Origin of the sequence: Thiocapsa sp., assembly GCF_022340925.1 — a bacterium.
Taxonomy (GTDB): domain Bacteria; phylum Pseudomonadota; class Gammaproteobacteria; order Chromatiales; family Chromatiaceae; genus Thiocapsa.
This window is the reverse complement of record NZ_JAJDNA010000042.1, coordinates 1-57,671: the sequence shown is the minus strand read 5'-3', so window position 1 is coordinate 57,671 and position 57,671 is coordinate 1. Positions and strand designations below refer to the sequence as shown.

Sequence of the window (57,671 nt, the reverse complement as noted above, 5' to 3'; positions counted from 1 at the left end):
AGCAGGATGTGCTCAGCCACCGGAGGCTCCCCTGGTCGCGGTGGTCTGGGGAAGGGAGACGAGGACGACGGCCCGCAGCCTGACGCGTCCGTAGCGGGCCATGCGGCTGAAGTCGTCCCGTCGAATGGGCATATCGATTGAATCCAGCGTGGTCTCTCCGTTGGCGTAGTCGACATATGGGTCGTGGACATAGACGAAGTGCTCGTCGAACCCCGTGATGACGACCCAATGGGGAAATCGCTCGCGATAGATGCGGTAGGAGCTGATCATCACCAGGGGCACGGCGCCGGCATCCCAGTGCTGTTGCAGATCCTCCACGCTGAGGGTTCCGTGGTTGACCGGGATACCCAGGCGCTGCGCCTCGGCAAGCATGTCTTCGTGGACCAGGCGCATCACCTCCTTCTTCTCGGGGCTGCGCACCGAGTCGACGAGCGGGACGCCGGGGTCGTTGACGTAGATCTGTACGGCGAACCCTCTCGCATGGGCCGACAGGGCCAGCCCCAAGGGACCGCAGCCCCCATGACCCGAGGTCATGAAGATCGTCGTGGACTCCCGCCAGATCCGCAGCTCCAAGGTGCGGTTCAGATCGAGGCTCGGGCGCAGCGCCTGCATCGCCATCATCAGGGAAGAGGAGCCGCAGGTGAAATCCAGTGTCTGCTCGTAGAAGGGCACCCGCTTCAACTCCGGCTTCCGCTCCGGGGAGAGCGTCTTCTCGTAACGCAGCGCCTCCATGTGGTCGGCATAGTAATTCGACAGGACCCCGAAGCGCCGGTAACCCGCATGCTCGAAGAGTGCCTGGGAGGTGACATTGTCGCGGCGAATCTCTAGACGCATGTAGGCGCGCTCCTGCTCCCAGGCAGAGGCTTCGGCGGCCGCAACCAGCGCGTGTCCGACACCCCGCCCACGCGCCTGTGCCGCCACCGCGATGGAGTAGAGCCGCGCCACCGAGGTGGCGCGGCTGAAGAGAACCATCACATACCCCAGCAGGACGCCCTCGGCTTCCGCGACCAGCGTGCGGGCGCGCGCACGGGTCAGCATGTAGCGGAACTGTCGACGGGTTAGGCGGTCGCTGTCGAAGCTTGCGATCTCCAAACGGGTCAAGGCGCTCACGTCCGCGAGCACTGCGGGGCGGATGCGCATGGGCGCTTGCGGGACAGTCTCGCTGGTCGGATCGGTCGGCACTGGCAGGCGACGCGGCGGCGGGATAAGCTCGGGTCAATCTATCCGCCGTGTCGAAAAATGCAAGCCAATGGTGGGGCCCGAGCTGCGAACACTCGAACGACGACGCACACCACGACCGGGGTATCAGCGCCCGGCGGGAGTTTTCATGTCCAACCAGGCACCATCCCTCACCAGCATGCTCGAGGGCTTGATCCGGACCTTATCGGTCAGCAGCGTCACGCCTGCTTTCGACCACAGCAACCGCCCCCTGATCGACCTGCTCGCCTCCTGGCTGGAATCGGCCGGATTCCGGGTGGAGATCCTTTCGATCCCCGGCCGGCCCGACAAGGCCAATCTCCTCGCGACCCTGGGTCGCGGCCCGGGCGGTCTGGTCCTGTCCGGACACACCGACACGGTCCCGTTCGACGCGCATCTCTGGAAACATGATCCGCTGCGGCTGACGGAGTCGGACGGGCGCTACTATGGGCTCGGCACCTCCGACATGAAGTCATTCCTCGGACTCGCCATCGAGGCGGCGCGGGGGTTGGCGGCAGCGGACCTCACCCGGCCCCTGATGATCCTCGCCACGGCCGACGAAGAGTCCGCCATGCACGGCGCACGCGCCCTGGTCGCGGCCGGGCGGCCGCTCGGGCGTTATGCGGTCATCGGTGAGCCGACGGGTCTGCGGCCGGTGCGTCTGCACAAGGGGGTGATGGGGGAGTCCATCCGGTTGGTTGGACGCAGCGGCCACGCGAGCGACCCGACCCTGGGCAACAACGCCATGGAGGGCATGTATGATGTCATCGGCGCCCTCATGGCCTGGCGCGCCGAGCTCCAGCAGGCCCATCGTCACCCCGCCTTCAAGATCCCGCACCCGACCCTCAACCTCGGCCATATCCATGGCGGGGACAATCCGAACCGCATCTGCGGGGAATGCGAGCTGCACCTGGACCTGCGCATCCTGCCGGCTCTGAGTCCGGCGGATGTGCGCGCAGAGCTGAGCCGCCGAGTCGCGACGGTTGCCGAGCGACGCGGACTCATCTGGCAGGTCGAGCCCCTGTTCGAGTCCGTCCCGGCTGCCGAGACGCCCGCCGGCTCGGCCCTCGTGCGCGCGGCCGAGGCCCTGACCGGTCATGTTGCCGAGGCGGTCAGCTTCGGTACCGAGGCGCCTTTTCTGAATCAGCTCGGGATGGAGACCATCGTGCTCGGCCCCGGAGACATCGCCCAGGCCCACCAACCCGACGAATACCTGGCGCTGGATCGGATCACCCCGACGCTCGAGCTGCTGCGTGCCCTGATCCGGCGGTTCTGTTTGGCGCCGGGGAAATCCTGAATGGTCAGATTCAGGCGTAGCTCCGACCGACCGGACCGCATGCACGCGCGGAAACCGGGCTGATCGCCGACAGCCAACCGCCCTTTCCAGGCCGAACGCGGTCTCAGCCCTCCCCGGACTCATCCGCGCGCCGGGCGTCCCCGCGTACCTGCGCGGGAGGATAGCGGGCCTCGTTGATGGCGATCTTCTCATAAGCGGCCGCCACCAGATCGATCTCCAGGCGTTCCGACAGGCGAATGAGATAGATGAGGATGTCGGCCATCTCGTGAGCCACGTGGCGCGTCTTCTCTGCATCCAGGGCGGCGCTCTGACGCTCGGTCAACCATTGGAAATGCTCGAGCAGCTCGCCGGCCTCGCCGGCGAGGGCCATGGCGAGGTTTTTCGGAGAGTGAAACTGCTCCCAGTCGCGCGCACGGGCAAATTCCAGCAGGAGGTTGTTGAGCTGATCCAGACTATCCGCCATCCGCCCCCCCCAGCCCAGTCAGACGCTGGCGCGCCCGCGCAACAGCGGCCCGCACCTGGGCGGGGGCGGTCCCGCCGAGATGATCTCGCGCGGCAACGGATCCCTCCAAGGTCAGGACGGAATAGACGTCGGCCTCGATCGCGTCCGAGAACTGGCGCAGCTCGGTGAGGCTCAACTCTCCCAGGTCGCGGCCCTCTCCCACGCCGAGCGCAACCGCCTTGCCGACGATCTCATGGGCGTCGCGGAAGGGGATGCCCTTGCGCACCAGATAGTCGGCGAGATCGGTCGCCGTGCTGAACCCCCGGGCGGCGGCGTCGCGCATGCGGGCGTGGTTGCAGGTGATCCCCTGCATCATGCCGGTGTAGGCCTTGAGCGAGCCCTTGAGATTGTCGACCGTGTCGAACAGGGGCTCCTTGTCCTCTTGGTTGTCTTTGTTGTAGGCGAGAGGTTGGCCCTTCATGAGCGTGAGGAGGCCCATCAGATGTCCGAAGATCCGCCCGCTTTTCCCGCGCACCAGCTCGGGCACGTCGGGGTTCTTCTTCTGCGGCATGATCGAGGAGCCGGTGCAGAAGCTATCCGACATCTCTACGAACGCAAACTGGGCGGAGGACCAGAGAATGAGCTCTTCGGAGAACCGCGACAGATGCATCATGAGGATGGCCGCATCCGCCGTGAACTCGATTGCGAAATCCCGATCGGAGACGGCGTCCAGCGAGTTCTCGGAGGGCCGATCGAAACCGAGCAGCTCGGCGGTGTACTGACGGTCGATCGGGTAGGTGGTGCCGGCGAGGGCCGCGGCCCCGAGCGGCATGACATTGAGACGCCGACGACAGTCGGCAAGTCGATCGCGATCTCGATCCAGCATCTCGAACCAGGCCAGCATGTGGTGGCCGAAGGTCACGGGCTGAGCGACCTGAAGATGGGTGAACCCCGGCATCAGGGCGTCGGCCTCGCGCTCGGCCAGACGCAACAGCACCCGCTGCAGATCCGCGATCGCATGGCCGATGAGGTCAATCTCCTCGCGCAGCCAGAGTCGCACGTCGGTCGCCACCTGGTCGTTGCGCGACCGCCCCGTGTGGAGCTTCTTGCCGGCATCGCCGATCGAATCCGTCAACGCCGATTCCACGTTCATGTGGACGTCCTCGAGCGGGATCGACCACTGAAACTCGCCGGCCTCGATGCGCGCCCGCACCGCCTCGAGGCCGGAGACAATGGCGTCGCGCTCGGCGCTGCTTAAGATCCCCTGGCGCGCAAGCATGGTGGCATGGGCGATCGAGCCCTGAATATCGTAGCGGTAGAGCCGCCGGTCGAAGTCGACCGACGCGGTGAAGGCCTCGACGAAGGCGTCCGTAGGGGCATTGAATCGCCCTGCCCAGGGCTTGGCGGGAGGGGTTGACTGGGGCATCAGCGGATCCGGCAATGATTCGATCCGCCGATTCTATACCCGTCGGATCAGGGGTGCGGCGCCCGCGACTGACGTGACCAGATCCAGAAGACCAGCGCCAGAGATCCGATCCAGGCCGCAGCGAGCAACCCGATCGTGCCGTCGTACTCTCCGACCAGAAAGGCCAGGGGGGCACTTGGGTTCCCATCGGTCAAGCGGCGTGAGACCTGAATCACAAAGACCCAACCGGCATGCAGTCCGATGCACCAGCCGATATGCCCCGTGCGCTCGCGGACAAGCGCCAAGAACACCCCGACCGCGAAGAGCGCGAGCATCGAGTCGAGATGGGCCCACTGAAAGAGATCGACGAAGACGCCGACGAGCATCCGCCCGGAGCCCGCAAAGTCGAAGGGCACACCCGCGGGCAACGCCCCGGGCTTCATGAAGTGCACGAGCGCGTAGAGGAACGCGCTCCAGACCACGGCCGCGACGAACCCGTCTCGACGGCGGATCGCCGTATAGAGCGCCCCCCGAAAGAACATCTCCTCCAGCACGCCGATGACGAGTCCACCGATCAAGGCCTGGACGGCTTTGCTCGCCAGGACCGGCCAACGCTCGAGATCCGCATCCGGAATGCGGATTTGCAGCGCGACGAGCGCAAGCGCCAAGACCACGAGGATAAGCGTCCCCTGGATCCAGCCCAAGCCCACCGACCTCCGCAGCACGCGACCCGCAGCACCGAAACCCACCGACGTCCGATCCGCAAGTCGCAGTTGTTTGAGAAACGTCCAGAATCCGAGCAGCATGAAGACCTGTGCCAAACGGCCCATGACCCGTTGGGGCTCAACGGCGACCCAGCCAGTCTCCACGAGGGGATACGCCAACAGCGCCGCCAGGACGAGACAGGCAAGCAGATAAGAAAAAAAGACCCCGGTGATGCGCATCGAACCGAGTCCGAGAGCTCAAGGCTTGGCGGCTGTCCGGACAGGGTCGTCCTTGCGGGCGACCACCACTGGCCTGGCGTAGCCCCAGGGCACCGCTTGAGCAGGCGTGAGGAATTCGGCCGATGTGAAGCCGACCTCGAGCAAACGCTGCAGCAGATCCTCGCCATAGTTCCGAAATGCGAGCACGGCAGAGCCCTCCTTGGCGGGATCCAGATGATACTCGGCGGGAAGCAGATGCGTGATCCGGCCGGCCGGATCCAGACGCGCGCGTTCGACAGTTTCCGGTTCCCCGCTCACGGGTACGGTGAACACCAGCATGCCGCCAGGCTTCAAGACCCGATTCATCTCAGCGAATCCGCGGCGATCGTCCGGCACATGCTCGAACACCTCGGTCGAGGTGCAGAGATCAAAGACGGCGTCTGGAAAGGTCAGGCGCTGCACGTCCTGGCAGAGAATGCCGCCTCTGACCTCGCCCGGCTCCGCGTCGGCATGGTACTGCGAGCAGGTCAGGCGGGCCGCCCGCCGCATGAGAAAGCCGTGGAACGGACCGCGGCAGGAGAGCTCCAGAACATGGGCCGAGGAGAGCGCCACCTCCAGCTGCCTCAGGGCAGCGGCCATGGACATGGAAATCGCGCTGGCGCGACACACGAGACAGCGTACGAGTATCTCATCCTCGCCGAGCCGGACGAGCAGCCGATGGCCCTCGCAGACAGGACAGACCGCCCATTTGGCCCCCAAGCCCAGGCCTTGGCCCGCCACGAATCGGCTTCTCATCAAACGAAGTAACCGCAAGCGCAAATCTCCAATCACCTGCCGGGGACGACGCTGAAACTGGCGGCGCCTCCCCGGGGCGGCGGAGCCTGATGGATGTCCGGCCGGCATCGCCGGTCGATCGGCCCATGGACGCTTGCCCTCCGCCCTTGGCGACGAACGACCGGCCAGGCCGCGCTCCGGGCACCATTGTGCCCCAACCGGCGGCGATTGACATGAAGGACCGCGGGTCCAGCGCGCCGCCGAAGCGGATCGGTCTGCCCCCATGATACGGCGCTGGCCGCTGTAGGACTCACCCAGTAGGGCTTTGCCGATGCAGCCCTGAGGCTGATCGAGGGGCTGTTCGACGCCTCTGTCCACTTCGACCTCCGTCGTGTGCCCGACCTCTACTGCGGCTTCGACCGCCAGGCCGCCCAGGACCTGTTGCGCACGCAGATGACAGCGATCCTGCGGCTCGCGCTGGAATGCGACATCCGGGGGCTGCTGCCCATGATCCTCGGCGGTTCGGACCTGCACGAGGCGGTCACCCTGATCCGCCAGTTCGCCGGCGGGGAGGGTATTGCCGAGCTGCCACCCATCGGGGCCCTGTTTGAGACCCCTTCGGCCGTGTTCTCGATCGGCGATGTGCTGCGGTACGCCGACTTCCTGAGCATCGGCACCAACGACCTCTCGCAGTGCATCCGCGCCGGTCAGGCCCACACCATCGAGGCGGCCTGGTGCGGCTGGCCGAGGTCCATACCACTGGGCAGAACCGGAAGGTTGGTACAACGTGCGAGCATCAGACAGGGAGCGCAGGGGACCCAAACCCTGCGTTTGGAATCCGCACGACTGGTAACGCCAAGCGGTGCTCGAAACACACCGGAGGCAGACCTGTCCACACTTCATCAGATTCGCCAAGGCGTAACACAGGCGTGGGACCGGGTGGTCGATGGCTGGGGGCAGCTGTTCCGCCGCGCAGCAGAGGCGCTGGCACGATTCACCCCCGGCGCGCGCATCAGGGAGATGTGGCCGAAGGCTCACGCAGGGACATGGCTGCCCGCAGCAGTGACGGGGACCTGCTCACTGCGGAAGTCTTCGACCGACAAGTCGGCTAAGCGGGTTTTGCGTACTTCCCGAACCCCGTCACATCGATGAGCACGCAGCGCTCATCACCGACAATCCAGGCATCGTGTCCGGGCGGCATATAGAAGGCATCGCCCGGACCGAACTCCACTTCCGAGCCGTCGTCCATCTTGACGACCATACGCCCTTCCAGGACGTAACCGGTGTGCCCTGACTGGCAGGACGCGGTCCCGGCGATGGGCTTGACATGCTCGCTCCAAACCCAACCGGGTTCGAAGATACCTCGTCCCAGAACGGTTTCGCCCACGGTTACAATCTCCGCCCGACCCTTCCCGTCCTTAAACGGACGAACCTCGTCGGGATTGTCCAGGGATTTTCGTTCGAGTTGTTGAGTCATGATGCTGTCCTCCTGGTCGGTGGCAGATGTGCTGATAGGATTCTTCGTGCCTGCCAGGCAACTGACGAACCACGGGAAAAAGGCGACATCGGCAAGGCGGATATGAATCTGCCCTTGTAGCACGTCGCCCTTCCTGTCTTTCCAAACACGCCGAAGGTCGCGCCCTGCTGCACGCCAGCCCTCCGAACTCACTATAGGTGAGTCAGCCGAACATATCCGATTATTTTCGTCCACTATGTGTCTTGTTAAGCTGAGCTGCGAGATTCATCTGGCACTGATATGGATCGTCGGTTGCGCACGGTCTCCAGATCCTCTCCCGGGCCCAGGGGATTCAGCAGAAGACCGGCAGGACATTCTTCGGTCGGGAAGAGACATTGCAGAGGCGGCTCACCAAGCGTGATGGTTCAGGACGCCTTGTCAGCTTCAACCCCGCGGGTCGACAATGCAACGACAACGCGGGGACCCGCCCCGCTCCTTTCGGGCAGGCCTTGAACCAAGCCCATCGAGCCATCTGATGCCCCAAACCCCGATCAGACGCACGCGCCACCGTTCGAGCCGCTGATGTGCGGCATCGCGGGTCTCATGCTGCGCGAGGGGCGTCGTCCGGAGCCGGACGCGTTGGCCCGCATGGCGGCTGCGCTGGCCCATCGGGGTCCGGACGATCGGGGCATTCATTGCAGCGGTCCGGTCGGGCTGGCGCAGACCCGGCTCTCGATCATCGGGCTTGCCACGGGGCATCAGCCGATGGTGTCGGGGGACGGCCGGCTCGCGCTGGCGGCCAACGGCGAGGTCTACAATTACGTCGAGCTCAATGCCGCGCTGCGCGAGCATGGCCGCCGGCTGCTGACCGACTCGGACTCCGAGACCATCCTGCATGCCTACGCGGTGCATGGTCTGGACTTCCTGACGGAGCTGCGCGGGATGTACGCGTTTGCGCTCCACGACGCGCGGACCGGCCGGCTGATCCTGGCGCGCGACCGGCTCGGCATCAAGCCGCTGTTCTATGCGCGTCTGCCCGATCGCATCGCCTTCGCGTCCGAGATCAAGGCACTCCTGCCAATCCTGCCCGGGCAGCCCCGCGTGAATCCGGCCGCACTGCGACAGTTCCTGCAGAACCAGTTTGCGAGCGGGGAAGAGACGATTTTCGAGGGCATCCGGAGGGTCCCGCCCGGCGAGGCGCTGATCATCGATCGGGGATTGCGGATCGGGCACAGACGCTACTGGTCGGCGCTCGACGTCCAGCCTCGCACCCTCAGCCCGGAGGCCGCGCTCGCCGAGCTCGACGGTCTACTCGACGCCGTGATGCGTGAGCACATGCGCTCGGACGTGCCCTTCGGCCTCTTCCTCTCCGGCGGGGTGGACTCGGCCGTGCTGGCCGCGCTGCTTCACGCCCATGGTGCCGGTCGCATCAAAAGCTTCTCGGTCGGCTATCGGGGCACCGCCATGGCCCACGAGCTGGACGAGGCGGCGCGGGTCGCGGCGCACTTCGGGCTGGAGCATCGCCCGCTCGAGCTGGAGCTCGGGGAGATCTTCGCGCGCATCCCGCATACGGTCTGGGCGGCCGACGAGCTGATGCGCGACTATGCGAACCTGCCGACGTCGATCCTCGCCCAGACCGCGGCTCACGACCTCAAGGTGGTCTTCTCCGGTGAGGGCGGGGACGAGGTCTTGGCAGGCTATCGGCGCTATCGCCCCTCGCCCCCCGAGCGGTGGCTCAAGGGCCGGCTCCACCCCGGAAGCGGCGCCTTCCGCACGCGCGGTCACTGGTCGGGGTACTGGACGCGCCGGCTGCTCGGACCCGCCCTCAGAGCGGTCAAGGAGGCGGATCGCGCGCCCTTTGTCAGAGCCTGGCAGGCGACGCCGAAACACTGGTCCGACCTGCAGCGGCGTCAGTACACCGATCTGGTCACCGCCCTTCCGGACAACCTGCTGGTCAAGACCGACCGGATGCTCATGGGTTTCGGGCTGGAGGGACGGGTCCCGTTTCTCGACCATCGGATCGTCGAGCTCGGACTTGCACTCCCGGACCGCCTCAAGATCAGGGGCCATCAGGGCAAGTGGCTGCTGCAGCGCTGGGCCGAGCCGAAGCTGCCGCCGGGACACCTGCAACGCCCCAAGCGGGGCTTCCACGTGCCGGTCGGGGACTGGCTCACGGGGGAAGTGGCGGCGCGGGCCGGGGAGAGACTGCGCCTGAGCCGCGGTGTGCGGGAGTGGTTCCGCGTGGAGGCGATCCCAGGCCTCGTCGCGGCTCGCCGGGCCGGCCGTGGTGGCAGCCGCGAGCTGTTCGGGATGATGCAATTCGCCATCTGGCACCGCCTCTTCATCGAGCGGCCCGGGCTCAAGCCCTCGCCCGACGAGGACCCGCTCGAGTGGATCGCGAGCGGCTCCTAGTACCTCGCTTAACATGCCTCAACGCATCGCCTGTTTCTTCTCCACCTCGGGCCATAGCGGGGTCGATCGCTTCGCGCGACATCTGATCCCGGCGCTGGCGCGGCGCGGCTACCGAGTGGATCTGCTCAAGGTCAGGCAGCACGGACCGGACCTCGAAGGGCTTCCGCATGGGGTGCAGATCATCGATCTGGGCACACGCCATACCTATGCCTGCCTGCCCGAGGTGCTGCGGTATCTGCGCCGATCGCGACCCGCCGTCATGCTCTCCGACAAGGATCGGGTCAACCGGCTGGCTCTGCTCGCCCGATGGCTCTCGCGGACGGGGACACGACTGGTCCTCCGCACCGGCACAACGGTTTCAGCGGATCTGGCCTCACGCGGACCGCTGGACCGGTGGGCGCAGCGCCGCTCGATCGGCTGGCTCTATCGGTTCGCCGATCAGGTGATCGTGCCGAGCCGGGGAGCGGCCGACGATATGGCGGCCTATACGGGTCTCGATCGCGAGCGGATCCGGGCCGTTCCCTCGCCGATCGTCCCCGCCTCGCTCCTGACGGCATCGCTCGCGCGACCAGAGCACCCCTGGCTGGGAGACCCGGACCATCCCCTCATCCTCAGTGTCGGGGAGCTATGCAGCCGCAAGGACTTTCCCACCCTGATCCGGGCCTTCGCACGGGTGCGTGCCCGGCGTGCGTCCCGCCTCATGATCCTTGGACGCGGCAATGCCCGCGAGCGTCTCCTGGCACTCGCGGAGACCCTCGGTGTGGCGCAGGACGTCGACCTGCCGGGCTTCGTGGCGCAGCCCTATGCCTACATGGCCCATGCGAGCCTCCTGGCCTTCTCCTCGCGGTGGGAGGGATTGCCCTTCGTGCCCGTCGAGGCGTTGGCGGTCGGGACCCCCGTCGTGTCCACGGACTGCCCGAGCGGGCCGCGCGAGATCCTTCAAGACGGGCGCATCGGGCGGCTGGTGCCCGTCGGCGACGATGCGGCACTCGCGGATGCGATCCTGGCAACCCTAGAGGATCCGCCAGCGAAGGCCACCTTGCAGGATGCCGCCCGCGTCTTTGAGATCGAGGCCAGCACGAACGCCTATCTGGATGCCATGGGCCTGCCTCATCGGGCCTCGGCGCCCGACGGTCGCCGTGTGGCGCACGCCTGGCCGCCACGCGTGCGATGAGGACAGCCTGGGCACTGGGCGGCCGCTCGACGCCCGACTCCCGGGCGCGGCCCCGACCTGCGGCTTCATGACGCCGACGTGGCGGCCGGCTCCTCGATCAGCCCGAATGCCGCAAGATAACGTCTCGCGCTGACGTCCATGCGATACTCCAGCACCGCCTCCTTCAGGACATGGGGCGGCAGCGGATTGCGCAGGGTCGCTTCCATGGCCGCGGCCAATGCGTCGACATCGCCGACGGGTACCAGGGCGCCGAAGACACCGCCCCGGGTGATCTCCCTCGGTCCGCTGCGGCAGTCGGTGGCGACCACCGGCGTGCCGAGCGCGAGTGCCTCGGTCAACACATTCGGCGAGCCCTCCCAAAGAGATGAAAGTACGAACAGGCTGGCCCGCGCCAGATAGCGGTAGGGGTTCGGGTCGAACCCTGGCAAGGCGACCGCGTCTGTCAGTCCCAAGTCGTCGGCGAGACGCCGCAGCCGATCCCTCTGGCGACCCTGGCCCAGGATCATCAGCCGGCACGGCAATCGCTCGCGAACCCGGGCGAAGGCGCGGATCAGGGTCGGAAAGTCCTTCTGGGTCCGCAACCCGCCGATGCCCATGATCACCGGCGGCTGGCCCACCGCGAACCAGCGGTGATCGAGTGGCTCTTGGGCCAGGTTCTCAAGCTCAGGGGTCAGATTGGGATTCCGGATGACCCGAATCCGCGCTTCGGGAAGCCCAGTGATTGCGGCGATGTCCTCGGCAACGCCCTCCGACACGGCGACGACGCCATCGGCTTGGCGATAGAGTGCCCGCAAACGCCGCCGTTCCCACCAGCGCCTCAGGCGGTTCTTGCCTCGTGCCCGCCAGCGTTCAGACATGACGGTGCCGGGGCGCAGAAAATATCGGGTGTCGCCGTGACTGCGACGTTTGGCAGAGAGTGCGGCCCGGTCGTCCCGGGTCTTGGCGGAGAGGACGATGGTCGGGCGCCGGCGAGGCAGGTAGTCAAGCAGAAACCGCACGCGTTGGCGCTGGCTGGTCGGACCGAGCACCTGGATGGACACGCCGGGCGGGAATCGGTCGAGAAAGGGCTGCTCGCGGGACCCGACAACGAAGTCGACCGGAAACCCCTCCCCGGCGATCCCGCGGGCGATGTTGACCATCATGCGTTCCACCCCTCCGTCTCCGAAGCTCGGAATGAAGAGACACACCGGGCGCGGTAAGCGTCGGTCCGGGGCGACCATGCCTGGATCCGATGGTGACATGGCAGATATCCATTGGCTTAAGAACTGAGGCAAATCGTGCAGCGACTCGCCGTCTTCGCGACCCCGCCGAGTTGCCCCGGGCCTGAGAGGCCCAACCTCCAGCGGTTGGCCGCTGCGTTGGGGAAGCGCTGAAGTCTTCGGCGCTTCCCGTCCGGGGCAGGAGGCACCCGCATGTTCGGGCACCTCGGTGTCTGAACATGGAGCCTTCCGAGCGTCGCGCCCCGCGGAAGGCGAGCTGGTGATGGCCAGGAGGGCCATTGATCAGCATCTGCTTAGGCGGCGTTCCGCGGCCCGACCCGGACCTGGCAGCAATCCTTTGCCTGCTTGGCCTGATCGCGGCTCGAGTGAGCCGGCGCCTCAGCTGCAGCCGGTCGGGCGTGCCGGGTACGACCAGGACGCCCATCCCGCGTATCATACGCGTCGCGAGTCAACCCCGAACGCCCGATTCCGCATGAGATAACAGCCTTGCCCGACCTGCCCGCCCCGCCGCTGAGCGAGGGGATCACCGACTGGTGGTCCCGCGCCGGACTCTTCGGCGTCTATGTCTTCGCCTCATTCGCGTTGCTCGGAATCACCCCGGCGACCCTCGGTCTGGTTCTTTCGGTCCTGGCCTTCCTGCTGCGCTTCAACGCCTGGGGCCGTCTCATCCGAGACCCCGTCGCCATGCTGGCGTGCGCCTTCGGGGTCTACGTCACCCTGCACAGCCTCGCCTTCTATCTCCTGGCCGCGACCCCCGACGAGGCCGCGACCGTCCTCGACCACGGGAGCGACTGGCTCAAGCTGCTGCTCTTCGTCCCGCTCGCCTACTGGATTGGGGGCCGTCACGAGCGGCTCCGCCGCGTCCTGCTGCTCGCGCTCCTGGGCTTCACGCTCGGCACCTTTCGCAAGATCGACTGGGCGACCTTCGGAGCGGACTTCTTCACGACCCGATTCGATGCGTATCTCCCTTCGATCGCCTTCGGGATGTTCGCTGGGCTGGGTGCCCTCGGCCTGCTCGCAACCCGGCGGGCATTCTGGGGCGCGGCGGAGCGCGGGCCCTGGTTCGGAGCACGGGTTGCCCTGTGGGCGGTCTGGCTGCTGATCATGCTGGAGGGGCTGCTGCTGTCGCAATCGCGCGGCTCCTGGCTCGGGTTCGTCGCGGGCACGGGGATCCTGCTGCTACTCGAATGGCGCACGCAGCCGGGGTCGGCGGCATCGGGGGATCACCCCCGGCGCCGGCTTGCGCTCCTGCTTGTCGCAGGCACGCTCGCCGGTGTCCTGATGAGCCAGTGGGAGACCATCGGGGTGCGTCTGAGCGACCAGACGGAGACGCTCCGGCAGGTGATACAGGGTGATGTCTCAGAGGTCGCCGCCGACCCGGTCGGTTTGCGTGTCAATGCGCTCCAGTTCGCCTACGAGAAATGGCTCGAACGCCCCTGGCTCGGGTGGGGCGCGGGCTCGAGCCGCGAGCTGATCGCGACGAGCGGACGGCCCGAAGCACTGTTGGACAACGTCAATTGGCTCCCGCATCTGCACAACAGCTATGCGGAGACGGCGGTGCAGCTGGGGGCCGTCGGGCTCGCCCTGGCCTTCGCGCTCCTCTGGGCCCTGGTCCGCTCGAGCCGCCGCGAATGCCGGACGGGGCGACTCCCCGCCGACATGTGCGCACTCTTCGCGGTCAGTCTGGGCTGCGTCCTCGTCTGGAACCTGTTCAACTACCGGGTGGTGCGCAGCGACTGGATGTTCTTCTGGATCCTCTTCGCCGGTGGCGCCTACAGCTTCCGTCTCGCATGGCTGATTGCGCCGCCCGGACGGGGCGACGCGTGAACATCCTTCTGGTTCGGCTCTCGGCCATCGGGGACATCGTGTTCGCCTCGCCGCTGATCGCGACCCTGCGGCGAGCCTACCCGCAGGCCCGCATCACCTGGCTGGTGCAGCCGGAGTACCGGGGCCTGCTCGACCAGCACCCGGACCTGGACGAGATCATCGTCTGCCCACTCGGCCACTGGCGCCGGCTCTGGCATACGGGCCGACTGCGCGCGCTCTGGGCTGGCATCCGCGCGCTTCAAGCCAACCTCAAGGCGCGGCGCTTCGACCTCGCGATCGACCTGCAGGGACTGCTCAAGAGCGGCGTCCTGACCTGGATTTCGGGCGCTCGCGAGCGGATCGGTCTCGGCTCTCGCGAGGGCAGCCGCTGGCTGATGACCCGCACCATCCCGCGGGGGGGCGATCCCGGGCGCATCGGCTCCGAGTATCTCTATCTGGCGCAGACCCTTGGACTTCCGGCCGGCGACTTCAGGATGGGGATTCATTTCGGCGAGGCCGAGGCGAGCTTCGCGGCTGGGGTCATCGCGGACCGGGATCTGGTCGAAGGCTACGCGGTGCTCTGCCCCTTCACCACACGTCCCCAGAAACACTGGGTCGAGGAGCGCTGGGCCGAGCTCGCGGTGCGCCTGGATCGCGAGCTCGGCCTGACGCCCGTGCTGCTCGGCGGCCCGGCAGAGCGCGATTCGGCCGCACGGATTCGCGACGCGGCCGATGGCCCGCTGGTCGACCTCACGGGCGAAACGGGCCTTGCCGAGGCCGCGGCGCTGATCGCACGCGCCGCCCTGCTGGTCGGTGTCGACACCGGCCTGGGGCATATGGGCATCGCATTCGGCACCCCGAGCCTGCTGCTGTTCGGCTCCACCCGCCCCTATCTGGACACCGACCGGGCAAACGCACGCGTGCTCTATCACCCGCTCGACTGCTCGCCCTGTAAACGTCGCCCCACCTGCGAAGGCGCCTTCACCTGTATGCACCTCGTCACGGTCGATGAGGTGCTGAACGCGGCGCGCCTGGTGATTGGGTGCACTCCTTGAAGATCCTCCATGTCGAGGGTGGTCGTCACCTGTACGGCGGCGCCTACCAGGTGCTGCATCTGCTGCGCGGACTCGCGGCGCGAGGCCATGACAACCTGCTCGCCTGCCCGGAAGGCTGCGCCCTGAGCGCGGCGGCGACGCCTTTCTCGGCCGTCCATAGCCTCCCGATGGGCGGTGACCTGGACCTGCCGATGATTATTCGCCTCAGGCGCCTTATCCAGGCGGGCCACCCCGACCTGGTCCATCTGCACAGTCGCATCGGCGCCGACGTCATGGGTGGCATCGCGGCACGTCTGAGTGGCGTACCCGTCATCCATACACGCCGGGTCGATAACCCCGAGCCACGGCCCTGGGTGGCGGTCAAGTATCGTCTCTACGATCGGGTGGTGGTCATCTCGGAGGGGATCCGCAAGGTGTTGCTCGCCGAGGGGTTGCCCGAGGCGAAGCTGAGGCTCGTGCGCAGCGCGGTCGACTGGGCCGCGTATGCGCGGCCCTGCGCGCGCCGGATGTTCTCCAACCGGCTGCGGCTGCCGGAGGAGGCGCTCGTGATCGGCGTCATCGCCCAGCTGATCCCGCGGAAGGGACACGGGGACCTGCTCGAGGCGCTCCCCCCCTTGATGCAGCGCCACCCGCGCCTGCATGCCCTGTTTTTCGGACAGGGGCCGCTTGCCGAGCCACTGCGCGAGCAGATCGCGCGGGCCGGCCTGGAGCAACGGGTTCGGCTGGTCGGTTTCCGCGACGACCTGACCGATCTGCTGGCCTGCCTGGACCTGGTGGTCCACCCGGCACGGATGGAGGGGCTCGGGGTCTCGCTGCTCCAGGCTGCGAGCGCCGGTGTACCGATCGTCGCGAGCCGCGTCGGCGGGATCCCGGAGGCGGTGCGTGACGGGGAGAACGGGTTGCTGGTGTCACCGGGCGACACGCTGGCGCTGCGCGAGGCCATCGACAGGCTGATCACCGACCCGGAGCTCCGGCACACACTGGGAGCCGGCGGACAGGCCCTGATGGCGCGCGAGTTCTCGGTCGATACAATGGTCGAGGGCAACCTCGCCGTCTATCATGAGCTGCAGGGATGACCCGCCGCCACCCCGCCGGTCAACCGTGACAGCCCGTCCGGAAAGCGGTAGGGTGAAGCAGACCCGGGTGCGGGCGCCGCGTGGCCGGAGCGATCGCTCACCCGGGTGTCCGCATGTCTCGCCGGCGAATGCGCGCGGCTGACCCCCGCCTGCTCGCGACCGCGACGCACCGATCATAGTCATCCATGTCCCAACCATCCAGCCTGCAAATGGTCGCCAGCAAGGCGCTCGGCGGCGCCGAGCGATGGGCCATCCGCTTCAGCCTCGCGCTCGCCGAGCGCCGGGTCCCCATCGAGTTGGCGATTCGCCTCGGCAGCGGTCTAGACGGTCTCGAGTACGGATCCCTCAAGGTCCATCGGCTTCCCTATCGCACGACCTGGGACCCCTTCTCCCGGGACGCCGTCGCACGCACGATCCACCGCGTCCGACCGCAGATCGTCCAGACCTACATGGGGCGCGCGACGCGGTTGACGCGCCTGGGTCGATCGAGCGGACCGGTCCATCTCGCGCGGCTCGGCGGCTACTATGCACTCGGCCCCTTTCGACACGCCCACGGCTGGATCGGCAATACCAAAGGGCTCTGCGACTGGATGATCCGCAACGGTCTTCCGGCGGAGCGGGTCTACCACATCTACAACTTCGCCGACCCGATGCGCACGGTTGCGGGGGACCGCGTGCGCGAGCTCCGCGCCGCGCATGCGATCCCGGAGGATGCCTGGGTCCTGGTCGCACTGGGCCGTCTCGTGGGGTTCAAGGGACACACCCACCTGATCGAGGCCATGGCGCGCCTGCCGGAGCGCATCGGCGGCAGGTCGCTGCGCCTGCTGATCGTCGGCGACGGCCCCTTGGGTCCGAGCCTCCAGAGGCAGGCGATCCAGGTCGGTCAGGATCGGCGCATTCTCTGGAGCGGATGGCAGAAGGACCCCGCACCCTATCTTCAGATGGCGGACCTGGTGGTCTTCCCGTCGCTGGACGAGGAGCCGTTGGGCAATGTCATCCTCGAGGCCTGGGCCTGGCAGAAGCCCCTGGTGACGGCGCAGTTCCGCGGGGCCCGCGAGATCGTGCGCCACGCCGAGGACGCCTGGACAGTCCCCTGCGCGGATGCGCCCGGGCTTGCCTTCGGGATCCGCACGGTGCTGGAAGATCCCGCGCTGGCGCAGAGCCTGGCGGCCCACGGGCAGACTCGGGTCGAGCGAGAGTTCAGCCCGGATGTGATCCTCGGCCAATACCTCGAGCTTTACCGCAGGCTCAGCGGAGGATAGGGGTCGAGTCGGGGCTCAGAAGCCGCCCCCGGTGCGAAAACCGCCGCCGCTGCTGCCCCGGCCTCCGCCTAAGCGCCCGCCCCCGATACCGCCTCGGGCGCCGCCGCGACCGAAGCCGCCGACGATGTCGCCCAGGTCCCGGAGGTCGCCGATCCCACCGCCCCAAACCGTTCCGCGGCCGAATCCGCCGGAGCCGAAACGCGGGTCGGATCGCTCCGGCCGGTAGCGTTGCTGCTCTTGCAGGATGCGCCAGAGGTTCTGGCGGTCCAGGACACCGTTCAAGAACTGCCCCAGCATCATGGCGATCATCGCGTCGTCCCCAAAGGTGGAGCCGGCACGATCGTAACGGTTGCGTTTGAAGTCGATCCGCAGGGCCTCGAGCTCATTGAGACGACGGTGGTGCTGGGCGAGCGACTCCCTCAAACCTTGCAGAGCGGAATCGAATCGGCGGCGCTCGTCCTCGCGCTGCAAGAGGCGTGCGACGACCAGGTCGTCTTCAGGGAAGGGGGTCACCAGCGCCTCCCGGCGCAGCTCCATCAGGTCGTCGCGTTGGAATTCAGCGGCCAGGAACTCCAGGGCGTTCTTGGTGTGCTTATCCTCACCCCTCGCAAACAACGCCTTGCGCGCCTGCAACTCTTGGTGGTCCGCCTCGGCTTGGGCGATGCGCTGATCGACGGCATCGAGCTTGGCCTGCTGATCGGCGAGCCGTGCATCGAGGGCCGGGATACCATCCTCGATCCGGGCGGTCTCGTCCAACGATTTCAGCGCCCCAAACTCGGATTCGGCCGCCGCCTTGAGCCCGGCGGCGTGCTCGCGCAGGCGCTCAGGAATCTCGTTGAGACGCGCGTAGTTGGCGCGGGCGTCGGTGAAGCCGATCAGACGGGCGACCTTCGCGTCCAGCCATCGGGTCAGAAACCAGCCCTTGTAATCGGGTTGACCGAATCGGCGATTCCACAGATACATGAAGAGCGGATCGGCCCGGTAGGAGGCACCCTTTTCCTCGCGCTCTGCCTCACTGCGCGTGGCCTTTTCGTCCGCGTGCGCCGCCTTGCGCTCGGCCGCCCGGGCACGCTCGCGCTGAGCCTGATAGGCCGGCTCGGCGTCCAGACGGGCCTGGGTCCGGGCCTCGGCGGAGTCCACCGCCTGGGCCGCGCCGTCAACCAGGGCGGCCTGGGCGGCGCGCTCGGACTCGAGGGTCTGAAGCCCGGCTTCCGCACGCTGGATCTGCTCTTGGAGATCGGTCAGCGCCGCCTGGCGTTGCGCGAGAAGCGCCAACACCTGTCGCTCCGACTGGTCCAGGTGCTCGACAAGGTTCGTGTCGACGAGTTGGCCCAATCGCAGCCGCGCAAGCTCCTTATAGTCTTCGGCCTGCGCCTGGCGCTGCTGCGCCAGTTTTTGGTTGACCGCCTCGATCTGTGACTCGACTGCAGCAGCGGTGTCGCGGGCGCGGGTCACTGCCTGATCGATGCTGGCCAGGGTCTGTCTGCCGGAAATCATTCGCTATCTCCGTCGCGGTCCGGGTCTGCAGTCGCCGGCGCGCAGTGAGCGACCCGCCGGTTCACGTCGCATCCGCACCGCGATATATCTTGGCTTCGCCGGCGACCGGAGGTCACCACCGGGTGATGGCCCCACCCGTGGTTTCGATCTCGTAGCGCGGCACCAGCTCGCCGCGGGCCTTGTACCCGAAGCGGTCGCGCTCGATGATGCCGTCGTCCTGTTTGTCTCGGGCGACCGCCTGGAAGGTGGCTTCATCCACCCGCAGCCCCCAGATGTCGACGGTCTCGGTCTCTCGCGTCTCCTCGTTCTGAATCGGCAACCTGAGCACCCGCCCCGTCGGATCCACCGCTTCGACCATGATGTAGTAATTGCGCGCCTCGGCGTTGAGATCCGGGATGCGCCAGACGCCGCTCCGCTCACCCGGGCGGTTGGCGATCCGCACCGTATATTCCTGCTCCAGGCTGACCCGGGCCGCCTCCAATTGGTCGAGCGCCAGGCGTGCCCCCTTTTTGTCCTCGTTGCGCAGTGCGGTCCGCCCGGCATTGAAAAAACGGTCCAGGGTCTCACGGGCTTGGTCGGTCTTGGCGAGTGCCGCCACCTCCGCGTGGGTCTGGGCCAGCTGTTCCGGCAGCGCCGCCTCCGGGGCGACGAAGGCAACATAGTTGACCGCCCCGGCGAGCACCCCCGCACCGGCGATGCCACCGACCCATTTTCCCCAAGCTCCCCGCCCGATATAGATCCGGGCGAGCCGGGTTCCGAGTGAGCTCGGCGGCGGCTGGTAGGTGAAGCGACCCTCCTTGAGGGCCGCCACCCCTTGCTCGATCACGTGATCAGGCACCTCGATTCCCTGAGCCGCATAGATCTTGCGGAGGCGCTCCTTGAGGTCCTCCTCGCGCCCCACCTCATCCAGCTCCTTCGCGACCATGCGCTCGCGGCGTCTGAGGGTGTCCACCACGTCCATCGCGAGCATCACGTCGTCGAGCGGCTGGGAGCCAACCGCGCTGGCGGCTGCGGTTGCCGTCCCGGTCTCAATGGCCGTCTCCGCACTCATGACTGCACTTGCAGCTCGAGGCCCTTGCCCTCCTCGGCGAGGCGCGCGAGCTTGCGCTTGCCGTCCTCGACCGCGTCGCGGATCTCATTGGCGTTCCGGGTGCTTTGCTGGCGCATCTCCTCGATGATCTCGTGGGATTTGGTCTGCCAGCTGACCACGGAATCGACGAGCTTCTTGACCGAGTCGGCCCGAATGGTCGGCCCGTAGCCGGCCCTGACCGCCGCCTCTTGGACCTTGCCGCCGATATCCGCCAGGACCTCCAGTGACTCGCTGACGCCCTCCTTCATCGACTCAACCGTCTGGGTGCCCTCGTGGAGGCCGAACATGCCGGTGAAGGATGCGGAGAGTGCCGTGAGGACCACCTCGTTGGTGCTGAAAAAGCTCACCGCTTGTGCGTAGACCCGCTCCTTGGCATTGGTCGTCTGCAGGAGGCGCGCCATCACCACCTCGGAGGTGTTATAGGACACGGTCAGGTTGTCGGACAGATCCTTTGCGATCTGGTAACGTTTTTCCTCCATTTGGAGGTCCCGGACCTTCTCGTCCCGCGCCAGCTCGAGGCGGGCGCGCTCCGCCGGCTCCTGGGACACATTGGCCTCGACGAGCTTCATCGCCTCGTCGACGGCTGCCTTCGCCGCATCCAGGCGCGCCTGGGCGGTGCCGAGCACTTCGAGGGCCAGCACCTCCGACTGTTTCAGGGCGCCGCGGAAGTCCTGATAGGACTCCAAGATCTTCTGCTCCCTTTGAATCTGATCGTTGGTCGCAGCGGTCACATCCAGATAGGTGTCCTTGATCTTGTCGAAACGGGTCGCGATGTCGCCGCGGGTGACCTTCATCCAGACGTTGCCAAGGCGCTCGAAGGTGTCGAGCTTGCCGTCCTCGATCTGATCCACCATGGTCTTGGCGTCGTCGCGGATGCTGTTGAATGCGTTGGTGATGTCTTCATAGCGCTCGCCGATCTCCATGGCCTGGACCTGCTGCCGCACGACATCGTTGAACAGCGATGCCTGGTTCAGGGTGCGGGCGATCGCGGTCACGCGGGCCTCGTCCAGTGTGGAGATCTGATTCAACAGCGCAACGATGGGCTCCACCTCCCGATCACCCTCCGCGGGGAGCAAGCCCAGGTCGTGCAGGCTGTCCATCGCCTTCTCCAGGTATTTCATGGGTGTCGCGATGGCGGTGGCATTGGCAGTCGCTTCGGCAGCAGTGGTGTCGGTGATGCTCATAGTATCCTCCCGTAGGCCGGTCGCGGCCCGGCCGGCCTGGCATTGACGTCTTATTGATGATAAGCCGCGGCGATCGGGGCCGCGGGGCACTCTTAATAGCGCTGTTTCGTTACGAAAAGCCGATCAGACAAGTCCGACGGTGGCCCTCGACGTCGCGGTCGTGCCCCCCAAGCAGGGCGCACCCGAGCACGCGACCGTCGACTTGCGGTCATCGTGATCGACCACCGCGCCGGAGTGAGAGCGCCCGCAACGACCGGCGGCCGTTGGGTGCCGCAACGGGCCTGGAATCGCCACCGGCGTTGCCCCGCTGGCGGATCTTAGACCGAAAACCGCTCGATCAACACCCCGTGACGAAGTCCCCGGTCACTGACCGAGAGTCGGTCTTTTCCAAGCTTGTCCATGAGGGTCAGAACAACCAGTGCGCCCGCAAGGATGATTGACTCGCGCCCTGGCTGGAGCCCATGGATCCTGCGGCGGTCGTGGCCATCGACCCCCGCATAGAGCGCAATCTGGCGCTCGACCTCCTCACGGGTCAGGATTGCCCCCTGGACACGGTCGGGGTCGTACCGGGTCATGCCGAGGCTCACGCAGGCCAGATTCGTGACCGCCCCGCCCATACCCACGAGCATGTCGGGCGGCGGCTCTCCGTCGAGCCGATCGAGATCTCCGGCGATGACTGCGAGCGCCGCGCCCAGGGTCTCTCTTGGCGCGGCCCGATCCAAAGCGAACTGCTCGGTCAGCCGCACGGCCCCGACGTCCAGGCTGAAACGCGCGCGGATACGGCCGCCTTGACCGATGGTGACCTGGGTACTCCCCCCGCCCGTCTCGAACACGGTGACTGCACCATCCGGCAGTCCCACGCCCGCCTCCACGGCAAGATAGGCAAGCCGCGCCTCCGTCTCTCCGTCGATGACCTCGATCCCGACCCCGCAGCGCTCGCGCACGGCGGCGATGAAGGCATCGCTGTTGCGGGCGATGCGCAGGCCCATGGTCCCCAGGGCCACCACAGCGTCCGCTCCCTCGCGACCCGCCTCGGCCACCATGGCGCAGATGGCCTCCAAGGTGCGCCGCTGAGCCTGGGGGGTGATCTCCCCCGTCTCGCGCAGTCCCTCGCCGAGTCGGGTGACTTCCGCCCGGTCGAGCACCCGTTGCCAATGCCCCGCCCCGTCGCGCTCCCCGATGTGAAACTTGACCGAGTTGGTGCCCACGTCGATGACCGCGACCCGCAGCGTCCCACCTCCCGCGGCGACGGGGTCCGGACCCAGTCCGACCAAGCCCCTGAGTGCCCGGGGGTAGCTCAGATTCGGAGCCGCGGTGAGCCCCAGCTCAGTTACGGCCGCGATGACGGCAGCAGGATCTGCCGACTCCACCGCGAGCGTCCAGATCGTCCGGCCGTTCGCGGCGACGTTTGTGAGCTCCACGATCCCGCCAGAGACCTGATAGCGCGTCCGGGCCTTGTGGACGGGCACGGCCCGCAGACTCGGCTCCGGGTCGACCAACTCCTCGAGGAGCTCCTCGAGGGTGTAGCGGGGGCGAGTGAGTGCGGGCGCCGCGAGCCCCAGGGCGGCGAAGACCCGGACGACCGTCTCCGCTGAGAGCGGGAAACTGGCCTTCAGGAGCGGGCGCCACTGCTCCAGGCCATCGGCGTCGGTCTGCTCCAGCCCCTTGATCTCCACAAGCCCGCCCCGGACCTTGACGTTGGCGTCACCCAAGGCGGACAGCAGATAGATCTCGTCGCTCGCCTGCACCTCCGACGCAGGGCCGCCACCGCGGGCGAGCAGGCTGAGCCTGGACCCGGCCGTACCCAGATCGGCGCCGAAGGTGCGCCACTCCCAACGGGGGATCAGGGTGCTCATAAGGCGGTCTCCAGGTTCAGTCGGACGCGCGCGCGGGTCATCGGGCGAAGGGATGTTCGGCGGCCGGGCAGGTCTCGATCTGCCGAACGCCGCCCATGGATCGGCCCTGGTCGACGCCGCACGATCGACCGCATGCGCCGTCCGCCTCGACCACATCCGTCGGGCAAGCACCCGAGGCCGGGGTTGGGGGCAGCGCCGCAACAGCGGACGCGGCCAGGTAGACCGAATGCCGACCTTGGGACGATAATACCGCGCCGGCCGGGGCCGGCGTCTTGTTCGAGAGCGTCCGTTGATTATAGAGGACCCGTGCCATGCCAACGAAAGACGAGTATCTGGCGAAGTTGAAGGCTCAGCTCGATGAGTGGGAGTCCGACCTGGCCCACCTGCGCGACAAGGCGGGTGAGGTGTCAGAAGACGCGAGGGAGTCAGTCGATGAGCAGATCGCCGCGCTGAAGGCCAAGTGGGAGGAGGGCGCCGCGCGCCGCCAGGAAATCCTGGATGCCGCCGACGACAAGTGGGAGACCATCAAGGACGAGGCGGAGGAGAAGTGGGCGGAGCTGAAGGTCGGCGTCAAAGACTCCATTGACCGCATCAAGTCCATGTTTAGTTGAGACTTCGCCCGCCCTCAGCACACTCAATGGAGGCTCGCAAGGGCGCAGGGACGTGTTCTTGCGGCACCATCGCCTATACGCCGACGCCCGACCCGATGGAACCGTCTTCGCCAGCCATGGCTATTTGCCTCGACCCTGTGTAAGGCTTCGCCGAAGACCATCCAACGGAGCGGCCACGGCCTGCAAGCACACCGGAGAACACCATGGGACTCTTCGATTTCGCCAAAGACATCGGCAAGAAACTGTTCGGCAATGACGCCGAGGCCAGCGACAAGATCAAGGAAGAGATCGAGCGGGACAACCCGGGAATCAGCGGTCTGAATGTCAGCTACGAGGACGGCGTGGTCTCGCTCAGCGGTGATGCAGACAGCCCGGATGCCTTGGAGAAGGCGGTCCTCCTGGCCGGTAACGTGAAGGGGGTGGGGGAGGTCAAGGCCGACCAGGTCACGGCACCTCCGCAGACCGCGGAGGTGGAATACTATGTCATCGAGAAGGGCGACACCCTTTCGGCGATCGCCAAGCGCTTCTATGGAGACGCCAACGCCTATCCCCGCGTCTTCGAGGCCAATCGAGAGGTCATCAAGGACGCGGACCTGATCTTCCCCGGCCAGAAGATCCGTATCCCCAAATCGGCTGGCTAGGAGCCTGTCGGACGTGAGCGATCGTCGCGAGCCGAGTGGGGGAGCGAGGACAGATTCGACCGAAGTTGAGGCGCATCGTGGGTCTATGTCAACGAGACATCGGGCGGATATGGCCCGCTCTCCCGCCGGCGCAGTAGATCGGCCTCGAGTCAGACAGGCTCCCAGGTCGTGCGCCCTGCGGGCGGCACGCCGCCGCCCGCATCCGTCCGCCCCAATCGGTGGCTTTCGAGTCGGCCCTCAACCGACCCGGCGTCCACCGGATGTGACATCAGGCAACCCCGACCGTAGTGTGCAGGAACGAGACGACCTGCGGATTCAACCCGAGCTTATCCGCAAGGTCCGCCATGTAGCGCTTCTCGGCATCCGTGTCGAGGTTGATCGCCATCAGCGAGGCGGTGTAGATCTGCGCCGCGACCTGCTGATTGGGGACGGCTCTGACCAGGCTGTCGAGGTCGAGCGGCCTTTGCATCTCCTTGGCCACGAAACGCTGCTCCTCCTCCGAGATCCCGCCCTCGCCGAGCTTGCCGATCAGACGCTGTGTCTCCTCCTCATCCACCCGCCCATCGGCCTTGGCGGCACTGATCATGGCCTTGATGGTCAGGGTGGCCACGTCCATCAACTGCTGTTCTTCCGCAGGCGTCTGGGGCGGGCGCACACCGGCGAGTACGGCCGCCTGATCATCCAACTGGATCTTCGGAAGGCTGCCGGCTTGGGCCTGCTGACCCCCGCCAAGCATGCCCTTGGCCATCTCGAGTGCCTGGGCGGCCAACATGCCGAAGAGGGCCATGGAGCCTGCTCCCGCGCCCGCATTGCCAACGGCTGGCTTGCTGCCGCCGAGCACCGCCCCGGCCAACTGCTTGAGAATGTCCACCGGCAAGCCACCGCCACCCCCAGAGCCCGGCCCCATCCCCTGGCCCAGACCGGGGGACGGCGTCCCGCCCTGACCGCCGCCAAGCATCGAGCCGGCCATCTTGGTGAGCATGTCGAGCATGCCGGCCCCCTGGGGTCCTGCGGACGGCGCGCCTCCCCCCATCATCTGACCGAGAATGTTGCCCATTCGGTTGCCCGAGGTTGGGGACGCGCCGGTCTGCATCAAAGCACCTAGAAGATCGAATGGGTTCATCTGCCTGCCTCCGGTTGTTTGACCTGTTGGCCGTTCATGAGCGGGCGAAGCCGTGCCGCGGAGCAACCCCTCGCCGAGGCTGCCCGGGCGCCCACCGCAGGAGCCGATGGTACAGGTCGACGCGGCGCTCGGATAGAGCCGCAGCAGCTGACCAGCCGCCCCCCGGCGGACGCCTGACCGGACGTTGCGGCCCGGCTTCACCGGACGGTCACCCGCAAGCACCCATGGACAGGTCATGCCGGTGGGGCGCCGGGCACGCCGACGCGGCACTCAGGTGAGCAAGGCCGCCTGCGCCAGGACGTGAATCGCCCCACGGTCGTGCTTCCCGGAATCGAGAAGGGGGAGCTCGGGGACGCGTCTGAAGGCCCTCGGGCGATCGGCGCCCGAAAAGGTCTGCTCACACCAGCCCCGGAGCGATGACTCATCCAGGGCACCGCAGTAGACCGCGACGAGGCGATGGCCCCAAATCGGGTCTTCGAGCCCTACCACCGCGACGTCCGAGACCCCCGGAGCGGCGCCCAGCAGCGCCTCGACCCGGGCAACGGAGACGTTGCTGCCACCGATCACCAGGACATCGTCGTGACGTCCGATGACCTTCAGCACCCCGTCCTCTCCCACCCTTCCAAGGTCGTCGGTCTCCAGCCAACCGTTCACGAGCCCCTGGCCAAGGATCCGTTGCGGATTGGCATAGCCGGCCATCACGATGGGTCCACGGAACCGCAGGCGGCCAACGCCGTCAACAACCCCGACACCCTCGGCTTGGACACCCGGGAGGAGAGGACCGACCACACCGCCTCTCGGGATCCGTTCGATCGCCTGTGGGGAGGTGGCGAGCTGGGACGCCGCCTCGGTCATCCCATAGGTGAGAAAGAGCGGCCATCCCGCGGCGAGCGCGCGCTCGGCCAACGCCGGACCCAGCGCCTGGCCGCCCACCAGGACGACGCGTAACGTCGGCGGAGGCGAGGCCCCCTCCGCCAGCAGCCGATCCAGCATCGGCGGCACCAGGGAGACATGGGTCACGGAATGTCTACGCAGGTCGTCCGCAACCACCGCGGCATCGAAACGCTCATGGAGCACCAGGGTTGCGCCCGCGAGTGCACAGCGATAAAGGATCGCGAGCCCCCCGATGTGGCTCAATCGAAGGCAGCAGAGCCACACATCGCCGGCCCCGAGACCCACGCGGCCGTTCACGCTTGCGGCGGAGGCAGCCAGGTTGCTCGGGGTCAGCATCACGACCTTGGGTGCCCCGCTGCTGCCGCTGGTCCGGACCAGGAGGGCCAGCGGCGGATCTCCGGGCGGTGGGGGCACCGGTCGCCGGCCGGTACTGATCAGCTTTTCGGACACGGCACACCAACGCCACTCGGTACCCGTGGCGGCGGCCAGGGCCGACAGCGCGCCGCCACTCAGTCCGGCGCGATAGGGAAACAGCGCCGCGCCGAGCCGCGCCAGAGCGCGGGCCATCAGCACAACCTCCGGGGTTGGCGTATCGGGGCAAAGCACGGCCTGTCCGGGCTCCACGCCCTGCCGCTGCAACGCCGAGGCACGCGCGAACGCGCGATCGGCGAACACCGCGGGACCCCATCGACGCCGACCGGCGACGACGGTCGGACCGGGTCTGAAGAGGTCACGGCGGCGCGGGGCACCATGCGCGTGACCGGCTGGGACCGGATCGACGGCGGGTCGAGCAGCGCTACCAGCGGACCTCGAACACACAGGACTCGGCGCCGTTGGCTTGGCAGGCGATCTCGCTGACGCGGGCACGCGGATGAACAAGCCGGGAGAACAATCGCTCAAAGCTCCCGGCATAAAAATCACAGAGCGGCTGATCGGCCCGCGCATCACCGCAGATCGGGCCGTCGGTTACCAACAGCCGGGTCGGGTTGCCCGGCTGACCGTCGAAGGCGCCACTCCCAGCAAAGGTCCAGGCATTACGGCGAATGGCCGCAATCAGCAGCCGGCTCGCCAAGCGGGCGGGCAGGATCGAAAGCAGACGCTGGACCGGGCGCGGTATCCGGTGTGCAAGCAGATAATCCCCGGTGCGCAGCCCAGCGTCGAACGACACACGGCGCGCCTCGCCGATACCGAGATGCGTGCGCAGACTTGTCTGCAAGCGCGTCACCTCGCCCTCGTCGACCATCTGCTCAGGCAGCTGATCCAGATAGCGGCCTAAACCGGCCGCCTGGAACACCTGGGCCACCGCGTCCTGGCCGCGATCCCGCTCCAAGGCCTCGGCGATACGGATGACGGCATTGGGCCCAACACGCGCGCTGACGGGCCCGGTGCCCGCGGACCCGCTCAAGACCCAGCCGTCGCCCGCCATTGGGTGCTGCCCCAATCGACGGAGGCGTCCTGCTCGACGCACAAGCCATGCAGGAGATAGCGACCTTCTGGCGTCACGCGGACACCGTCATCCGTCACTTCGAGCAGGCCGTAACCGGCATTGCGGCAGAGGCTCTCATACTCGCTTTCGAGCCCCTGCGCGGAGGTGGCAGGCAGCTCCAGGTTACACATGAGGTAGAGGATGGCCTCGCGACGCCGCCGATCGCGCTCGCTTAAGCGAAGGCCCCAGGCCACCGGCAGAATGCCGTCAACGACGGAGCGCTGCCAAGCCTTGAGGTCGGGTTGGTTCTGCACGAGTGTCCCGCACACCTCTCCGATCCCGCTTGGGCCAAACGCGAGCACCTGTCTTGCAGGCATGGGCGTATAGCCGATCGCATTGCGGTACAAGCGTCGCTCGTCCTGGGCGCTGGTCAGCTCATCGGTTTCCCGCGCGAACACGTCTAGGCCGACCCAACGGTAACCCGCTGCCGAAAATGACTGAACCGCCTGATGGAACAGCGCAAGCTTTTTGGTGGCGGAAGGAAGGTGGTCCGCGCTGATCGCATGCTGGTGCGGACGGCTCGCCGGGTCATGCGCATAGCTGAAGCAGGCGATTCGATCGGGGCCAAGCGCCACGATCTGATCGAGGGTCGCCTGGAAGCTCCCGGCGGTCTGGAAAGGCAGACCGTAGACAAGGTCGAGGTTGATGGTCTCGAACCCGGTCTCCCTCGCGGTCAGGAAGACGTCGCGGACCATATCCAACGACTGCACCCGGCCAATGGCTCTTTGTACGTCCGCGTTGAGATCCTGCACACCGAAGCTGATCCGCCGGAATCCGAGCCCGTAGAGGAGATCGAGCTGACCCGCCGAGGTGCGACGTGGATTGCATTCGATCGAGGTGCAGGCCTGGTCCGAGAGGGAAAAGTGCCGCTCGACGATCTCCATCAAGCGCGCGAGCTGAGGCTCGTTGAGGTGATTCGGCGTACCCCCACCGACGTGGAGCTGAGCGACCGACCTTCCCCGCCCGAGCACGTCGGTGACCAGCGCCATCTCGCGATCCAACGCATCCAGGTACTGGTCGACCTTCTCCTCACTGTGCGTGATGGTGGTGTTGCAGGCACAATAGAGACAGCGCACGTGGCAGAAGGGCACGTGCACGTAGACAGCCAAAGGCTCTTGCGGACGCGAGCTCAGCCCGACGAGTGCTTCCTTGTAATGGGCATCACAAAAGGCCGCATCGCCGGCCAGCCGCGAGGTGGGCAACGCGCACCCCAGCGGCGGGGGCAGCTGCGCGAATCGATCGAGCAGCTCGAGCGGCAGACTGGAAGGCAATCGAGGCGCCATGTCTTCGACCCGCTTAATCAGGTTGGACTGCTGTCATTTTGGGCTTCGAGACCGCCGCGCTGATCGGCAGATCAGATTCGCTAACCTGCAGCTCATCCGGTGCACCGCAGGCGACGATCTTGACCGGGGTACCCTTGAAATTCATATCTGCGGCGAGGTCGGGGCGATCGCGCTTCAATTGCGCGATCTCTTCGACGGTCAGGACCTTTGACGCGTCGAAACCCAGATCCACCTCGGCGGACATGCCCTTCATCTTGAGCCGCTCCAGGTCGTAGAACTTTTTGGACGCGGTCGTCTTCGCGAAGGCCTTCAGGCAGCCGAGCATGTAACGTCGGCGGAACTTATCTTTGATCCAGGGATACTCGAAGAAGCTCTTGCGCATGTAAAAACGCGCGTAGTTCTTCAGCACGCCCTTCAGCACCTGCTCTCGAGTCATCGCCTCGGGCTTCATGATGGGCGTCACGAAATTGTACTTGGAGTAGTCGCGCACCTCTACCCTGTCGCCGAGTTCCTCGAAGAGCTCGGCGAACGGCCAGGGCGTGTACATGTTCCAGTTCGCCATGTCGGGTTTCCAGTCCTGGGCGAGCTGGTAGGTCTCCTCGATGGTCTCAGGCGTCTCGTTCTCGAGACCCATGATGAACTGGACCTCCGCCACGATCCCGGCTTTCTGCAGGAGCTGGACGGCAAGCTTGTTTTGCTCGACGGTTGTCTGTTTGCGGAAGGTGTCGAGGTTCAACTGGGAGACCGCCTCGGTCCCGAGCGAGACATGGACCAGACCGGCCTTGCGATACAAGGGCAAGAGCTCACGGTCACGCATGATGTCGGTCACGCGGGTGTTGATGCCCCAGTAGAGCGGAAGATTCCGTTTGATCAACTCCTCACAGAGAGCGACGAACTTCTTCTGGAAGATCGTGGGCTCCTCGTCCGCGAGGATCATGAAGCCGACGTTGTAGTCCCGTACCAAGGTCTCGATCTCGTCCACAAACTTCTTTGGGTCACGGTGTCGATACTTGCGCCAGAACTTCCACTGTGAGCAGAACCGGCAGGTAAAGGGGCAGCCGCGCGCGAAGTTGGGTACGGCGACCCGGCAGTTAAGCGGTGTGTAGATGTATTTGTCCCAGTCAAGCAAGGACCAGTCGGGCGTCAAGGTGTCGAGGTCTTCGATCACCGGACGGGCGGGGGTCGCGACGACCTGACCGTCGTCGTCGATGTAGGCGATCCCCCAGATGCGCTTGCGGTCCTTGAGGTGTGTGCCCTCCTCGATCGACTTCAGCAGCGCGACCGCGATCTCCTCCCCCTCGCCTCTCACGATGTAGTCGATCCAGGGTGCCTCGCTGAAGACCTGGGTGTACATGAAGGTCGCATGAATGCCGCCCAGGACGGTGACCACATCGGGCAGCTCTTCCTTCGCGATCTGGAGCGTGGTCTGCGCCTTATAGATCTGAGGGGTGATGGCGGTCGCGAGGACGACATCCGGTTTGTTGACCCGAATGATCTCGCGCAGCTTGTCGTCGGAGAAGTCATAGGTCATGGCATCGACGAACCGCACATTCGTCATACCTGCATGCTTGAGGGCGCCGCCGATATATGCCACCCAACCAGGCGGCCAGTTTCCCGCGATCTCCGCACCACCGCAATGATAGTTTGGCTGGATCATCAATATTCGCATGAGAATTCCTCAAGAACGGGTCAAACGCGAAGCCGACCAGGCCAGCGCAGCCGCTTCTGTCTGATCATGAGTGAGACCGGGTCAATCCCGACATCGGCTCTCAGCATCCGGCTAGCCGGTTGCACCCTTGCGCCGAGCCGCTGTCCTGCAGCCTCAAGCTCGCTCATTCGGGAGTCGGGTGGATCGTCGCGCCATCAACCCGCGCACACTTCCCTGCACGGTAGCTGATTCCTGAGCAACTCGATATGATTCGAGTCAAGGCGGGTATCGATTTCGAGCCGGTCCTGTCGCGCGCTGCCCCGCAGTGCCAATCCCGGCATCAAGCCTAGTCCAGCATCGCGACCGAATCAAAGGCCAGACCGTCAAGCGGCCGCTTCGCGGTCGGGCGTCAACCGCCAGGGACCGACCCGACCCGATTCCCCGGTCCGGACTCACGCATGCGAGCGGTCTTCGATATTGCCCGGAAGGCGGCCCTTTGCCGCAGCGCAATCGTCTTCTGCCCCAGCGTCTCGGGAACGGAAGTCTCCGGGTCGTTGCCCGCCTCGCTGTCGCGAGGCGGCAGCGCCCAGGCCCACAGGGCCTCATCGGGAAGTGGAAGCACCAGCAACCAATGCTCGAGGATGCCGAGGGCCAAGAGGGTTGCAGCCAGGATCAGACCCACGGACGAAAAATCGCGCGCGTCCGGACCCAACGCCTGGGACGCCAGCAGCACTACGATGACCGTCGGCAGTGTCACGGAAACCGGGAACAAGAGGTTCATGCTGCGTTTCGGCATATACGTCTTGAGATAGGCGAGGTGATCCGGCAGCCAGTCGTTGAGGTTGGGAACGCCGAGGAACAGGTTCAGCTTGGCACTCCAGCGCATCAGCCAGAGTATCACGAAGGCCCAAGCGCCAACCTGATTGGGTTCACCCCAGGAGATCAGGACGAGGAAGCCGGCCGCCGCGAGCACGGCCAGCTCATGGTAGAGACTCGTCAGGATCGCCAGGCCGAAGCGTCTCCAACCCGAGCAACCCTGGGGACACGGTGTCTTGCGCGGACCAGTGACGAACCCGGTGAAGTAGCTCATCTCCAAGACGCCCCAGACCGTGACGCCCGAGGTGAAGGCAACATAGGCCGCGATCAGTGATGTGGACGTGCTGCTGACGACCAGCGCGAACAGGGCGACAGCCAAGACTGCGGCGCCGCCCAACATCGTCCATCCAAAGGTCCGCCCCGGGAGATTATCCAGATAGAGCACGAGCCCGGTGCTGAACCACCAGAGTCCGAGCGCATACAGGACAGGGAAACCGTATTCGAGCATGAATTGCGCCCTATTCTCTGGCCGATGCCGGCCGGCAGGCGGCGACCCCCAGTGAGACGGCGTTGATCGGTCGTTCGCGGCCGAGGCCGGCGGGCGGGTGGCGGACCGGGGACCCGACCCGCGTCGATTGCCGTCGCCAGATCGAGTGGACCGGTTGCGGCGCGCGCCCTGCAACGTCATCCTGCCCCGGTCCGACGAGGAGATCCGCATCGCCGGCGGTGGCCGACCGGACGGCCGGTGCCGCGATCGAGACGCCTATTGCGCGCGTCGTTGCGCCGGACCCAAGGCGGAGCGGTCGCAGATCGTGATGATAGCAGGCAGGCCCCCATTCAGGGGTGGCTTCGCTCACTCGGGAGGAGCAAAGGCTGGGGCAAGGCACAGCCTTGGCATGGCGGGGCATCGCCTCATTGCACTGCCGGCAGCGGGGACAAGAACCGCCCGAAGGCCGCTTCGTTGGTCGCGCCGAAGGCCTTGAGGTCGACGAAGAAATCAGTCGTGCGGTCTTCCAGGGTGACGTGCCCGTCTTCCCGGAGACTCAGTCGAAAGGGCGCGTCGGGCTCGACGTCATGTATCCGGCGCTCGCGTGCCAAGGTCCGCAGTACGCCTCGAATGAAACCGTCCTCTCCGGCTGGGAGGGTTTCCAACAAGCTCCCGCTGGCGGCGTCATGCACGGCCAGCTCGCCCTGCCCGATCTCGATGAAAAGCAGGTCGCGGCCCGCGACTTCGGCAGGCCGAGGGCCCTGGCTTGGATCGAAGCCGGACAGCCGGGCGACGGCGATTGCCAAGATCGTAAAACCGATCAGGGACGCCACTGCGATCAAGACGCCCCGAGGAAAGGGGCGATCGTGAAACTCACTCAAGGCTCAACCTCATCAGGATGACGGCGCAGCGCTCGACGCGGCATGTTGCCCCGGCCGCTCCTCAAGCTGCTCTAAGGGACTCTCGGACTGAGCGGCGAAGGCTGCGAGCGCATTGGACAGGATCTCGGCGGCCTTGGCGACGTCCGGAATGGCCCGGAGCATGGGCTGCGGGCGAGTGAAGTGCCAGGGACGGACATGCGGCCACAGGACCAGATACGAGGCCCGCGCAGACTCGGCCAGCACCAGCGGAATGTCCCCGGTGTCGTCGAGATAGCGCTTCATCTGAGCGGATCGGATCTGGGCAAAGGGGAAATTGACGATCATGGGCAGGGCGACCCCGAAACGCATGACCACGCGACGGGACGTGATGGTGTAGACCGTGGAACGACCCATCGCGAAGGCGAGGAGTGCGAGGGCACCGATGGCGACGAGCCCGAGCAGAAGCATCCAGAGTGCCCCGACCACGACCGTGGCCAGGGCTTCGCCGGTGGACAGGTCCGCGAGGACCCGCCACAGGATAATTAAGCCGAAATAGAGGGCAACGGTCCCGACATGAAAGGCACGCCGCGCCAAGGTGGTCCAGCGCGGCGCACCCTGCCAAAGCATCTCCTCACCGGGGGGGAGATGCTCGGGCAAGCCTCGAACGGGCTCGAAGTCATATTCCCTCACAACAGAGGCTCTGAGCGATCCGCCGTCGCGTACAGATGCCCGCCCGCGTAGTAGGCGCAGATCTTGTCCTCTTCGTAGAGCGTGACCTGATCCGGCTTCGCCAAACCCGGGACGTTCGCAAAGTGCTTGCCGCGGATCGACTTGACATTGATCTGCCGGTTTTTCTTGTCAAAACGGGTGAAGTTGATTGGCAACAGCACATTCTTGCCACCCTTGCCGACCTGCATCTCCAGGTAGCGGATCTGCGGCTCCGCCCGGTCCACCCAGACATCGGTCACCGTACCCCCGACCTCGCCGTCACAACCGACGACCGTCATCCCGCGCGGATCTGGGTCCTTGTCGGCGATCGAGAAGTCGGTCGCGACCCGCAGCGGGACGATCTTGGGCGCGCCTTCGAAGGTGAGATCCGTGTGCTTCTCGCGATCCGGAGAGGCGCCCGGTCCAAAGCCGGAGAGCATCGGATCGCCGTTGGGGATCAGCGGGGAGCCCGGGTAGGGGAGTGCGGGTGTCGCGTTGACCTTGGCGGGCGCCTCGGCACGCGGGGCATACACGGTGCCACCGCCGTGCGGCAACACGAATGCCTTGGGCTCAGGCATCGGCGGGAAGCCGACGATCTTGATCTGACCGCCGCGAGTGGACTCAAGCGGATAACCCTCCCGCTTGTCTTCACGACGGATGTAGAAGATCAGCCCGGCGAAGAAGAACCAGAAGACGTAGAGCACGAGCTGGGCGACGTCGACATAGCTGGTGATGGCTGCTGACATGGTGTGACCTCCGTAGGACAAATGGCTAGCCGGTTGGACCGGCCAGGCCGAAGCGCGATGACCACCACAGACCGAGCTCGTTCGGGGGAGCGACGTGCGGGACAATGGCGACCAACGTGGCAGAAGATGCTCTGGATCTCGCTGTGATAGAAACCCCCCTGGCCAATGAAAGCGCCGGCCAACGCCGGGCCGACAGCACCCCGGGGGCGCACGCGCATCGCATCAACGCGCACCGGGGCATCCGGGCGGCAGTCTCGAAGCACGACACTCGACTGCTCATAACGGCACCAACTCCAGTGCCTGCGACGTATAAAAACCAACCGCGATCCGTTTCGTCCGCCGCGTCTGCCAGCCTGCGAGGCGCGGCTCTGCCGCAATCAGCTCTCGCAAGGCATGGCCGGAAACCGGCTCGATTGCGGGCGCACGGTTGCCCCGCGGAAAGAACCGGCCGACGCCGTGCATCAGCGCAAGGGCAGCCGTCCTTGGCGCGAAGGTGAACAGGATCGAGTGGCTGGCTCGCCCGGCCAACTCGGCAAGCACCCTCACGACATCCGAGGGGACGTAGTGGATCAACGAATCCATGGCGACCACGTGGTCGAATCGGCCATGGGCCGGATCGAGCATGTCGCCGGCCTCGAACCGCACCGACCCGGGACCCAAGTTCGCCGGCGTGCGTTCGCGCGCGATCTCGATCAGGGTCGGTGCCACATCGATCGCAAGGACCTCGGCGCCACGCCACGCCGCCTCCAAGGCCAAGGCCCCGGTCCCGCACCCGGCGTCGAGCAGGCGCTTGCCCGAGAGATCGGACGGCAACCAATCGAGAAGGGTCGCACGCATCTCCTCGCGGCCCGCGCGCACGGTCGCCCGAATCCGGCTGACCTTGGCGTCGGAGGTAAGCTTGGTCCAGGCGTCGGCAGCAGTGCGATCGAAATAGGTTTCGATCTGCGAGCGGCGCTCCTGATACGACCCGTTAGCCATCAATCGAACCCTAAGAAGTCGAAGATGTCGCGATCGCGCATGGGCTCCGCCGCCAGCGGCTCGGTGCCTTCCCAGAGCATCGCGGCGAGTCGCAAATACTCGTCCTTGGCGGCCGCCAGGCCGGGGGCGTCGTCCATCTCAAACAGGGTCGACTTTCTCAGGCGGCTCCGCCGAATGACATCGAGATCCGGCAGATGGGCGAGCCGCTTGAGACCGACCGCGGCATTGAAGCGATCGATCTCGTCGGTCTCGACGCTGCGATTGGCGATCACGCCGCCGATCCGCACCCCGTAGTGTTTTGCTTTCGCCTGGATCGCGGCTGCAATGCGGTTCATCGCGAAGATCGAGTCGAAGTCGTTCGCCGTCACGATCAGGGCCCGCTCGGCATGCTGCAGGGGCGCCGCGAACCCGCCGCAGACCACGTCACCGAGCACATCGAAGACCACCACGTCGGTGTCCTCGAGCAGGTGATGCTGCTTGAGAAGCTTGACCGTCTGACCAACGACATAGCCGCCGCAGCCGGTCCCGGCAGGCGGACCCCCGGCTTCGACGCACATCACGCCGTTATAGCCTTCGTAGACATAGTCGTCGGGGCGCAGCTCCTCGGCGTGAAAATCCACCGATTCCAGGATGTCGATGACCGTCGGCACCAGACACTTGGTGAGGGTGAAGGTCGAGTCGTGCTTCGGGTCACAGCCAATCTGCAGGACCCTTTTGCCGAGCTTCGAGAAGGCCACCGAGAGGTTCGACGAGGTCGTGCTCTTCCCGATCCCACCCTTACCGTAGACGGCAAAAACCTTCGCGGTATCGATCCGAATGTCCGGGTCGAGCTGGACCTGGACGCTCCCCTCGCCGTCCGGACGCTTGGGGAAGTCGCCGAGCATGCCGGCGGGAATCTCTTGACTCGTCACGCCGCGGCCTCCTCGACGACCCCCTCCAGACGGTCTTCGAGCTCCTCGCCGGCCTGCCGCAGGGCTTCGAGCGTCGCCGCGTCGGGTGACCAGTAGTTGCGCTCATGCGCCTCGATGAGCCGGCTCGCAACCTTGGCCGATGCCGTCGGATTCAGTTGCGCGAGCCGCTTGCGCATCTCCTCGTCCAGCACGTAGGTCTCGGTGAGCTGCTGATAGACCCAGGGCGCCACCTGCCCGGTGGTGGCCGACCAGCCCATGGTGTTGGTCACATGCACCTCGATCTGGCGCACGCCCTCGTAGCCATGCTTGAGCATGCCCTCATACCACTTCGGATTCAGCATGCGGGTACGCGTCTCGAGCGCGACCTGCTCGGCCAGCGTGCGAACGACGCCATCGCCTCGGGTCTGGTCACCGATGTAGACCGGGACATCGTCACCCTTGAAACGCCCGACTGCACGCGTGATCCCACCGAGGGTGTCGAAGTAGTGATCCACCGTCGTCACACCCAGCTCGACTGAATCCAGATTCTGATAAGCGAGTTGGACGGTGGAGAGCACGCTCTTCAAGAGCTCCGCCTGACGGACCGGTTGTCCGGAACGGCCGTAAGCGAAGCACTTGCGCCGTGTATAGGTCTCCGCAAGCTCATCCTCCCCATCCCAGCGGCTGCTGTCGACCAGATAGTTCACGTTCGCGCCGTACGCGCCGTCTGCATTGCTGAAGACGCGCAGCGCGGCGGTCTCCAGATCGCAGCCCTGCGCCTCTTGATAGGCCACAGCATGCTTGCGCACGAAGTTTCGCTCCATCGGCTCGTCGGCCTGGGCGGCGAGAAAAGACGCCTCCGCCAACAGACGGGTCTGCAAGGGCAGCAGATCCCGGAAGATACCCGACAAGGTCATGACCACGTCCACCCGCGGACGACCCAGATCCTCGAGCGGGATCAAGGTGGCACCTGCAAGACGGCCGTAGGCATCGAAACGCGGACGCGCACCGATCAGGGCCAGTGCTTGACCGATGGGACCGCCCTCGGTCTTGAGGTTGTCGGTCCCCCAGAGGACCAGGGCAATCGTCTCGGGGAATCCATTGCCCTCGGACATGTGCCGCTCGATCAGACGGTCCGCCTGGCGCGCACCATCTTTAACCGCATAGGCACTCGGGAGACGGAAGGGATCGAATCCATGCAGGTTCCGCCCGGTCGGCAGAATCGCCGGCGTCCGCAGCAGATCACCGCCCGGCGCGGGCCGAATGAAGCCGCCGTCGAGCGCGTGCAGGATCGCCGGGGTCTCGGTGTCCTGGACGAGCAGCCGGTCGGTCTCGACGAGCTCGCGAAACAACTCGAGGTTCTGCGCGTCGACCGCCATGCCCCCGGCCCTGAGCGCCTTCTCGGGTGACCTGCCGGCGACCAGCGCGGCCACGGCGCCCCGCGCCGGATGCATGTCCTTGGACGCCTCGGCCACTGCGAGCAGCAGGTCGAGGCGCTCCTCCTCCGTCGGCGCCTCACCGACGACATGGAGGCCATGGGGAATCAGGGTGTACTCGAGCTCCAGGACCTTCTCGTGGAGCTTGGCGATCTCCGAATCGGAATGGGAATTGGCATCCCCGCTCCACGCCGGCTCGAGCTGGGCCAGCTCAAGCTCGGCGGCTTGGGCCTGGATCAGCTCGGCAAGCTGGGTGCGCTCCTCCTCCTCCCCGGGAGGCAGACTGCGCCAGCGTTCCATCGACCCCTTCAGGTCGATCAGGCCCTTGTAGAGCCCGGCATGGGCGATCGGCGGGGTGATATAGCTGATCAGGGTCGCCGCCGCACGCCGCTTGGCGATCGTCCCTTCGGATGGGTTGTTCGAGGCGTAGAGATAGATGTTCGGCAGGTCCGTGATCAGTCGATCCGGCCAACAGGTGCCGGAGAGGCCGGCCTGCTTGCCTGGCATGAACTCCAGGGCACCGTGCGTCCCGAAGTGCAGCACGGCGTGCGCGCCAAAGTCGTCGCGGATCCAGCGATAGAAGGCCGAGAAGGCATGGGTCGGGGTGAACCCCTTTTCGAACAGCAGACGCATGGGGTCGCCTTCATAGCCGAAGGCCGGCTGAATCCCGACAAAGACATTGCCGAACTGGGCGCCGAGCACGAACAGCGAGCCGCCATCGGTCTGCTGCTTGCCAGGCGCCGCACCCCATTGCTGCTCGATCTCCGTCAGCCAGGGCTCGCGCCGAACATGATCGTCGACCGGGATCCGGACGTGGACGTTGGCATGGGCACCGAAGCGCGCAGCGTTGCCGTTGACGATCCGCTCCCGCAGCTCATCGATGTCTGCCGGCAACTCGACGCCATAACCCTCCGCGCGCATCGCCCGCAAGGTCCGATAGAGTGAGGCAAAGACCGACAGATAGGCCGCGGTCCCGGTATTGCCGGCATTGGGCGGAAAATTGAACAGGACCACGGCCACCTTGCGTTCGGCACGCTTGGTGCGGCGCAGTCGCACCAAGCGCTCGACCCGCGCGGCCAACCGTTGCGCCCGCTCGCCATGCGCCTGCATGTCGCGCGCGCCCTCGGAGGAACCCCCACCGTTGCGACCGCCATAGACCATGGAGCCGGTCGCTCCGTCGAGCTCGGGGATCGCAACCATCATCGTCGCCTCGACGGCCAGCAAGCCCTGGCTCGACCCCTCCCACTGATCGACACTCTGGAACTCGACTGCCAGTGTCGAAAGATAGGGGACGTCGAGACGGACCAGCATCTCCTCGGCCGCCTTGGCGTCGTTGTAGGCGGGTCCACCCACCAGGGAGAACCCGGTGAGTGAGATCACCGCATCGACGCTCGCATGTCCGTCCTTGATGAAAAACCGCTCGATCGCCGGGCGCGCGTCAAGGCCGCTCGCGAAGGCTGGCACCACCTCAAGCCCGCGCGACTCGAGCGCCTCGATGACGCCGTCGTAGTGGGCAGCGTTCCCGGCGAGGACGTAAGAGCGCATCAATAAGAGACCGACTCGACCCGATGCGCGGCCGCTCACGCCCGGCAGGCTCGCCAGCTGATCGGCGATGCGTCCTTTCATTCTCGGGTGATAGATGCCGACATCCGGGTACTCGACCGGCGGGGCGGCCTTGATCGTCCCGCGCAGATGGCGCCGGGGGCCGTCGGCATAGCGGTCGACCAGGAATCGGATCATGTTGCCGAGGTTCTCGTCCGAACCGGCCAACCAGTACTGGAGCGTCAGGAAGTAGGCCCGAACGTCTTGGGCGGTGCCCGGGATGAAGCGCAGCAGCTTGGGGATCCGACGCAGCATCGACATCTGCTGGGCCCCGGCGCTCTGCTTGCGCTCCTTGCTGCCTCTCAGCCGTTTCAGCAGGGCCATCGGACCGCCCGGCGAGCCATCCATCTTGAAGCCGCCGAGCCGCGTCATTTTCATCAGCTCACCGGCCGACATGCAGACGATCATGGCATCGCAGTCATTACGACGCGCCGCCAAGGCCGGCAGGATGGGTTTGAAATGCTCCTCCATCACCAGCATCGTGATCATGATGAGATGACCCTCGGCGATGTCCTGTCGACAGCGCTCCAGGGCATCGGGATCATCGGCCCATTCGGTCGCGGCATGCAGGCTGATCTTTAGACCAGGGAGCTCGCGCTGCAATGACGGACGCGCGCGCTCGGTCGTACCAGCCAGATGGCCGTCCAGATTCACGATGACCACGTGAACCGGCGTGATGTCGGGGGTCGAGGCGCGCTTGTCAGCGGCCGAAGTGCGCTTTGGCATCGTAGAGCGTCTCCACAGTAATCGTCTGGATCCCCTGCTCCTCTGCGAAGCGCTCGGTATTGCGACGCGCCTTGCCGCGCACGAAGAACGGGATCTTCTTCAGCTCCTGCTCGGCTTCCGGTGCCCAAATCGTGGCGGAAGCGCCAGCCTGAGCCTGCGCGTCCACCGGTTCAAGTGCAGCCCCGGCCGACCGACCGGCAGCCGGCCGCGGGCCGAGATGCGACGGCATCGCCGCGTCATGGAACTCGAAGTCCTCCCGAAACATGGTGATCAGGTGCTCCTCGAGCCCCATCATCAGCGGATGGACCCAGGTGTCGAAAAGCACATTGGCACCTTCGAACCCCATCTGTGGCGCATAGCGAGCCGGAAAGTCCTGCACGTGCACCGGTGCCGAGATCACGGCACACGGGATGCCCAGCCGCTTGGCGATGTGCCGTTCCATCTGGGTGCCGAGCATCAACTCGGGCTGAAGCTCCGACGCTCGGGCCTCGACTTCCAGGTAGTCATCCGTGATCAACGGCTCGACGCCGTAGCGGTGTGCGCACGCCCGAACGTCGCGGGCGAACTCGCGCGCATAGGTGCCCACGCCGACCACCGTGAAACCCAGCTCCTCCGCGCAGATGCGGGCCGCAGCGGCGGCGTGGGTCGCATCCGCGAAGATGAACACGCGCTTTCCGGTGAGGTAGGTCGAGTCGACGGATCGCGAGTACCAAGGCATTCTAGACCAATTCGCGGCCTTGGCATCCCCCACGTCGATCTCAGCGACGCGCCCGACCTCTTGCAGGAAATCCCGGGTCGCACCGATCCCGATCGGCACCGTCTTGACGGTCGGCTGTCCGAACATGCGTTCCAGCCAGTGACAGGCCTGATCGGCCGTCTCGGGATACAGGCAGACATTGAAATCCGCCTCGGGGATCCGGAGCAAATCCTCAGGGCTGGCCCCCAGCGGCGCGACCACATGGACATCGACACCGACCGAGGCAAGAAGCCGGGAGACCTCCGTGACATCGTCGCGGCAGCGGAAACCCAGCGCGGTCGGGCCAAGCAGGTTGGCCCGAGGACGTCGCTCGGCCGGCCTCGGCTCAGGCCGACGTCCCGCGTCTGGGACCCGAGGCTTGAGGAGGCCCCGGATCAGCTGATAAAAGGTCTCGTTGGCGCCCCAACCCTCCTTGCGCACATAGGCCGGCAACTCCAGTGGCAGCACCGGGATGGGCAGACCCATGCCGCGCGCCAGCGCACCCGCTTGGTCTTGGATCAACTCGGCCGTGCAGGCCTCGCCGACGAGGAGCACGCGAGGCGAGAACCGCTCATAGGCCTCGGTGACGCTGGCCTTCACCAACTGCGCGGTATCCCCGCCGAGCTCGCGCGCCTGGAAGGTTGTATAGGTCACGGGGGGACGCCGGTCACGCCGCTCGATCATGGTGAAGAGCAGATCGGCGTAGGTGTCGCCTTGGGGCGCATGCAGGACCAAATGGACCCCCTGCATGGATGCGGCGACACGCATCGCGCCGATATGCGGTGGACCCTCGTATGTCCAGAGCGTGAGCTGCATGACGTCAGATCCGCAGCAACGCATCGCGCCGCAGCGGCCGCGCGAAGAGCTCGGCCAGATCCGCAGCCTGATCGAAGCCATGCACCGGCGTGAACACGAGCTCGATGGACCATTTGGTCCGCAGACCCTCGGCCTCGAGCGGATTGGCGAGACCGAGACCGCAAACGGTGATATCGGGCCGATCGGAACGCACCCGGTCGAGTTGGCGATCGAGGTCCTGACCCTCGGTCAGACGAACCCCGCTTGGCAACAGAGCCAGCTCGTCCATCATCAACTGTCGATCGAGATAGGGCGTGGCAACCTCCACCAGTTCCATGCCGCATTCACGATGAAGGAAACGCGCTAACGGGATCTCGAGCTGCGAATCCGGCAGGAAGCTGATGCGTTTGCCTGCCAGCATCGCACGCTGATGCGCCAGCCCGCGCTCGGCGCGCGCGACCGCAGGCGCCATGGCAGCGTCGAAGACCGCCGGCGACACGCCCCAGTCATCGGCCGCGGCACGGAGCCAACCAAGCGTCCCCTCGATGCCGAACGGATAGGGTGCGGACAGCAAGCGCGCCCCTCGCGCCAGACAGGCCCGTGCGCTCTCCCCTAAAAAGGGCTGGGCCAGCAGGACCGAGGTCCCGCTGCCCAGGGGAGGGAAATCGGCGGTGTGACGCGGCGGCAGAAACGACACCGGAGAGATGCCCAACTCGGCGAAGAGACGACCGAATTGGTCTTCCACCACGTCGGGCAAGGTCCCGACCACCAGGAGGGAGCGCTCCCCTTGGGGCAGCGGCGGAAGCTCGGGGACCAGCGCCTTCAGGCAGGCGTCCTCCCCCTGCGTGAAGGTCGTTTCCAGACCGCTCGCCGAGTAGTCGATGATGCGGACCCGTCCGCGATAGACGACGGAGAGACGCTCGGCGGCCTTCGCCAGATCGAGCTTGATGACCTCGGAAGGACATGAACCCACGAGAAACAGGGTGCCGAGGTCGGGACGCCGGTCGAGGACCTCGCCGACGACACGGTCCAGCTCCTGGTTGCAGTCGGCCAGACCGGCAAGATCGCGCTCCTGGAGGATCGCCGTGGCGAACCTCGGCTCGGCGAAGATCATGACCCCGGCAGCGGATTGCAGGAGGTGCGCGCAGGTCCGCGAGCCGATCACCAGGAAGAAGGCGTCTTGGATCTTGCGATGCAGCCATACAATCCCGGCAAGACCACAGAAGACATGCCGTTGCCCCCGCTCGCGCGCAACGACCGGGAGATCGTTGCCGGGGGCCGAGTCGCGGCGGGCTGCCCGCGGGGCGGTCATTCGGCAACCTCGGCGAGAGCACTCCCATCTCCCGCTCGATCGAGCCGCGCCGCGCGGAGCTTGATCAGAAACTGCGTCGCGTTGATCACATAGGCCGCGTAGGCGGCCAGTGCCAGCCACATGAGCCCCCGCGTATCCAGTACGCCGGTCGCCAAGGCGATCAGGTAAGCGGTATGGAGGGCCAGCACCAACATGCTGAAGACGTCCTCCCAGAAGAAGACAGGTGCAAACAGATAGCGACCGAAGACCTGGCGCTCCCAGATCGCGCCGGTAATCATGATGGCGTAGAGTACGAGCGTCTTGAAGACGATCGAGATGGTGGCGATCCCCTCGCCTTCCCCCGTCGCCAAATAGCGCAGGACCAGATAGAGACTGACCAAGAAGACCAAAAACTGAACCGGCGCCAGGATGGCCTGCACCAGGGTCCAGGGAGATTGGTCTCGGCGGCGACGCTCCTCCGGGGTATACAGCGGTCGTCGCTTCACCGGTTTGGCTCGAGAGTGGCTCATCAGAACGGTCTTTTTGGTTATCATCCGCCGTCTCGTTTCGACATAAGACGAATCTAGTCCGCTTTCAGGGGTGCGTCAACCAAACTTTACGTAAACCTGACTTGACAACCCTGCGCCAGGTACCACAATAGGGTAGCGAGCCCGAAGTACGTTGGACTGGTGCCTCTCGATGCGATCAGGCCGGAGGCGCTCTAATCGAGGGCGTCTGCCGGCCGTCGCATCCCATCCCCGCTCGGGCCCCGCAAGATGGCGGGACTGCGGCGATCCCTCGCGGGTCGGCTCCGTAGCCCGCACCAAGCGTGTCGGCGTGGTTTCGTTGACGACATTCGACCCCAAGCAGCGCGAGCGGTATATCTCTCGGGACTAGAGAACGATCACCAGATCGACACGGATCCGGCGACAGCCGGAAGCCGGGTCGAGTGCTCACTACCGATACCGCACGGTGTTGAGTTAGCGGCATGCCGAAAGCCATGTCGAGGCCCGGGGATCGTCCCTGCGAGCCAGGCCGCCGCCGACCCCACCGATGGGTCGACTGGGCACGCACAGAGATGGTGGAGGGTCTGGTCGCCGTGAGTCCGTTCAGAGCCCCGAATGAATCACTCGGTGTCCTCGATGCCGAGACGGCCGCGGCGCTGATCGAAGGCGCGACCGACATCGCTGTCGTGGTCGATCAGACGGGAACCGTGCGCGACATGGCCTACGGCAGCGAGGAGCTGTCCACCGAGCTCTGCAACGACTGGATCGGGCAAAGCTGGCTCGCCACCGCGCTCCCCGAGAGCCGGGCAAACCTTGAGGACCTCCTGAGGGAGGCGCGCGGCCGCCACGTCACGCGTTGGCGACAGGTGAGCCATCCATCCGTCCGCGGCACCGATGTCACAATCCAATACCGGGCAGTTTGCATCGGGACCCGCATCGTGGCGCTGGGGCGCAATCTGCAGGGAATGGCCGCGCTGCAACAGCAGCTGGTCGACGCTCAGCAGGCCTTGGAGCGCGATTACTGGCGCTTCCGTCAGGTTGAGACACGGTACAGGCTCCTATTCCGGATGGTCTCCGAAGCGATCCTCATCATCGATGCGCCGACGCAACGGGTTGTGGAAGCAAACCCGGCGGCGGGCCAGCTGCTCGGCGAGTCGCCGAGCCGGGTCATCGGCCGACCTTTCCCGGAGGGGTTCGACTCGGACAGCACGCAGGCGATCAACGGTCTGCTGGCGGGTGTGCGCGCCGCCGGTCGGGCCGACGACGTGCGGGCTCGACTAGCCGACGGCCTTCAGGAGTTCCTGGTGTCAGCCTCGCTGCTCCGCCAGGAGAACCTGTCGTTCCTCCTGGTGCGCCTCTCGCCGCTGCTCGCTGATGTCTCGGCGGCGGCCCTGCCCGAGAACCGGGCGCGTTATCTGCGGGTCTTGGAGAATGCGCCCGACTGTGTTGTCATCACCGATGCCGACGGGCGGGTCCTCAGCGCCAACAACACCTTTCTCGCCCTGACCGAGGTCGCGACCGAGCAGCAGGCCAGAGGCGAGTCACTCGACCGCTGGCTCGGCCGCCCGGGGGTCGACCTCAATGTCCTGATGGCAAACCTGCGTCAGCATGATACGGTTCGACTCTTCGCGACGACGCTGCGCGGCGAGTACGGGTCCACCACCGACATCGAGATCTCGGCCGCGGCGGTCCGCAACGGCGAGCGCCCATACTTCGGTTTTTTCATCCGAGACGTCGGCCGCCGACTCAACGCCGAACAACCCTCTGGCCCCGAGCAGCCGCGATGGCTTGACCAGCTCACGGACCGGGTCGGGCGGGTTCCGCTCAAGGAGCTCGTGCGAGAGTCGACCGACACCATCGAGCGGCTTTGTATCGAGGCAGCACTCAAGCTGACGGGCGATAATCGAGCCTCTGCGGCGGAGCTGCTGGGCTTGAGCCGCCAAAGCCTATACGTCAAAATCGACCGCTACGGTATTACCGATCAATCAGCCGGTGCATCGGCGTCAGACAACAAGTGAGCGGCATGAATCGAAGCGCGTTATCCGGTGCGTCGACCGCCCGGCCATCGATGCCCGCGATCTTGGAGGTATCCCACCCGATCACATGGTTCCCGCCCATGTGGGCATTCGGTTGCGGCGTCGTATCCTCGGGCGCACCCATCCTCCAACAGTGGTGGCTTGGCGTTGCCGGCATCGTGCTGGCCGGACCCCTGATGTGCGGGACGAGCCAGGTCGTCAACGACTGGTACGATCGGCACGTCGATGCCATCAACGAGCCAGGCCGACCCATCCCGTCCGGTCGAATCCCCGGGCGCTGGGGACTCTATCTGGCGCTGATCTGGACCTCCGTCTCTTTGCTCCTGGCCTGGCTGCTCGGCCCCTGGGTATTCAGTGCGGCCCTGCTCGGCATGGTGCTCGCCTGGGCCTACAGTGCACCCCCGCTCCGCCTGAAGGGAAACGGTTGGTGGGGCAACTTGGCCGTCGGCTTCTCTTACGAAGGGCTGGCCTGGGTGACCGGGGCCGCGGTGATGCTCGGCGGCGCCATGCCGGACTGGAGGACCCTCCTGCTGGCAGCCCTTTACAGTCTGGGCGCGCATGGCATTATGACCCTGAACGACTTCAAGGCGATCGAGGGGGACAAGCAGATGAACGTTCGTTCTCTGCCGGTTCAGCTCGGGGCCGAGGGGGCCGCTCGTGTGGCCAGCCTCGTGATGGCGGTGCCGCAGGTGCTGGTGATCGCTTTGTTGTTCGCGTGGGGCAAACCGGCCCACGCGAGCGCCGTCGGTGTCATTTTGTTGATCCAGTTGATCCTGATGATTCGTTTCCTGCGCAGTCCGCGGGAGCGTGCGACCTGGTTCAGCGGGCTTGGCGTCAGCGTCTACGTGATCGGTATGATGGTCAGCGCGTTCGCCGTTCGCGGACTCCAGCCTTGAGCCTCGCCTTGCCGGGACGGGGGGCGACCTTCGCCGGGGAGCCGACGCTCACCCGGATCACCGCGGACAGACGTCTCACCCGAGGGGCTGTTCGCCACCGTCGACCGGCGGAGATCGACCAGGCCAAAGACCCCGACCGGCGCGGCGCCGGACAGAATCGATCCTCACCACCATTTTGCGGATCGCGGCGAAACGCGTCGCATATCAAGCTCAAGGCAGGTATCCAATGACGCACCTTGACACCTTCGACGTGGTCGTGGTCGGCGGCGGCCCGGCTGGCGCAACCGCGGCCACAGACCTCTCCCGGCTCGGTCATCGCGTCCTCCTTCTCGACCGGGGCGGGCGCATCAAGCCCTGCGGTGGGGCAATCCCGCCGCAGGCGATGCGGGAGTTCGCGATCCCAGAGTCGATGTTGGCAAATCAGGTCAGTTCCGCACGCATGGTCTCGCCTTCCGACCAGCGGGTCGACATGCCCATCAACGGCGGATATGTCGGAATGGTGGATCGCGAGCATTTCGACGAGTGGCTGAGAGAACGCGCCGCAGAGGCCGGCGCCGAACGGCGCACCGGGACTTTCGAGAAGGTCGAGCGCGACACCGATGGCATCGCGGTTATCCGCTATCGCCCAGGGCTCGGACGTAGCGGGAGCGAATCCGAGGGGGTGCGCGCCCGTGCCGTCATCGGGGCAGATGGCGCGCACTCGGCGGTCGCGAGGCAATGCATCCCGGGGGCGGAGGAGATGAAGTATGTCGCCGCCTATCATGAGATCGTGCGCACGCCGGCGAACGGTGGCGCTGCGGACTTCGATGGCGCGCGCTGCGACGTGTACTACCAGGGGGACATCTCCCCCGATTTCTACGGGTGGGTATTCCCCCATGGGGAGACGACCAGCGTCGGGGTGGGGACTGCAGTCGAAGGATTCTCACTACGTTCAGCGACCGCCGAGCTGCGCCGTCGGGCCGGCCTCGAGGAGGCCGAGACGTTGCGCCGCGAAGGCGCGCCCATCCCGCTCAAGCCTCTGCGCCGTTGGGACGATGGGCGAGACTTGGTGCTTGCGGGCGATGCCGCAGGGGTTGTGGCACCTGCTTCCGGCGAGGGGATCTATTACGCGCTGGTCGGCGGGCGCCTCGCCGCAGAGGCGGTCGAGACGTTTCTCGCGACAGGCGATCCAGGTGCCCTGAAGGGCGCCCGCGAGCGCTTCATGAAGGCTCACGGCAAGGTGTTCTGGGTGCTGGGAATGATGCAGCACTTCTGGTACGCGAGCGATAAACGTCGCGAGCGTTTCGTCAGTATCTGCAAGGACCCTGATGTTCAGTATCTCACCTGGGAGGCCTACATGAACAAGCGCCTGGTGCGCGCGCGACCGGGCGCTCATCTGCGGATTTTCTTCAAGGACCTGGCGCACCTCCTGGGAGTCGTCTCCGCGCGTTGAGGCGGCGCCGGGCCCGCCACCCAGCTGAGCATGGCAGACATGGCCGAGCTCTTTGCAAGCGGGGCCTTGATCGACCTGATCCTCGGATTGGTGCTGATCGAGGCCGTCGTCCTCACCGTGGTTCACCGGTTCACCGGCAGGGGCGTCGCGCCTCGCGACCTGTTTGGCATGTTGCTCGCCGGTGTGTTCCTGCTGCTGGCTGTGCGTGCGGCCCTGGTGGGCGCCGACTGGGGCTGGGTCGGCCTCTGGCTGATGCTCTCCCTGCTGGCGCATCTGGCCGACGTGTCGGTACGTTGGATGCACTAACCCAACCGCGTCAGTGGCGAGGGTTCGTCTCGCCGTTCTTGCTCGCTGACAAATACCAGACGAGGTGCTACAAGAGCTGGGGCGCTCGCTCGACCGATGTCCGGACAGCCTCGAGGACGCGATCTGAGCGATCGACCGGCGGGCCCGCGGGTGCGATCTCGACGATCAGTCCACCAGCGGGCGGATCCACTGCTCGGTGCAGCCGATACCCTCATCGAACCCAGGATCTGATGTAAACTTATCGCCTGGCATGCATGCCCCAGAGGTCGTCAATGCCGGCGCAGCACCCGGCAGCGCGAGGTCTGGATCACCGCATTCAGGCCCGTCCGGGGAGCGACCGCTGAGATGACGCGGCGCGCACCTCGCCAATGCCCTCGTAGCTCAGTTGGATAGAGCGATCGCCTCCTAAGCGGTAGGTCACAGGTTCAAATCCTGTCGAGGGCACCAATTCGTCCCGCATCGAGGCATTCGATCCGCAGCCTTCAGTGGCTTGGCGCACCCAGCGCGCCACGCCGGGTATCACGACCTCCCTTCATTGCCCGGTGGATCCTTCCCCACCGGCGACCTCGACCAGCCCGCGCAGAACCAGATCGGGTATCCATCGGCATGGGCGATCTATCGCCGGGATCAGGCGCCGGGCATCCCCACCGGTGAGGACCAGTCTCGGTTGGGAGCGCGCCTCTGAAGCGAGCCGATCATAGAGCCGGTCTGCCAGCGCGGCGATCGCGTGCAGGCTGCCTGCGGCGACGGCCGGGCCGGTGTCTGCAGCCCAAGGCGCATCCGTTGGCTCCGCCTCGATCCGTGGGATGCGGGTGCCAGCGAGAAGACTCGCTCGCATCATCTCGATCCCTGGGAGGATCAAGCCCCCAATGTGCTGCCCATCGGCAAGCAACAGGTCGAAGGTGGCCGCCGTGCCGGCGTCCAAGATGAGGGCGGCCTCACCGAGCAGTCGATGGGCGGCGATCAGGGCGAGCCAGCGGTCGACTCCGAGCCGCTCCGGTTCTGAGTAGGCGATCCGCAGCGCGCCGAAGGTTGCTCGCGTGCGAATGTATTCCACCTCACGGCGCCAATAGGCGCGAGTCACTCGGGAGATCGCGGACGCGATCGCGGCACCGCCCACGTTGCTGGCCAAGACACGCACCGGCGCATCCAGCCGCTCCCATTCTGCCAACAGATCAAGCGGAGCCGCGCCACCGTGACGCACAACCCGGGTCTCCCCGGGAGGTCCTCCGTCGGAAAGCGCCCAGCGCAGGCTGGTGTTGCCGATGTCGAGCAGCAGCATCATGACTCGTCCCACCGATCCGGTCTCAGGCTGACCTCTCCAGCGTGAAAGCGCCTCTCCCCTTCCGCCGTCATGAGTCGCAGGGCGCCATCCGGGGCGATCCCCGTTGCGATGCCCCGGATCACGCGGTCGCCCAGCAACAGGGTCACGGGCTCGCCTCGGAACAGATCGAAATCCTCCCAGAGCTGCAGGAACGGCGTGAGTCCCTCGTGGCCGAACCGGGTCAGGGCATCGATCAGCGCATCGATGACCCGCGCGGCAATGGCGTTGCGACTGAAGCCGGTCCCACCGAGCGCCTCCTGAAGGTCGACCCAGGGCTGATCGATGGTCCGACCTTGCTCGGGCGCCATGCGCAGATTGATCCCGACTCCGACAACAAGGGCGCAGGGGCCTTGAGCCTCTCCAGCTAACTCCAAGAGCATCCCGCCAAGCTTGCGCCGCCGCCAGACCAGGTCGTTCGGCCATTTGAGCGCGAGCCCACGGACACCGGCGCGCCTTAACACATCCGCCACCACGGCCCCAGCGGCCAGGCTGAAACCGCCCAGCGTCGCCGGAGCCGCGAAGGAGCGCCAGAGTACCGACAGATAGAGATTCGCCCCGAAAGGTGAGATCCAGGGACGCCCGAGCCGACCGCGTCCGGCGGTCTGGCGCTCGGCCAAACAGCATGTCGCAGAGGCCGCCCCTGCCGCAACCTCGCCCATCAAGTGGCGATTGGTGGAGTCGATCTGCCGGTGGATCTCCAGGCGTGCGATGGCACGCCGTCCCCGGGGCGAGAGATCCCGGAGAATCCGCTCCGGATCAAGCAGCTCAACGGGTCGCTGAAGCCGATATCCCTGCCCACGAACGGACTCCAGTGGGAGTCCCAGTCGATCACATGATCTCCGCAACGCCTTCCAGACCGCTGCTCGGGTCATACCCAGCCGCTCGGCGATCGCCTCACCCGAGTGGAGCTCGCCGTCGGCCAGCAGCCTGATCAGATCGAACTCGCGATCCACGTCGCCTCAGGTCGCGCTCGTGAGCCAACTGGAGCGCGCGAGCAGGGCGGCCTCAGGCGCCGAATCCAAGAGCATCAGGTCGCAGGTATCCGCCTTCGAGGGAGTGGGGAAGGCGACCACCTGGAGCAGCTCGTCACGCCGGAACAAGTGGACCGTCACGCCCCCTCCATCGGCTGCAGCGCGCGCGACCAGTGCATCCATGTTCTCCGCGGTGGCCCGAAGGGCGTCGACTGCAACGATGATGTCACCCGGGGCGATGCCCGCGCGCTCGCCGGCACCGTCCCCGATCACGTTCTGAACGATCGCCTCGCGGCTGCCCGGACGGAGGCGCACATCGAGTGTGGGACGCGCCGCCGCGCTGTCGAATCGCTCGACACAGCCACCCAGGTCGTTGGGTCCATTGGACGGCCGAAGCCGCAGTCCAATCCCGACACTGCACAATGGATCCGCAAGGTTTAGATCCGAGGTCCCGTCGAGCACCTCCGCAAAGAAGCCGTCCAGATCGAGCCCCGAGACGCGGCTCGCCGCCGCCTCGACACCGCGCTCAGACACACCGACACCAGTGCGGCCATGCCGGACCCAGAGCTCACGCATCACGTCATCGAGCGAGGCTGCGCCCCCTGTGCCTTGGCGGATCGTCAGATCCAGGGACAGCGCCACCAGCGCACCCTTGATGTAATAGCTCACGACGGCGTTTGGGGCATTCTCGTCCTGTTTGTAGAGCTTGATCCAAGCGTCAAAGCTTGACTCAGCCAGCGTCTGGACCTCGCGTCCGGGCGTGCGCATCATGCGCGTGATGGTCGCGGCGAGCATCCCGAGATAGGTCTTGGAATCAATGCAGCCGCTGCGGAGCAGGGCGAGCTCATCGTAGTAGGAGGTGATGCCTTCGAAGGCCCAGAGCGTGCGGGTGTGCGCCTCCCGACTCAGGTCGCCTTCCATGAGCGCCTGCGGCCGGATCCGCCTGACATGCCAGAGGTGAAAGTATTCATGACTGCAGAGCCCGAGGAAGCGCACGTAAGACTCCGCAGGCTTCTCCTCGTCTGCGTGGGGCAGATCCTCGCGCGAGCAGATCAGGCTGGCGGAAAACCGATGCTCCAGACCACCATAGCCCTCCCCGAGGGCGGTCACGAGAAAGAGATAGCGGTCAATCGGCAATTCACGGAAGAGTCCCGCGTGCTCGGCACAGACTCGGGCGAGATCGCGCGCCAGCCGCGCTTGGTCGGCGCGTTGACGACCCGATATCGCGATGCGATGGGGCACACCTCCAACATCAAACGCGATCTCTTTGAATCGGCCCATCTCGACCGGATGATCGATTAGATCTTCATAGCTGTCGGCTCGATAAAGACCGTAACCGCGGGAATCAACCAGCTCCGGCTGGAGGCTGGTCGCGACTCGCCAGTCCTCATAAGCAGGCCCTTCCGGCGGCAGGAGCTCGAGCAGGCAGGGCCGCTCGTCCATCCCGTGAACGCGCAGCAGCAGGTTCGCACCATTGAAGTAGGCATGTGTGGTATCGAGGTGGGCCGTGCGCACCGACAGCTCCCCGGCATAGATCCGGTACTCCACCTTGGTCACGCTGCCGGCTGTTGGGCAGATCCAGGTCTGCTTATCGCATTTCCGACAGTCGAGGGTCCGGCCGTCCGCGGATCGGGCGGCGAGCGTCAGGATATTCTTCGCAAAGTCGCGGATCATGTAGCTGCCCGGGATCCATGCGGGCATGGACAAGGTCAGTCGAGAGCCGCACGGGCGCCGAGGAATGTCGATCTCGACGCGGAAGAGATGGGCTGCAGGAACGGCGGGGCGAATGCGATAGATCAACTCGGCCGACATCGCAACGCCATCCGGTCCACAATTCGGTGGAAGTGGGATAAAGACCTCAGGGCGATCACCCTGAGGTCGCGGTCAGATGTTACCAGCGCGGCCCGCGAGACGGGCGCTCACCACGCGGTTTGGCTTGATTGACCTTCAAGTTTCGACCCTTCAGCGGCGTTTCGTTCAGCCCCTTGATGGCGGCATCGGCCTCGGAATTGTTCGGCATCTCGACGAAGCCAAAGCCCTTCGATTCACCGGTGAACTTGTCGGTGATCAAGTTCACACTCGAGATCTCACCATATGTTGCGAAAGCGCTCCGCAGCTCGTCTTGGGTCACGCCGTAGGCCAGATTGCCAACGTAAATATTCATCATTCAGGAGTTCCGTGAAAGCGCATTGAAGAGAAAATGAGAACGGTCGAAAAATCAATACGCAACTGATTCGACAGTCTTTGTCCCCAACCGTTGGAGACGAAGTCAATTCCAGAGAATCGCTGGGGTGAAGACCGCATCGATCTACGCCCACTGGCGCTGAGAGGACCTTGCCTGCTCTCGCCTCGCGACCCTTGGCCACGGCCCGAAGGCCAGGTGCGGCGACTCCCTAAGGAGATCCTGATCAAATGCCATCCTTGCATCTGATCAGCTCGCGACTCGAAGATGCGACTTGCGAACCGCTTCATTTTCGATCGCTTAGGGCGCTTGAAAATGCCGGGCCGTCCGTGGCCCGGACGGGAAACGCTTTCAATCAGCGTTTCCCCAAGTCAGAGGGGAAGCCACGGCCGCGGCGATCACTGTAGGGGCGCCGAGCCGGCTTAGCCGCCCCTGGCCGTGCCGTCTTCTGTGCCGGTCTACCGGAAACACGGGCGCCCCGTTGCCCCCCAAGACTTGGATCTGCCTCGGTTTCAGGCGGCACGAGAGAGGGCGCAAACCCATCGACCGGCGCCAAGGCGATCTCTTTGCGCAGCAACCGTTGAATCCCGTGGAGCAAACCCCGCTCGTCATGACTGACCAGAGACAACGCATGTCCACCCGTTCCCGCTCGTCCGGTCCTCCCGATGCGGTGCACGTAATCTTCGGCCACATTCGGCAGCTCAAAGTTGACGACCTGGGGCAGATTCGCGATATCCAATCCCCTTGCGGCGATGTCGGTAGCGACCAGTGCCCTGACGCTCCCGCGCTTGAAGTCGTCCAAGGCTCTGGCTCGAGCGGACTGACTTTTGTTCCCGTGGATCGCGGCGGCGGCAATACCTTCGCGCCCGAGGTGCTCCGCAAGACGATTGGCACCGGCCTTGGTGCGCGTGAAGACCAGCACCTGATGCCAGCCTTCGCGATGAAACAGGTGGGCAAGCAACTCCCGTTTGCGGCCTTTGTCGACCGGATGAGCCGCCTGCGTCACCGTCTCCGCGGCAGTATTGCGGCGCGCCACCTCGACGTGCTTCGGCCGGTTCAGCAGGCCATCGGCGAGACGCCTGATGTCATCCGAATAGGTTGCCGAAAACAAGAGATTCTGTCGCCGCTCCGGCAACAGCCGAAGGATGCGTCGAATGTCGTGGATAAATCCCATGTCGAGCATGCGATCGGCCTCGTCGAGGACGAGGATCTCGACTCGCGACAGATCGACGGTCCGGCGACCGGCGTGATCGAGCAGCCGTCCCGGCGTTGCGATGAGCACATCGACGCCTCGCTGCAATTGGTTGACTTGAGGCTGCATCCCAACGCCTCCGAATACGACCCCCGATCGCAAGGACAGATGCAGCCCGTAGGCACGGACTCGCTCGCCGACCTGCGCGGCCAACTCCCGGGTCGGCGTCAATATGAGCGCTCGGGGATGGCGTTGCGGGTGGCCCTTTTCCGACAGTCGTTGCAAGAGCGGCAGGACGAAGGCAGCCGTCTTACCTGTCCCGGTCTGCGCACCGGCTAGCAGATCGTGCCCGGCGAGGATCTCCGGAATCGCCTGGATCTGGATCGGCGTGGGGCGGGCATAACGCTGCGTTGCCACGGCGCGCAACAGGTCGACCCGAAGGCCGAGTAACTCAAATGACATGGAGACTCCTGGAACCGGCCTCAAACCGCGCAATCGCGGGACCGGCCTAGGCGAAAGAAGAAGGGGGCGCCTGTGGGTGATGCCTTGAGACAAGGCGAGGTCAGCCGCGCGACGACACATCGACCGGATGATGTGAAGCGAGGAGTTTACGCGAATGCCAGCATGAAAGCCAGCGGACTTTGCGCCGACTGCTCTTCGTTGGCGCGAGCAGCCGAAAGCGCTCGGGAAGCAGGAAGAACGTCGTTGATTGCGGCGGCACGCGGAGGCGCAGGCGGGTTCAGTCGCCGAGGCGGCCAAACCTGAGAGAACGGTGAAACCGCGCTTCGCTGGGCCACACTGCTTCATGCCCAGCCTGGCCAGGGATCGGAACGGAAAGCGAAAAAATGCCGCTTACTTTTTCCTTCTTTTTCCGCCGCTTACGCGACGGACAATGGCGGGACGTCCTGCCCCGCACGCGAAGCGCTGAATTCTTCAGCGCTTCCCTAACGAGGATATTTCACCACCGGACAACCCCGGACCCTTCGGCGGGTGAGGCCCGCGATTTGGGTTACGACAGCTAGCAAGGGCCGGCGCACCGCCGAAGGAGCGCAGCGATGTCTCTCGCGTCTCTTGAGAGGCACCCCGGCGGGAAACGCCGAATACGTCAGCATTTCCCTACGAGCCTGTCGGACTTGAGCGATCGTCGCGAGCCGAGTGGAAGAGCGAGGCCATTTCGTTCCGGTTTTGAGGCGCAGAGTGGGGGCTATATAACGAAAAAGCGGGGCGACATGGACCGTTGTCCCGCTTCCGTAGCCGATTCATCCTAAGTCCGACAGGCTCCTAGGCATCGGTCGCTTGTAGATAGTTCGCTTTGAAGGCTTCCCGATCCGATTTCGAAGACGGATCGTATCCCTGCTCCTGCATCTTCTGTTTCATCCAGCCGGGCAAGACGCCCCGCACATAGACGTTCTCGGGGTTTTCGGGATCGATGTAGCGCGTATACTGCCGGCCACCCGCCGCAGCTCGCCGTCCCGCGCCGCCGCCCCGCCGCCGCTTGATTTCCACCAGCGGCAGGATCTCATCCAATTCGTAGCCGTATTGCGCGATCAGGTCCCTGATCTGCTGCGCAATCTCTGTTTTTGCTTCTTGACGACGCACTTCCAGCGCACGCTTCAGCTCGGCTTTGCTGCTCTCGATCTCGGCGAGCTGCTGTTTAATTTCGTCGACGCTGAGGTTAGCGTACTCCACGTGAAATACCTCCAAAACGATGAGCAGTGGATCAAAAAAGTGTGCGAATCTGCAATAAACTCACCAAGCATAATTTATGCGATTCGCAATGCTTGTCAAGTAGAACATCCAGAAGGCGTTCTGGATTGCCGAAAGAGGCGGCTGCGGAAGGCCGGACCGAACCTGCCGAGATCGCAAGAAAACCGACCCCCGTCATGATCGAGCGCGCGCGACAGGTTCCAAGTCTCGCTCATTACGGATCAGAAACATCGCATCGCCGTAGCTGAAGAAGCGATAGCGCGATGCCACCGCATGCCGATAGGCATCCATGATGACATGGTGACCCGCGAAGGCCGAGACCAGCATGAGCAATGTCGATTCGGGTAGGTGAAAGTTGGTGATCATTGCGTCGACTGCTCGAAATCGAAAGCCGGGCCGAATGAACAGCCGACTGTCGCCTCGAAAGGGTTTGAGCTCACCGCCGGCTGCGGCGGTCTCGAGACTGCGCACGCTCGTGGTCCCGACGGCAACGATTCGCCCGCCCCGCTGGCGTGCCGAACGCACCTGCTGGCAGACGTCCTCGTTCACCTCGACCCACTCGGCATGCATCTCATGCCGATCGAGGTCGCCCGCTCGGATGGGCTGAAAGGTCCCGGCACCGACATGCAGCGTCACATGGGCGTGTCCAACCCCCATTCCCGCCAGGCGCTCCAGCATGGTCTCGTCGAAATGCAGGCCTGCCGTCGGAGCCGCGACCGCCCCGATCCGACGCGCGTAGACGGTTTGGTACCGCGTCTCGTCGAGTGCGTCATCTGGCCGGCGGATATAGGGAGGCAACGGAAGATGGCCTCGCTTGGACATCAGCGCGGCGAAGGTCGATCCCTCCGAACGCAGTCGAAACAGCCCACCGTCTCGCCCTAGCACGAGGAGCCGCTCCCCCCCCTCGATCTCCACCCGACGTCCCGGTGCGGGCGGCTTACTCGACCGGACGTGCGCCAATGCCTGGTGGGGATGCAGGACCCGCTCGATCAGAACCTCAATGCGACCGCCGGTCTCCTTGCGCCCGAACAAACGCGCACGCATCACCCGCGTGTTATTGAAGATCAGGAGATCGCCCGGTCTCAGCAATTGCGGCAGGTCGGCAAAGGCGAGATCACGCCGCCTCGCGCCTGGGCCGCACGCAGGCCCATCGACCGCCAAGAGGCGCGAGGCCCCGCGGTCGCGCAGCGGCCGCTGCGCGATCAACTCGGCGGGAAGGTCATACTTGAAATCACTGAGACGCATGAGGGCGGACAAGCAAGAAGCTGCCGGACCGCGCACAGGGCTGACGGCTTGCCGGCTCGAGACGTCTGATCGACGCCGGGGCATGATCCCAACCGGACGTTTGACCGCTTCGTACGCCCCGCTGGAGGATTCACAAGAGCAGTCAGGCGGTCTTCGGACCTCTCACCAGTCGGCCGAGGACACCAGGCTCGACTGTGCAGACCCAGCGCGGCAGTTCCCTGACATGGGGCCACTCTCGGGTCGCGTCGCGCCATGCCAGACACGGCGGGGGACTGACCCTGAACGCCGCCCAACCGACACGTCGAGAATGATAGCATCCGGGGCTGTGAGTACGGTCTTCGGGTATGCTTGTTCCGAATTCAATGCATTTGGATCACTCGATTATCGTGAGACTCGGGATCGATCGTCTGCTGGAAGACCGCGCACTGCGCAGACCGCTCCAAGGGCAGCGTGTCGCGCTCCTTGGCCACCCTGCATCCTGCACGTCGGGAGGACGACACAGCTTGGATGCCCTCATGGAGCTTGGCGATCTGCAGCTGGTTGCGGCTTTCGGACCGCAGCATGGGATGCGAGGTGACAAACAGGACAACATGGTCGAAACCGACGACGCCACGGATGCGCGTCATGGCATCCCCGTCTTCAGCCTTTACGGCAAGGTCCGCTATCCGACCGATCAGATGCTGGCGCACTTCGATATCCTGCTGGTCGACCTTCAGGACATCGGAACACGGATCTATACCTACGTCACCACCTTGGCCTATATCATCGACGCCTGCACGAAGGCGGGGAAAGGCTTGTGGGTACTGGACCGGCCGAATCCAGCCGGCCGGCCGATCGAAGGCAGCACCCTCGAAGCAGGCTGGGAAAGCTTTGTCGGCGCAGGCCCCCTCATGATGCGCCATGGATTGACCTTTGGCGAGCTGGCGCGATGGTTCGCCGCCCGATCCAACCAGGACCTCGACCTCCGAGTCGTGACCATGGACGGCTATCG

General features: G+C 65.6%; 49 protein-coding genes and 1 tRNA gene (1 of these 50 running past the window's edge). 16 read left to right on the top strand and 34 right to left on the bottom strand.

Annotation, left to right across the window (positions count from 1 at the left end):
* Nucleotides 1-20: the 5' portion of a RimK family ATP-grasp domain-containing protein gene (locus LJE61_RS05695; RefSeq protein WP_296917730.1), read on the bottom strand. The gene continues 1,462 nt to the left of window position 1, outside the view; the window shows 20 of its 1,482 coding nt (coding positions 1-20); it begins with the start codon at nt 18-20; its stop codon lies beyond the left edge, outside the window.
* The gene (locus tag LJE61_RS05690) at nt 13-1,140 is read right to left on the bottom strand and encodes a GNAT family N-acetyltransferase/peptidase C39 family protein (protein WP_296917728.1); all 1,128 of its coding nucleotides are present in this window, start codon (nt 1,138-1,140) and stop codon (nt 13-15) included. The genes LJE61_RS05695 and LJE61_RS05690 overlap by 8 nt, the downstream gene beginning before the upstream one ends.
* A gap of 187 nt (nt 1,141-1,327) precedes the next feature.
* Between LJE61_RS05690 and argE the strand changes: the two genes are divergently transcribed.
* Nucleotides 1,328-2,494 carry an acetylornithine deacetylase gene (gene argE / locus LJE61_RS05685; protein WP_296913187.1) on the top strand — a complete coding sequence of 389 codons (1,167 nt, stop codon included), beginning with the start codon at nt 1,328-1,330 and terminating at the stop codon, nt 2,492-2,494.
* Between the two features lie 103 nt (nt 2,495-2,597).
* On the opposite strand, the gene LJE61_RS05680 is transcribed toward argE, so the two are convergent.
* Genes LJE61_RS05680 through LJE61_RS05665 form a run of 4 tightly spaced genes read right to left on the bottom strand, consistent with a single transcriptional unit; the run spans nt 2,598 to nt 6,059 of the window.
* Nucleotides 2,598-2,957 (bottom strand): nucleotide pyrophosphohydrolase, encoded by a 360-nt coding sequence (locus LJE61_RS05680; RefSeq protein WP_296917726.1) that lies wholly within the window; start codon nt 2,955-2,957, stop codon nt 2,598-2,600.
* Entirely contained in the window at nt 2,947-4,362 is a 1,416-nt protein-coding gene (gene argH, locus LJE61_RS05675; protein ID WP_296913191.1) for an argininosuccinate lyase, read from the bottom strand. Before argH ends, LJE61_RS05680 begins: the two co-directional genes overlap by 11 nt.
* Nucleotides 4,363-4,409: 47 nt before the next feature.
* Nucleotides 4,410-5,285 carry a CPBP family intramembrane glutamic endopeptidase gene (locus LJE61_RS05670; RefSeq protein WP_296913193.1) on the bottom strand — a complete coding sequence of 292 codons (876 nt, stop codon included), beginning with the start codon at nt 5,283-5,285 and terminating at the stop codon, nt 4,410-4,412.
* Nucleotides 5,286-5,303: 18 nt separating this feature from the next.
* On the bottom strand, nt 5,304-6,059 hold the full coding sequence (locus LJE61_RS05665; RefSeq protein ID WP_296913197.1) for a class I SAM-dependent methyltransferase: 756 nt from the start codon (nt 6,057-6,059) through the stop codon (nt 5,304-5,306).
* A gap of 372 nt (nt 6,060-6,431) precedes the next feature.
* Here LJE61_RS05665 and LJE61_RS05660 point away from each other — a divergent pair, with 372 nt between their 5' ends.
* The gene (locus tag LJE61_RS05660) at nt 6,432-7,190 is read left to right on the top strand and encodes a putative PEP-binding protein (RefSeq protein ID WP_296913199.1); all 759 of its coding nucleotides are present in this window, start codon (nt 6,432-6,434) and stop codon (nt 7,188-7,190) included.
* Here LJE61_RS05660 and LJE61_RS05655 read toward each other — a convergent pair.
* On the bottom strand, nt 7,147-7,638 hold the full coding sequence (locus LJE61_RS05655; protein WP_296913201.1) for a cupin domain-containing protein: 492 nt from the start codon (nt 7,636-7,638) through the stop codon (nt 7,147-7,149). The two genes, LJE61_RS05660 and LJE61_RS05655, sit on opposite strands and share 44 nt — an antisense overlap.
* A 438-nt stretch (nt 7,639-8,076) precedes the next feature.
* Between LJE61_RS05655 and asnB the strand changes: the two genes are divergently transcribed.
* Together asnB and LJE61_RS05645 are read left to right on the top strand one after the other, a co-directional pair.
* The gene (asnB, locus tag LJE61_RS05650) at nt 8,077-9,906 is read left to right on the top strand and encodes an asparagine synthase (glutamine-hydrolyzing) (protein ID WP_296917724.1); all 1,830 of its coding nucleotides are present in this window, start codon (nt 8,077-8,079) and stop codon (nt 9,904-9,906) included.
* Nucleotides 9,907-9,919: 13 nt separating this feature from the next.
* On the top strand, nt 9,920-11,080 hold the full coding sequence (locus tag LJE61_RS05645) for a glycosyltransferase (RefSeq protein ID WP_296913211.1): 1,161 nt from the start codon (nt 9,920-9,922) through the stop codon (nt 11,078-11,080).
* A 65-nt stretch (nt 11,081-11,145) separates the two neighbouring features.
* Here LJE61_RS05645 and LJE61_RS05640 read toward each other — a convergent pair whose 3' ends face one another.
* Nucleotides 11,146-12,321: a glycosyltransferase gene (locus LJE61_RS05640; RefSeq protein WP_296913214.1), complete on the bottom strand. Its 1,176-nt coding sequence runs from the start codon at nt 12,319-12,321 to the stop codon at nt 11,146-11,148.
* 465 nt (nt 12,322-12,786) lie between these two features.
* Here LJE61_RS05640 and LJE61_RS05635 point away from each other — a divergent pair, with 465 nt between their 5' ends.
* The 4 genes from LJE61_RS05635 to LJE61_RS05620 all read left to right on the top strand — a co-directional run bounded on the left by LJE61_RS05635 (nt 12,787) and on the right by LJE61_RS05620 (nt 17,499).
* Nucleotides 12,787-14,127 (top strand): O-antigen ligase family protein, encoded by a 1,341-nt coding sequence (locus LJE61_RS05635; protein ID WP_296913216.1) that lies wholly within the window; start codon nt 12,787-12,789, stop codon nt 14,125-14,127.
* Nucleotides 14,124-15,161, top strand: a complete 1,038-nt coding sequence (locus LJE61_RS05630; RefSeq protein ID WP_296913219.1) for a glycosyltransferase family 9 protein — start codon at nt 14,124-14,126, stop codon at nt 15,159-15,161. Before LJE61_RS05635 ends, LJE61_RS05630 begins: the two co-directional genes overlap by 4 nt.
* Nucleotides 15,158-16,237: a glycosyltransferase gene (locus LJE61_RS05625; protein WP_296913325.1), complete on the top strand. Its 1,080-nt coding sequence runs from the start codon at nt 15,158-15,160 to the stop codon at nt 16,235-16,237. The genes LJE61_RS05630 and LJE61_RS05625 overlap by 4 nt, the downstream gene beginning before the upstream one ends.
* Before the next feature lie 185 nt (nt 16,238-16,422).
* Nucleotides 16,423-17,499 (top strand): glycosyltransferase, encoded by a 1,077-nt coding sequence (locus LJE61_RS05620; protein WP_296913222.1) that lies wholly within the window; start codon nt 16,423-16,425, stop codon nt 17,497-17,499.
* 15 nt (nt 17,500-17,514) lie between these two features.
* Here LJE61_RS05620 and LJE61_RS05615 read toward each other — a convergent pair whose 3' ends face one another.
* The 4 genes from LJE61_RS05615 to LJE61_RS05600 all read right to left on the bottom strand — a co-directional run bounded on the left by LJE61_RS05615 (nt 17,515) and on the right by LJE61_RS05600 (nt 23,126).
* Nucleotides 17,515-18,996, bottom strand: a complete 1,482-nt coding sequence (locus LJE61_RS05615) for a coiled-coil domain-containing protein (protein ID WP_296917721.1) — start codon at nt 18,994-18,996, stop codon at nt 17,515-17,517.
* A 112-nt stretch (nt 18,997-19,108) separates the two neighbouring features.
* Nucleotides 19,109-20,047: a DUF6384 family protein gene (locus tag LJE61_RS05610; RefSeq protein WP_296913228.1), complete on the bottom strand. Its 939-nt coding sequence runs from the start codon at nt 20,045-20,047 to the stop codon at nt 19,109-19,111.
* Complete coding sequence (locus LJE61_RS05605; protein WP_296913231.1) at nt 20,044-21,270, bottom strand: RLV_5639 family protein; 1,227 nt, start codon at nt 21,268-21,270, stop codon at nt 20,044-20,046. The genes LJE61_RS05610 and LJE61_RS05605 overlap by 4 nt, the downstream gene beginning before the upstream one ends.
* Nucleotides 21,271-21,587: 317 nt before the next feature.
* Entirely contained in the window at nt 21,588-23,126 is a 1,539-nt protein-coding gene (locus LJE61_RS05600; RefSeq protein ID WP_296913233.1) for a Ppx/GppA phosphatase family protein, read from the bottom strand.
* Nucleotides 23,127-23,437: 311 nt separating this feature from the next.
* Here LJE61_RS05600 and LJE61_RS05595 point away from each other — a divergent pair, with 311 nt between their 5' ends.
* Nucleotides 23,438-23,737, top strand: coding sequence for a sll1863 family stress response protein (locus LJE61_RS05595; RefSeq protein WP_296913235.1), 300 nt, complete (start codon nt 23,438-23,440; stop codon nt 23,735-23,737).
* Between the two features lie 203 nt (nt 23,738-23,940).
* The gene (gene lysM, locus LJE61_RS05590; RefSeq protein ID WP_296913238.1) at nt 23,941-24,378 is read left to right on the top strand and encodes a peptidoglycan-binding protein LysM; all 438 of its coding nucleotides are present in this window, start codon (nt 23,941-23,943) and stop codon (nt 24,376-24,378) included.
* Nucleotides 24,379-24,646: 268 nt separating this feature from the next.
* On the opposite strand, the gene LJE61_RS05585 is transcribed toward lysM, so the two are convergent.
* From LJE61_RS05585 to bchF, 15 genes are all read right to left on the bottom strand, one after another.
* Complete coding sequence (locus tag LJE61_RS05585; protein WP_296913241.1) at nt 24,647-25,501, bottom strand: tellurite resistance TerB family protein; 855 nt, start codon at nt 25,499-25,501, stop codon at nt 24,647-24,649.
* A 270-nt stretch (nt 25,502-25,771) separates the two neighbouring features.
* Complete coding sequence (locus tag LJE61_RS05580; RefSeq protein ID WP_519972663.1) at nt 25,772-27,214, bottom strand: AMP-binding protein; 1,443 nt, start codon at nt 27,212-27,214, stop codon at nt 25,772-25,774.
* Complete coding sequence (gene bchJ / locus LJE61_RS05575; protein WP_519972958.1) at nt 27,192-27,836, bottom strand: bacteriochlorophyll 4-vinyl reductase; 645 nt, start codon at nt 27,834-27,836, stop codon at nt 27,192-27,194. Before bchJ ends, LJE61_RS05580 begins: the two co-directional genes overlap by 23 nt.
* Nucleotides 27,797-29,164 carry an oxygen-independent coproporphyrinogen III oxidase gene (hemN, locus tag LJE61_RS05570; RefSeq protein WP_296913250.1) on the bottom strand — a complete coding sequence of 456 codons (1,368 nt, stop codon included), beginning with the start codon at nt 29,162-29,164 and terminating at the stop codon, nt 27,797-27,799. Before hemN ends, bchJ begins: the two co-directional genes overlap by 40 nt.
* Before the next feature lie 13 nt (nt 29,165-29,177).
* The gene (gene bchE, locus LJE61_RS05565; RefSeq protein ID WP_296913252.1) at nt 29,178-30,833 is read right to left on the bottom strand and encodes a magnesium-protoporphyrin IX monomethyl ester anaerobic oxidative cyclase; all 1,656 of its coding nucleotides are present in this window, start codon (nt 30,831-30,833) and stop codon (nt 29,178-29,180) included.
* 388 nt (nt 30,834-31,221) lie between these two features.
* Nucleotides 31,222-32,136, bottom strand: a complete 915-nt coding sequence (gene puhE / locus LJE61_RS05560; protein ID WP_296913255.1) for a putative photosynthetic complex assembly protein PuhE — start codon at nt 32,134-32,136, stop codon at nt 31,222-31,224.
* Between the two features lie 404 nt (nt 32,137-32,540).
* Nucleotides 32,541-32,996, bottom strand: coding sequence for a photosynthetic complex assembly protein PuhC (puhC, locus tag LJE61_RS05555; RefSeq protein WP_296913258.1), 456 nt, complete (start codon nt 32,994-32,996; stop codon nt 32,541-32,543).
* Between the two features lie 12 nt (nt 32,997-33,008).
* Nucleotides 33,009-33,632, bottom strand: a complete 624-nt coding sequence (puhB, locus tag LJE61_RS05550) for a photosynthetic complex putative assembly protein PuhB (RefSeq protein ID WP_519972957.1) — start codon at nt 33,630-33,632, stop codon at nt 33,009-33,011.
* A 29-nt stretch (nt 33,633-33,661) separates the two neighbouring features.
* The gene (puhA, locus tag LJE61_RS05545; RefSeq protein ID WP_296913263.1) at nt 33,662-34,429 is read right to left on the bottom strand and encodes a photosynthetic reaction center subunit H; all 768 of its coding nucleotides are present in this window, start codon (nt 34,427-34,429) and stop codon (nt 33,662-33,664) included.
* Nucleotides 34,430-34,705: 276 nt separating this feature from the next.
* Nucleotides 34,706-35,407 carry a magnesium protoporphyrin IX methyltransferase gene (gene bchM / locus LJE61_RS05540; RefSeq protein WP_296913265.1) on the bottom strand — a complete coding sequence of 234 codons (702 nt, stop codon included), beginning with the start codon at nt 35,405-35,407 and terminating at the stop codon, nt 34,706-34,708.
* Nucleotides 35,407-36,291, bottom strand: coding sequence for a ferredoxin:protochlorophyllide reductase (ATP-dependent) iron-sulfur ATP-binding protein (bchL, locus tag LJE61_RS05535; protein ID WP_519972665.1), 885 nt, complete (start codon nt 36,289-36,291; stop codon nt 35,407-35,409). Before bchL ends, bchM begins: the two co-directional genes overlap by 1 nt.
* A gap of 23 nt (nt 36,292-36,314) precedes the next feature.
* Nucleotides 36,315-40,061 (bottom strand): magnesium chelatase subunit H, encoded by a 3,747-nt coding sequence (locus LJE61_RS05530; RefSeq protein ID WP_296913271.1) that lies wholly within the window; start codon nt 40,059-40,061, stop codon nt 36,315-36,317.
* A complete protein-coding gene (gene bchB / locus LJE61_RS05525) occupies nt 40,036-41,613 on the bottom strand; it encodes a ferredoxin:protochlorophyllide reductase (ATP-dependent) subunit B (protein WP_296913274.1) in 1,578 nt (525 codons plus the stop codon). The genes LJE61_RS05530 and bchB overlap by 26 nt, the downstream gene beginning before the upstream one ends.
* Before the next feature lie 4 nt (nt 41,614-41,617).
* Nucleotides 41,618-42,904: a ferredoxin:protochlorophyllide reductase (ATP-dependent) subunit N gene (locus tag LJE61_RS05520; RefSeq protein ID WP_296913276.1), complete on the bottom strand. Its 1,287-nt coding sequence runs from the start codon at nt 42,902-42,904 to the stop codon at nt 41,618-41,620.
* Nucleotides 42,901-43,413 carry a 2-vinyl bacteriochlorophyllide hydratase gene (bchF, locus tag LJE61_RS05515; protein WP_296913328.1) on the bottom strand — a complete coding sequence of 171 codons (513 nt, stop codon included), beginning with the start codon at nt 43,411-43,413 and terminating at the stop codon, nt 42,901-42,903. Before bchF ends, LJE61_RS05520 begins: the two co-directional genes overlap by 4 nt.
* 569 nt (nt 43,414-43,982) lie before the next feature.
* Between bchF and ppsR the strand changes: the two genes are divergently transcribed.
* The 5 genes from ppsR (at nt 43,983) to LJE61_RS05490 (ending at nt 48,506) form a co-directional block, all read left to right on the top strand.
* Nucleotides 43,983-45,407 carry a transcriptional regulator PpsR gene (gene ppsR, locus LJE61_RS05510; RefSeq protein WP_296913279.1) on the top strand — a complete coding sequence of 475 codons (1,425 nt, stop codon included), beginning with the start codon at nt 43,983-43,985 and terminating at the stop codon, nt 45,405-45,407.
* A gap of 5 nt (nt 45,408-45,412) precedes the next feature.
* Nucleotides 45,413-46,321: a chlorophyll synthase ChlG gene (gene chlG / locus LJE61_RS05505; RefSeq protein WP_296913281.1), complete on the top strand. Its 909-nt coding sequence runs from the start codon at nt 45,413-45,415 to the stop codon at nt 46,319-46,321.
* A gap of 226 nt (nt 46,322-46,547) precedes the next feature.
* Nucleotides 46,548-47,753 (top strand): geranylgeranyl diphosphate reductase, encoded by a 1,206-nt coding sequence (locus tag LJE61_RS05500; RefSeq protein ID WP_296913284.1) that lies wholly within the window; start codon nt 46,548-46,550, stop codon nt 47,751-47,753.
* 39 nt (nt 47,754-47,792) lie between these two features.
* Complete coding sequence (locus LJE61_RS05495) at nt 47,793-48,059, top strand: hypothetical protein (protein WP_296913287.1); 267 nt, start codon at nt 47,793-47,795, stop codon at nt 48,057-48,059.
* Nucleotides 48,060-48,429: 370 nt separating this feature from the next.
* Nucleotides 48,430-48,506: transfer RNA gene (locus LJE61_RS05490), tRNA-Arg, on the top strand.
* A gap of 85 nt (nt 48,507-48,591) precedes the next feature.
* Here LJE61_RS05490 and LJE61_RS05485 read toward each other — a convergent pair.
* The 7 genes from LJE61_RS05485 to queA all read right to left on the bottom strand — a co-directional run bounded on the left by LJE61_RS05485 (nt 48,592) and on the right by queA (nt 56,680).
* Nucleotides 48,592-49,344, bottom strand: a complete 753-nt coding sequence (locus tag LJE61_RS05485) for a type III pantothenate kinase (RefSeq protein WP_296913331.1) — start codon at nt 49,342-49,344, stop codon at nt 48,592-48,594.
* On the bottom strand, nt 49,341-50,336 hold the full coding sequence (birA, locus tag LJE61_RS05480) for a bifunctional biotin--[acetyl-CoA-carboxylase] ligase/biotin operon repressor BirA (protein WP_296913292.1): 996 nt from the start codon (nt 50,334-50,336) through the stop codon (nt 49,341-49,343). The genes LJE61_RS05485 and birA overlap by 4 nt, the downstream gene beginning before the upstream one ends.
* 6 nt (nt 50,337-50,342) lie before the next feature.
* Nucleotides 50,343-52,166, bottom strand: coding sequence for a M61 family metallopeptidase (locus LJE61_RS05475; RefSeq protein WP_296913294.1), 1,824 nt, complete (start codon nt 52,164-52,166; stop codon nt 50,343-50,345).
* Between the two features lie 79 nt (nt 52,167-52,245).
* A complete protein-coding gene (gene rbp / locus LJE61_RS05470; protein WP_296913334.1) occupies nt 52,246-52,518 on the bottom strand; it encodes an RNA-binding regulator in 273 nt (90 codons plus the stop codon).
* Between the two features lie 373 nt (nt 52,519-52,891).
* Nucleotides 52,892-54,190: a DEAD/DEAH box helicase gene (locus tag LJE61_RS05465; protein WP_296913297.1), complete on the bottom strand. Its 1,299-nt coding sequence runs from the start codon at nt 54,188-54,190 to the stop codon at nt 52,892-52,894.
* 819 nt (nt 54,191-55,009) lie between these two features.
* Nucleotides 55,010-55,417, bottom strand: coding sequence for an H-NS histone family protein (locus LJE61_RS05460; RefSeq protein ID WP_296913299.1), 408 nt, complete (start codon nt 55,415-55,417; stop codon nt 55,010-55,012).
* A 192-nt stretch (nt 55,418-55,609) separates the two neighbouring features.
* Nucleotides 55,610-56,680: a tRNA preQ1(34) S-adenosylmethionine ribosyltransferase-isomerase QueA gene (gene queA, locus LJE61_RS05455; protein WP_296913337.1), complete on the bottom strand. Its 1,071-nt coding sequence runs from the start codon at nt 56,678-56,680 to the stop codon at nt 55,610-55,612.
* 383 nt (nt 56,681-57,063) lie between these two features.
* Between queA and LJE61_RS05450 the strand changes: the two genes are divergently transcribed.
* A partial coding sequence (locus tag LJE61_RS05450; RefSeq protein WP_296917756.1) for an exo-beta-N-acetylmuramidase NamZ family protein occupies nt 57,064-57,671 on the top strand: 608 nt, incomplete at its 3' end.

Coding starts and splice junctions, on each gene's coding strand:
- asnB (WP_296917724.1), top strand. CDS start 8,077: ATGTGCGGCATCGCGGGTCTCATGCTGCGCGAGGGGCGTCGTCCGGAG.
- LJE61_RS05690 (WP_296917728.1), bottom strand. CDS start 1,140: ATGCGCATCCGCCCCGCAGTGCTCGCGGACGTGAGCGCCTTGACCCGT.
- bchF (WP_296913328.1), bottom strand. CDS start 43,413: ATGAGCCACTCTCGAGCCAAACCGGTGAAGCGACGACCGCTGTATACC.
- LJE61_RS05670 (WP_296913193.1), bottom strand. CDS start 5,285: ATGCGCATCACCGGGGTCTTTTTTTCTTATCTGCTTGCCTGTCTCGTC.
- LJE61_RS05615 (WP_296917721.1), bottom strand. CDS start 18,996: ATGATTTCCGGCAGACAGACCCTGGCCAGCATCGATCAGGCAGTGACC.
- queA (WP_296913337.1), bottom strand. CDS start 56,680: ATGCGTCTCAGTGATTTCAAGTATGACCTTCCCGCCGAGTTGATCGCG.
- bchL (WP_519972665.1), bottom strand. CDS start 36,291: ATGCTCGGCGACTTCCCCAAGCGTCCGGACGGCGAGGGGAGCGTCCAG.
- LJE61_RS05595 (WP_296913235.1), top strand. CDS start 23,438: ATGCCAACGAAAGACGAGTATCTGGCGAAGTTGAAGGCTCAGCTCGAT.
- argE (WP_296913187.1), top strand. CDS start 1,328: ATGTCCAACCAGGCACCATCCCTCACCAGCATGCTCGAGGGCTTGATC.
- LJE61_RS05665 (WP_296913197.1), bottom strand. CDS start 6,059: ATGAGAAGCCGATTCGTGGCGGGCCAAGGCCTGGGCTTGGGGGCCAAA.
- argH (WP_296913191.1), bottom strand. CDS start 4,362: ATGCCCCAGTCAACCCCTCCCGCCAAGCCCTGGGCAGGGCGATTCAAT.
- rbp (WP_296913334.1), bottom strand. CDS start 52,518: ATGAATATTTACGTTGGCAATCTGGCCTACGGCGTGACCCAAGACGAG.
- LJE61_RS05520 (WP_296913276.1), bottom strand. CDS start 42,904: ATGACCGCCCCGCGGGCAGCCCGCCGCGACTCGGCCCCCGGCAACGAT.
- LJE61_RS05605 (WP_296913231.1), bottom strand. CDS start 21,270: ATGAGCATCACCGACACCACTGCTGCCGAAGCGACTGCCAATGCCACC.
- LJE61_RS05475 (WP_296913294.1), bottom strand. CDS start 52,166: ATGTCGGCCGAGTTGATCTATCGCATTCGCCCCGCCGTTCCTGCAGCC.
- bchE (WP_296913252.1), bottom strand. CDS start 30,833: ATGCGAATATTGATGATCCAGCCAAACTATCATTGCGGTGGTGCGGAG.
- LJE61_RS05585 (WP_296913241.1), bottom strand. CDS start 25,501: ATGAACCCATTCGATCTTCTAGGTGCTTTGATGCAGACCGGCGCGTCC.
- LJE61_RS05680 (WP_296917726.1), bottom strand. CDS start 2,957: ATGGCGGATAGTCTGGATCAGCTCAACAACCTCCTGCTGGAATTTGCC.
- puhE (WP_296913255.1), bottom strand. CDS start 32,136: ATGCTCGAATACGGTTTCCCTGTCCTGTATGCGCTCGGACTCTGGTGG.
- lysM (WP_296913238.1), top strand. CDS start 23,941: ATGGGACTCTTCGATTTCGCCAAAGACATCGGCAAGAAACTGTTCGGC.
- LJE61_RS05620 (WP_296913222.1), top strand. CDS start 16,423: ATGTCCCAACCATCCAGCCTGCAAATGGTCGCCAGCAAGGCGCTCGGC.
- LJE61_RS05530 (WP_296913271.1), bottom strand. CDS start 40,061: ATGCCAAAGCGCACTTCGGCCGCTGACAAGCGCGCCTCGACCCCCGAC.
- chlG (WP_296913281.1), top strand. CDS start 45,413: ATGAATCGAAGCGCGTTATCCGGTGCGTCGACCGCCCGGCCATCGATG.
- bchB (WP_296913274.1), bottom strand. CDS start 41,613: ATGCAGCTCACGCTCTGGACATACGAGGGTCCACCGCATATCGGCGCG.
- puhA (WP_296913263.1), bottom strand. CDS start 34,429: ATGTCAGCAGCCATCACCAGCTATGTCGACGTCGCCCAGCTCGTGCTC.
- LJE61_RS05495 (WP_296913287.1), top strand. CDS start 47,793: ATGGCCGAGCTCTTTGCAAGCGGGGCCTTGATCGACCTGATCCTCGGA.
- LJE61_RS05465 (WP_296913297.1), bottom strand. CDS start 54,190: ATGTCATTTGAGTTACTCGGCCTTCGGGTCGACCTGTTGCGCGCCGTG.
- bchM (WP_296913265.1), bottom strand. CDS start 35,407: ATGGCTAACGGGTCGTATCAGGAGCGCCGCTCGCAGATCGAAACCTAT.
- LJE61_RS05640 (WP_296913214.1), bottom strand. CDS start 12,321: ATGTCACCATCGGATCCAGGCATGGTCGCCCCGGACCGACGCTTACCG.
- LJE61_RS05600 (WP_296913233.1), bottom strand. CDS start 23,126: ATGAGCACCCTGATCCCCCGTTGGGAGTGGCGCACCTTCGGCGCCGAT.
- LJE61_RS05485 (WP_296913331.1), bottom strand. CDS start 49,344: ATGATGCTGCTGCTCGACATCGGCAACACCAGCCTGCGCTGGGCGCTT.
- LJE61_RS05610 (WP_296913228.1), bottom strand. CDS start 20,047: ATGAGTGCGGAGACGGCCATTGAGACCGGGACGGCAACCGCAGCCGCC.
- hemN (WP_296913250.1), bottom strand. CDS start 29,164: ATGGCGCCTCGATTGCCTTCCAGTCTGCCGCTCGAGCTGCTCGATCGA.
- LJE61_RS05500 (WP_296913284.1), top strand. CDS start 46,548: ATGACGCACCTTGACACCTTCGACGTGGTCGTGGTCGGCGGCGGCCCG.
- LJE61_RS05645 (WP_296913211.1), top strand. CDS start 9,920: ATGCCTCAACGCATCGCCTGTTTCTTCTCCACCTCGGGCCATAGCGGG.